This is a genomic window from Paenibacillus sp. 2TAB26, assembly GCF_052115145.1.
Classification (GTDB): Bacteria; Bacillota; Bacilli; order Paenibacillales; family Paenibacillaceae; genus Pristimantibacillus.
In genome coordinates this window covers 1-57,671 of the sequence record NZ_JBFRGC010000043.1, presented here as the reverse complement: position 1 = coordinate 57,671, position 57,671 = coordinate 1, and the positions used below count along the sequence as shown (strand labels likewise).

The window sequence follows — 57,671 nt, the reverse complement described above, 5'->3', positions numbered from 1 at the left end:
CAAGGTTGTCTCCATATCTTACGACATGGTTGCATTTTCTTGAAGGTGTTTTAATTTGTCTCACGCTAAGGGGTCAGTCCCTGACTCTGCCAGGCACCTTTCTCATTTATTTATTCGTTGTAAAGGTTTCATTTGCTTGTTTCACTAGCTCCGCTAATGCGTTGTCATCGGGTACAGCAGTATTTGGTTCAGCAGACCAATGCCAATAAGCTAAAAATTCAATATTGCCTTCTCCACCCGTAATTGGAGAGAACGTAATATCCTGCAATGAAAAACCAATCTCAGCTGCTCTAGTCAAAACAGTGCGAAGTACATCTCTGTGCACGCCTGAGTCACGTACAACTCCTGATTTACCTACTTTCTCACGCCCAGCCTCGAATTGCGGCTTAATTAAAGCTACAATACCGGAACCAACCGTTAATAACGTAGATAAAGCAGGCAATATATGTTTTAACGAAATAAAGGATACATCAATTGTTGCAAATGTTGGCGGTGGCCCAACTAAATCAGCTGGCTGCGTATAACGAAAATTAGTTCGCTCCATAACATGAACGCGTTCATCTTGTCTTAGCGACCAATCAAGTTGGTTATATCCAACATCAATAGCATATACATATGATGCCCCATTTTGTAATGCGCAGTCGGTAAAGCCACCGGTTGATGCACCGATATCGAGCATAACGCGTTCGCGCAAATCAATATTAAACACTCGAATCGCTTTTTCCAGCTTTAGCCCGCCTCGGCTAACATAAGGATGAAGCGCGCCCTTTACCTTAATGTCTGCCGAACGTGCCACCTTCATACCGCTTTTGTCAACAGGCTCGTCATTTACTAGCACAAGACCCGCCATCAAAGCCGCTTTTGCCTTTTCTCTGCTTTCATAAAAGCCGCGCTCAACAAGCAATACGTCTATTCGTTCTTTAGCTGTTGTTGTTGTCATCTTTCACCCTCAGACGTTACTGTTTGCCAGTAACTCGTTTCATGCGCCTTGGCTGCATCGTTTTTAATTCTGTTGCAACTCTCTCAGCCGTTAATCCAATTTCTTTGCGTTGTTCTTTAATTGATCCGTGTTCAACGAATACATCAGGTACTCCAATGATCCGAATAGTTAAGCCGTAAATGCCTTTGAGTGAGAAGAACTCAAGAACAGAGCTGCCAAATCCGCCAAGCTCTGCATTTTCCTCAAGCACAATCATATGCCTGCCTTCTGCTGCAAACGATAATAGCATCTTTTCATCAAGCGGCTTAATAAACCGAGCATTTACAATTTGAACATTGATGCCTTCACGCTTGAGAAGGTCTGCAGCTTCTTCAGCAACCTGCAGCATCGGTCCAATGGCCATAATAACGGTCGAGTCGCCTTCGCGTACGGTTTCCCACTTGCCTATAGGCAATACTTGCGGATCTGCTTCCATCTCTACGCCTAATCCTGCAATGCGCGGATAACGAACAGCTATTGGTCCATCATTATATTCTACGGCGGTCTTGAGCATTCGTCTTAGCTCATTCTCATCCTTAGGCATCATAATGACCAAATTTGGTATATGTCTTAAGAATGAAATATCATAAACACCATGATGTGTTTCACCATCCGGGCCAACGAATCCAGCACGGTCTATGGCAAATATAACATTCAGGTTCTGACGGCAAATATCATGAACGACTTGATCATATGCTCGCTGCAAGAAAGTCGAATACACTGCAAACACAGGTTTCATGCCTTCAATCGCTAAAGCAGCAGACATGGTAGCTGCATGTTGTTCTGCAATGCCCACATCGATCATTCGATTCGGAAATCTTGCTGCGAATGGCAGCAAACCTGAACCGCCCGGCATTGCTGGAGTAACAGCAACGATGCGCTCATCCTTCTCAGCAAGCTCAATTAGCATCTGACCAAAAACGTCAGTATATACTGGCGGGCCAACTGCTTTGACTACTTGGCCTGATTCAATTTTGTATGGCGTGATGCCATGCCATTTGAACGAATCTGCTTCGGCAGGAGAATAACCTTTGCCTTTCACAGTCAATACATGGACTAAAACAGGTCCTGGCATTGCATCCGCTTGACGCATAATATCAATCACTTGCTCGATATCATGTCCGTCTACAGGACCCAGGTAAGTAAATCCAAATTGCTCGAACAATATGCCGCTAACGAGCAAATATTTTAAGCTGTCTTTAAAACGTTCAGCCGTCTTAGCAAGCTTCCCGCCGATTGCCGGGATTTTGTTGAGCAGCTGTTGAAGCTCATCCTTAGCTTTATGATAATGACGATCTGTACGAATTTTCCCTAAATAGTGATGCAATGCACCCACATTTGGAGCAATGGACATCTCATTATCGTTCAAGACAACGATTAAGTTCTTGTTCTCGTGTCCGATATGATTAAGCGCTTCTAAGGCCATACCGCCAGTTAAAGCACCGTCACCTATAACTGCAACTACACGATTGCTCTCACCCTTAAGATCACGAGCAAGCGCCATACCCATAGCGGCAGACAATGATGTACTGCTATGTCCAGCTTCCCAAACATCATGTTCGCTTTCTGAACGTTTGACGAAACCGCATAAACCTTTATATTGACGCAGCGTATCAAACCGATCCATACGACCGGTTAAAATTTTATGAACGTAGGATTGATGGCCTACATCAAAAATAAACTTATCTTCTGGACTATTAAATAAATAATGCATGGCTAGGGTCAGCTCAACGACTCCTAAGTTAGGAGCGAGATGACCACCCGTAACGGAAAGCTTCTCAATAAGGAACTGACGGATTTCAGCGGCCAGTTGCTCTAGCTGAGCGGTTGTCAAAGCTTTCAAATCTTGAGGTCCGTTAATCTGGTCAAGCAGCACGTTACTTTCCTCGCTTTCGCGGACAGCATTTATTGCTGTCCCATGTACATCTACATTTTTCCTATTATAGCATACCGAGCTTTTTTTCCCAACCAAAATGGAAAAAGCATCACATACTCAATGATCGCGCCCAACAAGATAATCTGCAATTTCAAGCAGTCGATCTGGAGCTATGAACTCCGCTTCCAGCACTGCAGACTTCGCTTCCTGGGTAAGCCGTTCAACTTGAGCTTTGCTTTCTTCTATTCCGATAAGGAACGGATAGGTTACTTTATTTTGCTGAACATCACTGTTCGTCTTCTTACCCAGCTTTTTCTCGTCCCCAATCAAATCCAAAATATCATCCTGAATTTGAAAAGCAAGACCGATGTTGCGTCCATAAATCGCGAGCAGTTCAAGCTGCTTTTCTGTTGCTCCGCCAATACGGCCGCCAGCCATAACCGAGAAGGCAATAAGATCACTTGTTTTATGAAGATGAATATACTCTAGTTCATGAATTGACGTAATGCCTTGCTCACCTAGCATATCGGCAACTTGACCGCCTACCATCCCGGGAGCTCCTGCTAATTTAGCCAAATCTTCGACAATGGCAAGCGCAACATCTGCTGCGACACCGCCTTGACGAGCTGCTTGTGGAATTAAATGAAAGGCGTGCGTCAGAAGCGCATCCCCGGCTAATATCGCCATTGCTTCACCAAAAACCTTGTGGTTGGTTGGCTTGCCTCTGCGGAAATCATCATCATCCATAGCTGGCAAATCATCATGCACTAACGAGTAGGTGTGTATAAACTCTACGGCACAAGCAACAGGCATAGCAGCATTCAATGTTTCTGGCTTATTGAAAACAGCTTCTGCGGCTGCAATAACGAGTGCTGGTCTTAAGCGTTTCCCACCTGCTTCAAGGGAATATAGCATTGCTTCCCTTAGACGTAGGGGAACATCCCATGAGCTTGGTAACGATTGTTTTAGCGAAGCTTCAATAAGCTCCGTGGTTTGCGATAAATATGCTTTTATTGCTGCCCTCTCGCTCAAGCTTATTCCCCTTTATTCTCGATTGCATCTGCAAACGTTTTTTTCTGGAAGCCTTGCTCTGTTTCAATCAATAGTTCGATTTTTTGCTCAACTTGCTCAAGTTTCCCCCCGCAAAGCTGCGAAAGCTTCATTCCTTCCTGGAATAACTCAATCGCTGTCTCAAGAGGAACATCGCCATTCTCAAGCTTAGATACAATAGAATCTAGTCGTTCCATTGCTTGCTCAAAAGTGAGCTCACTTTGATTCGTTGCTGCCATCCATTTGATCTCCTCTCAATGAACCTACATGACAATCTAGCTGACCGTCCGCTACTTTCACCTTTACGATGTCGCCTACTTTCACATCGCGAATCGATTTGATTAATCGTTGCTCTTGCTCATCATACACAAGGCTGTAACCTCTAGACATAACTTTTAAAGGACTTAAGGCATCAAGCTGCTTCATAGAGGTATAAAGCTTGTTTTTCCTGTCTTTAACAGAATTATTCATAGCACTCTCTAGCTGCTTCGTCGCTGTCTGCCACCTTTTGGCTGCGAAAGCTACCCGCTCGCCAGGATGATGGGCAGAAAGTGTAGCCTGCTGCCTTGCCAATCTTATATGACTTCGTTCTGTAATACGTTTTGTTCGCTGAACAAGCTGCTCTGACAATCGATCGAGCCGTTCTGCCTGTTCAAGCAAATACCTGCGCGGATGCAAGAAAAAAGGTGAACGCCTTATGCGCTGCAGCTTCTCCTTCTCATCACTTACACGGTAACGAATTCCTTGTACTAGACGCTGCTGCTGGCGATTCAGCTGCTGCTTCAATTCGGAAATGCTCGGAACAGCGAGCTCTGCCGCAGCTGTAGGTGTGGCGGCACGCAAATCAGCGACAAAATCAGCAATTGTGAAATCTGTTTCATGGCCTACCGCACTAATTATCGGAATCTGCGAGTTCGATATGCTTCGAGCAACGGATTCTTCATTGAAAGCCCAGAGCTCTTCTAATGATCCGCCGCCGCGCCCTACAATTAATACGTCGGCTTCACCGAAACGGTTCATTGCTTCTATCGCTTTTACAATAGCAGGTGCTGCCCCAGTCCCTTGAACGAGCACAGGATAAACATAGATCGGTATTAATGGGTAACGGCGCTGCAAAGTAATGATAATATCACGTACAGCTGCACCCGTTGGCGATGTGATAACTCCAATAGCCTTTGGAAAAAGAGGAATCGCCCGTTTGCGCGACTCTGCGAAGAGCCCTTCATTGCTCAGCTTGCTCTTAAGCTGTTCAAACGCTAGATACAAGCTCCCAATACCGTCAGGCTGCATCGAATTAACATAAAATTGATAATTGCCGTCGCGTTCATAAACCGTTATATTCCCTCTAGCAATTACCTTTGTACCTTCCTTAGGTATAAACGGAAGCCGCTGGTTATGGGATGAGAACATAATGGATTTGATTCGGCTATCGCTATCTTTCAGCGTAAAATACATATGTCCGCTTGAATGATGTGTAAAATTGGAAATTTCACCGCGCAGCCAAATATCGCCAAGCAGTGTATCCGACTCCATTTTCATGCGAATATACCGATTAAGCTCTTTTATGGAATAAATTCGAGGCTGATCAGCCATGCCCGCCATCACTCCTTAATTCCGTTAGCCCTTTTTGCTGCTGTAATCGTATTTTTCATTAAGAGCGTAATCGTCATCGGACCAACTCCGCCTGGTACTGGTGTAATGAAGCCGGCTGTATCCAAACAATCGTCAAAATCAACATCACCCGCGAGCTTGCCGCTCTCCAAACGGTTAATGCCGACATCAATAACAATTGCCCCTGGCTTAACAAATTTACTGTCAATAGCTTTTGCCTTCCCGATGGCAACAACAAGAATATCTGCTTGTTTAGCGATTTCCTCCATGTTTGCAGTACGAGAATGACAGATCGTAACTGTAGCATTCTCACGAAGCAGCAGCATGGCAACTGGCTTGCCCACAATATTGCTTCTTCCGATAACAACGGCATGTTTCCCCGAAATATCAACACCGCTGCGCTTAATAAGCTCAATTACTCCAGCAGGCGTACAAGGCAGCAGGCTGTCGTCGCCAATAACCAAATTGCCAACACTTTCCGGATGGAAGCCGTCAACATCTTTTTCAACGGCAATCGCATCAATAACAGCCTTCTCGTTAATATGCTTCGGAAGAGGCAGTTGAACTAGAATCCCGTTGATCGTAGACTGATTGTTCAAACGTTCAATAACAGCAAGTAAATCCTCTTCACTTGTGTCTGCGTCTAAACGATGTACCTCTGAATAAAAACCAAGCTGCTGGCAAGMTTTTTCCTTAGAGCCAACGTAAACTTTTGAGGCAGGATCTTCGCCTACGAGTACGACTGCCAAACCTGGGATAATTCCCTTTTCTTTCAAGGCTGCAGTTTCCGTAATCATCTCCTCACGGATAAGGTCGGATATTTTCTTTCCTTCAATGATTTGTGCACACATAGCTCCAGTCTCCTTTTACATCGATGAATGTTTGATTAATTTCATATCCATTATGATTTTAATTCTTCGATTTCCAAAAGCAATTTTCCAAGTACGCCGTTTACAAACTTGCCGGATTCCTCTGTGCCAAAATGCTTGGCAAGCTCAATCGCTTCATTGATCGTTGCTTTCGGCGGAACATCATCGCGAAATACCATCTCGTACGTAGCAAGCCTTAGAACCTGGCGATCTACGCGGGATAAACGATCAATATGCCAGCCTGTCAAAAATTGCTGTAGCATACCGTCAATGGCTTGCTTATGTTCCATTACGCCAGCTACAATCTCACGTGCGAACGCATCTGTGCTGCCTATCTCAGCAGGATCGGCACCCATTTCATTATCTAAACTCATTTCTTCCACAAGCATGTCCACTGCATCTGAAGCCGTAACTTCATTCATTTCCATCTGGTATAAGCTTGAAATCGCTATTTCTCGTGCTAATCTACGTTTCATGTGACCTCCGCGGCAGTTTCATGCCGATAAAATGGTTTTATTCTTGTAAACTCAATTGTTCAAGCCAATATTTCAAAAAAAACCTATGATCTCCTCCCTGCCCCGAATAAGCGGCTTTCCGAAATCCGGAGTACGGAGGAGACCACAGGATCATTTAAACGGTCGAAATCTTTCCAACAACGAATACCAAAGCCGCTGCCATGGAAAAACAGGTCCGTCGCTTGTTTCCTTTTGTAAGCCGATCCAATAACCGATTGAGACGAGCAGCCCTACAAAAAGCATGTCCCAAAAACCGACAAACAAATATAGCAATCCGAAAAACAGCCCTATCGCTGCGCCAATCATACGCTTCTGATAGATGTTCCAGAATTCCCTCCACATGAGCAAACTCACCTCTATTCCACGCGACTCTTAAATGTCCCCGTTTGAATGATGTTCGCAACATATACCGCAACGTTCGTTACGGGTATACCGGCAATATCCTCTACATGCTCTTTCACCGTACGTTGAATCTCTTCCGTAAGCACCGGTATGGAACTTTCTCCATCTACTACAGCGCGTATTACGATATCAAGTCCAGCATCCGTTGCCCGAATGCGAGCACGCAAATCCTTAACGCCGCGCTGGCGCGATGCTGCTTTCAATGTCAAATTTTCAATGGTTTCAAGAGAGATGCGAATATCTCCGAAATCAGTTCTTTGATCAATTGACGGAGCTGTAGCTGATCCGCGATAAAGAGATACGACAAAAAACCTTAGGCTAAGAATGAATAGGATGACTCCGACAACTGCGAGCGTAATCTGTATGGAGTCGATACGATATAAATCGCCTATTAAATCGTTTAATAAATCTCGCGATATCCAGCCAAATCCTATGGATAGCAGAAAAACGGATAAACATCCAATCACGATGCTATACAAAAACAAAAGCAGCTTGTCCACGACCTTAATCATGCGTAGCGCCTCCTCCTGCCAAGCCGAATGAAAACCCCCTTGCGCCGAGCGGCATGCCCATTCACGAGGGGGTTGTACGGGATTTAATTAAAACATCTTTATTTATTTAACTCGGTGCAGCACTTCTTCTTCTTCCGGTTTATCAGGCGTCTTGAAATGTACATCGTGAATATGTACGTTCACTTCAACAACGTGGAGTCCCGTCATCATCTCGATAGAACGTTTCACATTACGTTGAATTTCCGAAGCAATCTCCGGAATACGGTTGCCGTACTCAACGATAATGGATACATCTACCGCAGCTTCGCGCTGACCCACTTCAACTTTAACACCTTTGGATAAATTTTTGCGTCCAAGAAGCTCTACGATGCCTCCTGCAAATCCGCCGCTCATTCCAGCGACTCCATCCACTTCAATCGTAGCTAATCCAGCGATAACTTCGATGACTTCAGGTGCAATTTGAATCGTGCCAATGTCCGTTTTCTCATACTCCGCAGCTATCGTACTCATGATGGCTGTACACCTCCTTAAAGTTGCGCGTACTCGGCGTCAAGGCCAAGCAATAAACCGCATCTTGTTAATATACTATAACATTCGGTAAGAAATATGACAAACGATACTACTTGTTCACATCTTTGTCGTATCTTCAATCAGGAGCGTTAATATCGTGCTCCTCAAGAAACTTAATGTCGAAGTTTCCGCTTATGAATTTCGGGTGATTCAGCAGCTTCAAATGGAAAGGAATGGTTGTCCGAATGCCATCAATAGCGAATTCAGACAATGCCCGTTTCATTCTTGCAATGGCTTCTTCGCGGGTTGAGCCCCAAACGATAAGCTTAGCAATCATCGAATCGTAATGCGGTGAAATCGTATAGCCAGGGTAAACTGCGCTATCCACACGTACACCCGCGCCGCCTGGCGGCAAGTAAAAGGGAATCAGGCCAGGAGAAGGCATAAAGTTCCTTTCGGAATCCTCTGCGTTAATCCGGCACTCGATGGACCAGCCAGTAATTTTCAAATCACTTTGTGAGAATGAAAGTGGATTGCCCTCTGCTACAGAAATCATTTCTTTAATTAAATCCACGTTAGTGATCATCTCCGTTACGGGATGCTCAACTTGGATACGCGTATTCATTTCCATAAAGTAGAACTTCTCATCAGGGCCAAGTAGAAACTCTAATGTTCCTGCGCCTGAGTAATTTACAGCTAAAGCAGCGCGAACTGCTGCTTGTCCCATCTTATCCCGCAGTTCAGGAGTAAGAACAGAACAAGGCGCCTCTTCGACGAGCTTCTGGCGTCTGCGCTGCACAGAGCAATCACGTTCGAACAAATGAACAGCATTGCCATGCTTGTCAGCCATAATTTGAATTTCAACGTGCTTCATGCCCGTCAAATATTTTTCCAGATAAACGCCCGCATTTCCGAAAGCCTTTTGAGCTTCCTGCTGTGCAGTCGTAATTTGCGCTACTAGCGTTGTCTCGTCATCCGCAATTCGGATGCCTTTGCCTCCGCCGCCCGCTGTTGCTTTAATAATAACGGGATAGCCGATTTCGCGAGCGACACGGATAGCATCATCCATATTCTCAACAAGACCGTCAGAACCCGGAATGATTGGCACATCAGCCGTTCTCATCGTCAGCTTAGCAACCGCTTTGTCGCCCATCTTATTAATGGCTTCCGGCGATGGCCCGATGAAGGTGATATTGCATGATTCGCATATTTCAGCAAAGTCAGCGTTTTCAGCTAGAAAACCATAACCTGGATGGATAGCATCACACTCGGTTATTGTAGCTACGCTCATAATATTCGTTAAGTTTAAATAGCTGTCTTTAGATGCCGTGGGCCCGATACAATAGGCTTCATCGGCTAACCGTACATGAAGCGAATCACGATCCGCTTCGGAATACACGGCAACAGTGCTAATACCTAATTCGCGGCAAGCGCGAATGATACGTACAGCAATCTCACCGCGGTTTGCAATTAATATTTTGTGAAATTTCACGTAGGAACCCCTTTCAAACGACAGTTTCCCTGTTCGGACGTCAACTCACTACATTATTCAGGCTTTACAAGGAATAGTGGCTGGCCGTACTCAACGAGCTGACCATTAGAAACCAAAATTTCCACGATTTCGCCTTTAACTTCTGCTTCAAGTTCATTCATCAGCTTCATAGCTTCCAATATACATACGACGCTCTTATCATTTACGCGATCGCCTACTTTTACGAAAGCTCCCGCTTCCGGAGTCGGAGAACTATAGAACGTTCCTACCATTGGAGATACGATTTGATGCAAATGATCCGTTGAAGGACGAGCTGGTGCCGTTTCTTGTACGGCTTGAGTCTGCGCTGCTGGAGCGGCTGGCTGAGCTTGTAATGGTGCAGGCGCGTATGTATGCGTAATTGGGGCCGCTTGCACATTCACCACTTCTGTTTTGCCAGGCTTGCGGATGAGCAGGCGAGTCCCTTCGTTTTCAATTTCCAGCTCATGAACGGAGGTTTGATCAACCAATTTGATCAACTCTTTGATCTCGCTCAATTTGAACATGAATATTTTCACTCCTTAAATTTGCGATAGCAAGATTGCTTCCATAGCTTGTACACCTAAATGGTGTCCATGCCATTATAACCAATTCTTTCACATAACGTTTAACATTATATCATAAACAAGCCTGAACACGAATCATTTTTTGTATATTCGAGCATGACAGCCAAAAAAAAGGTCTTGCCCCCTCCAGCTAATATGCCGAAGGGACAAGGCCTTTTCTTGATGGTAGAGCTATTGAGGCTGCTTAACCGCTACATATTGTACGGATACTTGATCAGCATCGACATCAAGCGTGCTCATGACCAGTTTAATAATGTCTGCAGCTTGCTTTTTCTCAAGCTTATCGCTTGAAACCACTACATTGTATTTATCGCTTTGCTCGTCGATAACTACATTTTCGTATTGTTTCAGCAGCTCTGCTTCAATGCCTGTGAGTTTCGTGTGCTTCTCCTCCAGCATGTCAAGCTCAGCTATTGCAGCTGATGCTTCCTCCGGCTTTTTAAGCGTATCATTAACTGCTGCCATCACCCGATTATCTACCTCATTGTATTTCATTTCCCGTTTAGCAAGCAGTTCACTAAATACGCCGCCTGCTGCTAATCCTTGCGCATCAATCTGTTTCAAAGTTTCTTTATCAGCTTCGCTCAAAACCGCTCCATCAACTGGCTTCTCTACCTCGTTTACAACGATGCCATTGCCGCTTGTTGCAGCTTCTGTCGCATTTTGCGCCGCTTGCTCTGTTTGCGAGCCATCCGTCAACACATCAGGCGTATCCACATCTTGCGTGAATAAATAATACGCTGATAATACCACCATTAAACTGAGCATTGATACAAGCCATACCGTTTGTCTTTTCGTGTTCATGAGAACACCCTCCCCATCATTTCAATTTGGTTTTATTGTTTGCTTGGTACAACAGAAATTCGATTAACCGGTACGTTGATGCCCTTCTCCACCGCATTGGTAATGAGACGTCTGACTGTTACGTTTTCAGCACCTTTGGCAACTATGAGAATACCGCGTATGCGCGGGTTAATCGTTTTAGTAATAATTGGCTTTTGGTCCCCGGACACTTCGTACAGTACGACCTGTCCGTCTTTTGTGATTGATGTAATGTGCCGCTTGCCGCCGTTCGGATCATTCTCATCCGTAATTTGCTGCGATTCTTGTGTATTTCGTTCTAGGATGCTTTCTTCTGTAGAATCGAGAGTTACAAGTACATCAACTGTTCCAACGCCTACAATTTTCTCTAATATTTCCTTCAGCCTTACTTCTAAGGAATTTTCGAGAGTGGCGAACACTGAACTTCCTGAGGTAACCGAATTGCCCCAAGCTGCCTCCGACTGAGGCGGCGGATTAGGTTCTTGCACAGAGGGCTCAACTCCTTTATAGGGTAAAAATGAATTTAGAATCATCAGTGCTGCACCAATCCCCCCTATGATTAATAAAATTCGCAGTGTCCGCACTCGCTTTGGACCGCCAGGACCGCCGCCAACCGCTGATTCTATGCCATCAAGCCATTTGGCCACCGCGCCTTACCCCCTCTCCATCCTTGAACCTCTCACTTCGCCTTTTGTTGATCCGCAGGTTGTCTTACGATGATTTGATCTTCAGCAAGCCCCCACCCCTTCGAAATCAAGCTGCTTATTGCAGCTGAAGTCGCTGGATCAGCTCTTGACCAATTCCCTTCCGTCTTTTCCGTTTCCGTAGATGCTTCCAGAGCAGCTTGATCATCTATACCGCTTGGAACTGTGCTTCCACCTTCAATAGGCGCTATTTCAACATCTACAACAACAGGCTGTACTGCTTCCACGGAAGCCTCTTCCTTAAACGAGCTTTTTTTGTTATCTGCTGCTTTGAGTGTCACGGTTACTTCACTAATATAGGGAGTTGCTTTGCCGGAAACAGTAGTCCATTTCAATATGGCATCAACCTCTGCTATAGGAGCTTTTGTCCGCTCGACCAGTTCATTTCGAATGGATGCTTCCAATGTTCGTTCCGTTAATTTTGCAGCTTCCAGGCTGCGCTTATCGCTCATCGCCTGAGCATCTCGCTTAATTTGGTTTAATCCGCTCATTTGCGATTCAACCTTCATGGCAGATTTGCTCCAATTGTCCATTCCTTCATCCAGCTTGGCTCCAATGTCGCTTTGTATAAGTTTCAATATGGGTGAGAGTATCGTCAGAAGGATGAACAAGCCGACTACTAGCCGAGCGTAGCGCTGCATTGCTTTGTTCGGGAGCAGAAGTTCGACGAACACTGCCAGAAGAATGACTGCAATAATATCTCTCAGCCAGTCGCTTAACCAAGCAACCACAGCTCTCGTCCCCTTCCTTACCTGACCATCATCGCCGCATTGCCTGCAGTCAAAATGATCGTAACCGCAAGAAAAAACATAAGACTGACAGCAGCCAAAGCCGCAAATACGTAAATCATCGTCTTGCCGATCGTCTCTAGGCAGGTGACGATCGGTGATTCTCCCAGCGGCTGCATGACAGCAGCAGCAATGTTATAAATGAGCGCTAGCGTCAAAATTTTGATTGCAGGAAATGCGCTGATGAAGAGCAGAATAATGACACCTGCTAAGCCAATTGCATTTTTCGCAAGCATGGAAGCAGAGATGACTGTATCCGCCGCATCGGAAAACATTCTCCCTACAACAGGGACGAAATTTCCTGTTACAAACTTAGCCGTTCGCAGTGTAACGCCATCTGTAACCGCTCCTGTCGCTCCTTGTACGGAGATGACTCCTAGAAAAACCGTCAGTAGCACTCCCATAACGCCTACTCCAATGTTTCGCAGCAGATTAGCTAGTTGGGTAACCTTGAATTTTTCTGATAAAGCACTTGCTATATGAAGCACGGCCGAAAAGAACAATAATGGAAACACTAGCGTGTAAATGAGTGTTCCTACGGCATGAATCATGAAAATGATCAATGGATGTAAAACCGATACGGTGACTACGTTGCCCATTGAAGCAAGCAGCGTTAGCAGTAGCGGGACCATCGCAAGCATAAATTGAATCATGCTTTCAATTGCTCCTTTTGCATAACCCATTGCAACATGGAAACTGTTTACCGCGATAATGATAAGCACCATGTACGTAATCGAGTAGGCTACCTTGCTGACCGCGTTTCGTTCAAAAGCATTTTGCAGCGTTTCGAGCACCATACTGAATACCGTCAGCATCACTATTGTCACAAGGAGCTTGCCATTATAGAGCACCTCATGCCACAAATACTTCAGCAGGCCGCTCAGCATATCCGTTAGCTTTAGGCCATCACCTCCTGGAAGAATCATCTCCATGAAACTTGGAATATGCTGCTCTGGGAAAAAACCGCCATACTCGCTTCGGAGATTGTTCCAGTAAGACTCAACAGCACCCGTTTCCAATCCGCCAATCTGCTGGGTTGTCAGCTCCTTTGCAAGCTCATCCGCGTTAGCTTGATTATCCAAAACCGGCGCTGCGCTCTCACCGCTAATGGCATAGGTAACTGTCGGAGCGATTGATAAAATGATCATGGATACAAAGATGAACAGCAACAGCTTGGCCCGTTCACGTACAGGAGTCAGCTTCATCATTCGCTTCAACCCCCATCCGGCAGCAGCCCGATTACTGTCTCGACAATGACGCTGATAATAGGGACAGCCATAACAAGAATAAACACTTTGCCGGCAAATTCGATTTTTGAGGCAATTCCTTCTTGCCCTGCATCTCTAACGATCTGTGCTCCAAACTCAGCAATATATGCGATTCCGATTATTTTCAAGATCGTCTTCAAGTAAATGGAAGGGATACCTGATCGATTAGCCAGATCCTCAAGCACGGAAATGACAATTTCGATTTTGCCGATCAAATACAGGAATATAAACAATCCCGTAAACGCGGCGAGCAAAAAGGAGAACATCGGTTTTTGCTCTCGAACGACAATAATGAGTACCGAAGCCATCAGACCAAGACCAACGATTTGAATCATTTCCATTTGGCTCACCTGCTTGCAATCACTTCTAAATGATGACGTCTACTGGAACAAAAAAATCGATTTAATTTCTTGGAATAATTCATTAAGCATTCGAACAACCATAAACAAAACGACAACAAATCCGATTAGCGTTACCCAGTGCGCCATATCTTCTTTTCCCATTTGCTTCAGCACCGAATGTATCATTGCGATAACAATTCCGATTCCAGCAATTTGGAAAATGGCGCTCACATCCATATTCATCAATGCGGCACCCCACTACACCATCAAAATGACGACCAGAACGGCGATCAAAATTCCGAGACTTTTCCACATTTTCTCGTAACGCCCCTGATCGTCTCTCGCAGCGTCCTCCTCAGCCTTCAGCTGCAATAACGCAAGATGTATATGCTTCATTTGATCTTCCTTATCGCTTATACCAAGCGTCGTTCCTAAACGTATAAGTACGGCTTGTTCGTTTTTTCGCATCGATGTTGCATCCCATTGTGACTTTATCGCTTGCTCCCAGCTATCGCTGAAGGTAAAGCTTTCGGTTTCCCAAACCCCGTTTGCTGCCTTGCGAAAAATGGTTGCAAGCGGCTCCGGAGTAGCAGAAGCTGTCCTCTCCAGTGCTTCTGGCAATGGAGTATGACCATAACCGATTTCTGTCTCCAGCCTTTGCAGTGCATGTGCCAGCTGTCTTAGCTGCCTTGGACGTTCGGCGAATTTCGCTGCTTGCTGGAAGCCTATCATCGTGCCTGCAAACAGGACCAAAACCGCACCTAACAGCTTTATCACGGGTCACCAGCTCGGAATCGACCAGAGAATGAAGGTGCAGTATCCGCAAGCTGCCGATTAGGCGGCTTTGGCTCGCGTGCAGGAGCTCGTTCGGCGACTGCCTCAGCAGGAACGACGCGGTGCATGATACCTTGATCTGTGCGCTTCAGCTCCACCACGTAGGTGAACGCTCCTTCTTCCAGCAGCTTCAGCAGCACCGGCCTGCCTCTAGCATCCTGCAAATCGTAGGCGTGCGCGGTTGCGACTACACTAATTCCCGCGTGGCTTGCTTCTCGGATGGCTTCCGCATCCTCAGGCCGTCCAATCTCATCAATAATCATGACCTCTGGTGACATAGAGCGCAGCAGCATCATCATGCCTTCTGCCTTCGGACAAGCGTCCATAACATCGGTTCTAGGTCCAACATCAAATGTTGGAATACCGCGAACACAGGCTGCAATCTCTGAACGCTCATCTACAATTCCTACTTTTCGGCCCTGCCATCCGCTTGCTTCTAGGCTTGGCCATAACCCATAGCTGACAGATCTCGCAATGTCACGCACGAGTGTTGTTTTACCTTGCTGCGGTGGAGCTAGAATGAGAGTGGAATGCAGCGTTTTTCTCGTCCGATCGATTAGTTTGGGCAGGAGAAGCGCACTCGCTCCGATTACTTCTCTAGCAACTCGAATATTGAATGCGCCAATATCGCGGATACCCCTCACAGCGCCGCTGTCGAGTATCGTCCTGCCCGCTAGTCCAATGCGATGTCCGCCTGAAACCGTTATAAAGCCCCTTCTCAGTTCCTCCTCCATCGCATACAAGGAATAGTTGGTAATGCGTTCGAGCAGCTTGCGACATGTGTCTGCCGAAGGCTTGTATGCTCCGTCGGCAGCCTGACGCAGCGTCCCGTCAATCATCATAAATCGAGACTGTCCGCGGAATCCTATTTCTAGCGGTCGTCCCTCTCGAATCCGAATTTCCTCCAGCTGCTCCTGCATTTGTTCAGGAAGGCGCTCCAGCAGCGTCTTCAGCTCCAAAGGCAATAAATGTGATACGCGTGCCAGCATATGATTATCACTCCCGGATGTTTGTCCTTCGTAGTTCCTATTTGTATGCTTGTATTGCGAAAATATGTCTGCCCCATTTCATAAATGCTAGAGTTGAAATCTATTATTTTTTCAAAATACCGATCATCAAGCAAATGACGCCCGCTCCTACCCAAAGAAACTTGCCTGGCGACAGCTTATCGGACATCCCGACGAGCCCCACCGTTGTTGTAGCTATCAGAATAAGCGGGCCTACTAAAGCAAGTGATGAGTTTACTACTAGTGCCTTGTCAATTTGGTTTAAACGAAGCATGAGCAGTGCAGCGCAGATCTCAATTGTTCCAGACGTCAGCCGCAGTGAAGCCATCGTTAATACAATTTTATTTAGCATGAATGGATAACCTCCCTTCAATGAAACGACTATTCCTTAATCATATGCTGGCTTGTCTGTCTTTCATGCCGGGCACAGGCACGTTGTTAGGCGCATATCATAAAGAATTGAGTTTGAGAAAGGCGGAATAACAACGATGCAAGTGCAGGTTATATCCAGTGTGAACGAAGCGAGCTCGGCAAGATTTCATCATAAAACGGCAATTATTATCGATGTTTTGCGAGCTACAAGTACAATTGTTACCGCTATTGCTGCGGGAGCTTCATGCATCATTCCTGCTGAAACGGTAATGGAAGCGCGAGCACTTCAGCGACCGGGAGATTTGCTTGGAGGAGAACGCTTTTGCCGGAAAATCGCGGGTTTTGATGTTGGCAATTCGCCAGAGGAATACACCGAGCAGGCCGTCGCTGGCAAACGAATTATTTTGACGACTACGAACGGAACGAGGGCAATCCATAAATCAATGAGGGCGGATCATGTGTTGACCGCATCGCTTCTAAATGCGGAGGCTTGCGCACGCGCAGCGATCGAGCTGCGGAGAGATGTCGTTATTTTGTGCGCGGGGAGTCACGATGAATTTGCTATTGAGGATGGCTTGTGTGCCGGCCTTGTACTTGATAGACTTCAAGGCTTAAGCCACTTCGCTATAGAGATGGATGACTTTGGCTGTGCGATGCTCGCTTTGTACCGAAATCGCTCCACTCAAGTGAAAGAAACGATCATGAACGGAATGACCGGAAAAAAACTGATAAAGCTAGGAATGAAAAAAGACATAGAGGCATGCTCCGCTATCGATATCTATCAAGAAGTACCTAGACTGAACGGTGATCAATTAACGAGGAATGGTTGAAATTCCAAGTTAATAAAAACAAGAAAAAGCGTGCTCCCTAACGAGGAAGCACGCTTTTGTTATTTCTATTAGATTAACGGCGATCCTGAGGGCCGCCTACAAATGCCTGCTCTGCTGTATCAAGACCATACGCAGTATGAAGTGCTCGTACAACTTCGCTGAGGGGCTCTGCATTAATAACGCAAGAACATTTAATTTCAGATGTGCTTACCATCTTAATGCTAACACCTAGTGAAGATATGGTTGCGAACATTTTCGCTGCTACGCCTGGATTGCTGACCATGCCAGCACCTACGATCGAGATTTTTACAAGTTCGGATTCCGATGTCGTTTCACGGAAAGGAACAGTGCCGCGAATTCCCTCGATAACGGAGATCGCTTTATCTTTATCATCGCCTGAAAGCGTGAAGGAGAAATCGGCTTTGCCGTCCTGAACACCGCTTTGTACGATAATGTCCACATCGATACCGTTGTTTGCTAATGCGCCGAACACATTTGCAAGCACGCCAGGAACATCCTCAACTCCCATAATGCTGATTCTAGCTACATTTTTGTCAAACGCGATGCCGCGAACGACCACGCCTTGCTCCATGACCGCTTCCTCCTTCACACTTGTACCTTCGTTTTGAGTAAAGCTTGAACGCACAACTAGCTTTACATTGTTATGCTTAGCGTATTCCACCGCACGCGGATGCAATACAGCAGCGCCTAAATTAGCTAGCTCCAGCATCTCATCATAAGAGATTTCATTTAGCTTGCGCGCATTTTTGACTACGCGAGGATCCGTTGAGTAAATACCGTCAACATCGGTATAAATCTCGCAAACGTCTGCTTTCATCGCAGCTGCCATTGCAACTGCAGTCGTGTCAGAACCGCCGCGGCCGAGTGTTGTAATTTCTCCCTCTTCCGTCATCCCCTGAAAACCTGCAATAATAGCTACATTACCCTCTTCAAGCGCTTTGAACACACGCTCTGGATGGATATTAGTCATCTTCGCTTTACCATGCACCGCTTCTGTACGAATGCCTGCTTGCCAACCCGTGAAGGAAACGGCCTTTGCACCAAGCTGATGTACGGTCATCGATAACAAGGCTATCGAAATTTGCTCTCCAACTGTTAAAAGCATATCCATTTCCCGCGCCGGCGGATTTGGATTTAGCTGTTTCGACTGATCGATTAAATCGTCTGTCGTATCTCCCATGGCAGAAACAACAACAACGATATCGTTGCCTTCTTGCTGCCTCTCAATAATACGTTTTGCTACACGCTGCATCCGCTCCGGCGTTCCAACGGAGCTGCCGCCAAACTTCATCACGATTAACGACAAAGCCGATTCACTCCTAAACCTGACATATACATACAAGTCAATATTATATCACATTGCGCTTACCTATGGGTATATTCTCTTACAAAAAAACCGTCCGAAATCCTTCGGACGGTTAATCAGGCTGCTTACTAAGCGCGCGAGATGTATTTGCCTTCACGAGTATCGATCAGCAAAACGTCGCCTTCGTTAATGAACAGTGGAACTTGAACGTTAAGGCCAGTTTCAACCTTAGCTGTTTTTGTTGCACCTTGCGCTGTGTTGCCCTTCACGCCCGGCTCTGTTTCAATAACTTTCAGATCTACGCTGTTTTGCATTTGAATACCAAGGATTTCACCTTGATAGCTCGAAATGTTAACGTTCATGTTTTCTTTCAGGAAGTTAAGCTCCCACTCAAGCTGTTTCTTGTCCAAGTTAAATTGGTCAAACGTCTCGTTATCCATGAAGGTATACTCCGAACCGGAGTTATACAAATATTGCACTTCACGGTTTTCGATGATCGCGCGGCCAATGCTCTCGCCTGCACGGAACGTTTTCTCAACAACGTTGCCGTTGCGAAGGTTTTTCAGCTTAGAGCGTACGAATGCAGCGCCTTTACCAGGTTTTACGTGCTGAAAGTCTAGAACTGTAAAAATATCGGAGTCTACTTGCACGGTCAAGCCTGTTTTAAAATCGTTTACTGAAATCATTGCTGATTCCCTCCTGAATGAATAGTCCTTAACCCAGAGTGATTAAATCCTTCGGGGATGAGGTTAATATTTTAATACCGGTTTCCGTAATAACGATGTCATCCTCAATGCGTACGCCGCCGAAGCCTGGTACGTAAATGCCGGGTTCTACCGTAACCGTCATGCCGGGGGTTAAAATCGTTTCACTGAATTTGGACAACCTAGGGGCCTCATGAATTTCCATGCCTAGACCGTGTCCGGTACCATGTCCAAATAGATCGCCATAACCGTATTTCGTAATAATGTCGCGAGTTAGCGCATCCGCTTCACGACCGGTCATGCCTGGCTTAATATGCTCAAGTGCATGCAACTGCGCTTCAAGCACGATATTGTAAATCTCGAGATGCTTAGCTGTCGGAGTGCCGACCACGACTGTGCGTGTCAAATCGGAGCAATAACCGTTGTAATAAGCGCCGAAATCAAGCTTTACAAACTCATTATTCCCAATAATTCGATCACTAGCTACTCCATGCGGCAACGCAGAGCGCTCGCCTGAGGCTACGATCGTATCGAAGGAAGAAGAAGTCGCGCCATGGCTGCGCATATAAACTTCCATTTCAAGTGCGATATCCGTTTCACGAACTCCTGGGCGAATGAGCTTCAAAATGTGATTGAAGGTGCTGTCCGCAAGATCGGCAGCTTCCTGCATAATTTGAAGTTCTGCCTCGTCCTTAATGTAGCGAAGCTGTTCCACTAATCCTGAGGCAGGCTCAAGCGTGATACCTTCTAATGTTTTCGACCAAGCTGTAAATTCACTGTATACGACATGGTCTTGTTCAAAAGCCAGCTTCGATAGCTTATGTTGTCTTAGCAGCTCAAGCACATCCGCAAGCGGATTCGAACCATGCTCAACAATTTGAAAATTGACCGCCTGCTGCGGCGCTTGTGTGCGGTAGCGGAAATCCGTCAGCAAATAGCTTTCGCTTAGCGTAATCAACACCATGCCTGACGAACCAGTGAATCCGCTTATGTAGCGACGGTTATACTCGCTTCCAATTAGTATCGCTTCAAAGCGATGTTCTTCCATCAGCTGCCGAAGTCGTTTTACTCTATCGTTTGCCATAACCGCTTCACCCTCTCTTAACTTATTACTGTCTGTTCAAGTGACGCACGAGCGCAGTTAGACCAAGCTCATAGCTATCAGACCCGAAGCCGGCAATTTGACCGACTGCAATCGCAGCAATGACGGACGTATGACGGAACGCTTCTCTCTTGTGAATGTTCGACATATGCACCTCGATAATCGGCAAATCAACGGTGCTAAGCGCATCGCGAAGCGCGTAGCTGTAATGGGTCCAAGCACCAGGATTGATGACAATGCCGTCTGCTTTGCCGTACGCACTATGTATTCGATCAATCATATCGCCCTCATGATTCGTTTGGAAAAATTCAACGGAGACGCCAAGCGCCTCAGCTTTATCCTTCAAGAGCGATTCGATGTCTGCAAGTGTTTCTGTCCCGTATACGCTAGGCTCACGAATGCCGAGCATATTTAAGTTCGGTCCGTTTAAAACAACAATTTTGTGCATCAATGCACCTCCCAAGCAACCGAATCCATCATAGGTTCAAAGATCATTAGCCATTTTACCACAAATGTCTGCCGCTTGAGAAGTAGAACTCGCTACTGAGCTTTCGCAGGCTCCCTCGATGCTTCATCCGTGAACTCAAAAGCAATCGAATAACCAATGAATACACCCCATAAAAGAAAGACACACAACTCTGTGTAAAGCGTATTCCAGCCCGCTTTCGTGATGCCTGGCATAACGCCGAGCAGTGGTCCCACCGCAATAAACAAAATCGCCCACCAAACCAATCCGTACACGATACCCGGCCAAGGTCCTCGCAGCTTCCCAAGTATAACTTTATATAGAAAGGCAGCCACAATAGAAAAAATAATAAACGCTCCAATACTTACAACTTCTCCCCATCCTGTTTTTAGAAAAGACGCTTTAAAAAAAGGATCTGCTACAAATCCGGGAAGCACCTTCGTAAAATTCATTTCAAAGAACATCCAGCGTACAATGCCCCATATTAAGCCAGCAAAAAAACCGATTTTGATTGCGTAAAGCCACGGGTTTGTTACATGATCCTGTTTATCATATTGGTTTCGTTGTTTATTGTTAGCCATTACGCTAAGCCTCCACTCTTATTTCCATAGTTGTCCGAATTAGTATGTGAAATAATAGCGATGGATAACCATACTTTACCGTCAACTTGCTTATCCCTTCCTTTATGTACGCTGACGTTGGCAATTGACTGATAGATCAAGTACAATAGACATACAAAGATAAGGTACATTCGTCGCAACAGCTAAGACGATATTCCAATCAAGGAAGGTGACAAGCACTTGCCGCAAGACTCCCGAAGCATATATGGCGGACAAGCGGTTATTGAAGGCGTTATGTTTGCTGGCAAACACGTTAACGTAACAGCTGTCCGACGCAAAAATGATGAAATCGTATTTTATGAAGTACCTCGCACTACGAAGAACTGGATTCAAGCTTTGAAAAAAATCCCTCTCGTTCGAGGCGTTGTCGGTATTCTTGAATCAAGCGCCAAAGGCTCCCAGCATTTGAACTTCTCTATGGAAGCCTACGCTGAGGATGAAGCCGGTGAGGGTAAAGAAACAGACAGCAATCAACAACCCGCTGCAGTAAAGGAAGAGAAAAAACAAGGCTGGAGTCTCAGCATGATTGTTGGCGTCGCTGTCGCTGGCGTGCTTTCCTTTATTTTCGGCAAACTTATTTTCACTGCTGCACCCGCAGCGCTCGAGGAACTTCTTTTCTCAGGGGTATTTGAAAATAAGATCGGTCATAACTTATTAGAAGGACTTATCAAAATTATTTTGCTGCTTTCTTATTTGTATTTCATTTCCATGACACCATTAATTAAGCGGTTGTTCCAATATCATGGAGCTGAGCATAAAGTAATTAGTACTTATGAAGCTGGTGAAGAGCTAACGATTCAAAATGTACAGAAGTACAGCCGCCTTCACTACCGCTGCGGTTCAAGCTTTATCGTGTTCACCGTTATTGTAGGTGTTGTTGTCTACTCGTTGCCTTTCTTTACTTGGGACACGATTTGGGAACGCGTCTACATCCGTATCTTACTGCTTCCACTCGTTCTTGGCCTCTCCTACGAGGTGCTTCGCTGGACAAATGCTTTGCGTGAAATTCCAGTGCTGCGCTACCTCGGATATCCGGGACTATGGCTGCAGCTTCTAACGACCAAAGAACCGCGTGATGAGCAAGTTGCGGTATCCATTGCTTCCTTCAAGCGCATGCTTGAACTAGACAAACAAATGAAATAATTTCTATTGAAAAGGGAAAGGCGGAATTACAATGAGCAGAATACCAAGCAAATGGAATGTTTGGTCCATATCGTTTTTGGCGCTGCTGTTGATCGGTCTCGTTTACAGCGTTATCCAAAGCCCAATAACCTTTCTAATTCCCATTGTGGTGCTTGGCGGCATTTTCTTGCTATATAAATATCCGCCTTCTTTCTTAAGAGGTTACAATACGCGGCAAGGAGGAGTACATGTCACACAAAGACGTGCTCCTGCAAGCAAAACGAGAACGAACAAAAACCGCTCCAAGACCGTGCCGTTTCGTGTCATTGAAGGCGGCAAGGAAGATGACGAAACACCTAAATATCATTAAATCAAACAAAAGGACCGAGGCATAATTGCCTCGGTCCTTTTTGCATTCTCGTTCGTATCGATATGTATTACTCGCTGTCCATTTCCGCACGCACGGCGCGAAGCTCGTCCATACGCTGAGAATCTCTTCGGAAATATTCAACTAAAGTTTCAATACAGGTTATAGAGTCCCAGCTAAGATGATGCTCGATTCCTTCAACATCCTGATAAATATTCTCGTCCTGTACGCCAATCGTCGTTAGGAATGACTCTAACAATTGATGCCGATCAACAAGCCTTTTGCCCATTTTTTTCCCTTTATTGGTCAGGACCAGCCCGCGATACTTCTCATAGATCAAATAATTATCTTTATCAAGCTTTTGAATCATCTTGGTGACCGATGAAGGATGCACCTCTAGTCCTTCTGCAATGTCCGAGACACGCGCATAACCTTTTTCATCAATCAACTTATAAATTCTTTCCAAGTAGTCTTCCATGCTCGGTGTCGGCACTGAAGAACCCCCTAACCATACTTCTTCACCTATTTCACAGGCGTTACTTATTGTATCATACACTGTTCATTGTGTTCACTGCAACCCAAGCCCATCTCCAAAATAGATAAAGAAGCGCAAATCACACTTGAACTTACCAGTTTCAGCTTCGCTCATCCTTCACACAATAAGATGATGTTGATTGTGATGAATCTACAGGAGGAATGAGCTATGAGCACTGCAATTATTGATCGTCCTAAACCAGATCGCTCCACCCTCTCCTTTGTTCCCGAGCTTGTTTATTTTGAACCATCTGCGCTCGATTATCCCAAAGGGCAGCGTATTTTTGAATGGGTCAAAAAAGAAGGCATTCCTTATCGGATGACAACCTCACATAACCGGATTACGAATTTACCTGGCGATACCGAGCTTGAACAATACAAGATCGCCAAAAGAACGCTTGTCGTCGGCATACGCAAAACCTTGAAATTTGATACTTCGAAGCCTTCAGCGGAATACGCCATTCCGATAGCAACCGGTTGTATGGCTCATTGTCATTATTGTTATTTGCAAACAACCTTAGGAGCAAAACCTTATATCCGTGTATATGTCAATATAGACGATATTCTAGAGGCTGCTGAGGGGTACATCGACGAGAGAAAACCGGAAATTACCCGCTTTGAAGCCGCATGTACATCTGATCCCGTCGGACTGGAGCCCATTACAGGCAGCCTTCGCGAGCTTATTGATTTTATGGGGGAACAAGAACATGGACGGCTTCGGTTTGTGACCAAGTTTCACCATGTGGATTCCCTTCTTGATGCAAAGCACAATGGACATACCCGTATCCGATTTAGCGTAAATGCCAAATATGTAATCAAGCATTTCGAGCCTGCTACATCAAGCTTTGATCAACGCATTGAGGCCGCCGCAAAGGTCGCTAGAGCAGGTTATCCAATGGGCTTTATCATTGCCCCTATTATTTGGCATGAAGGCTGGGAGGAAGGCTATGGCGAGCTTATAGCCTCACTTGCAGATAAACTCCCGCAGGATGTGACCAAAGACCTTACATTTGAACTCATTCAGCATCGTTTTACAAAAACGGCAAAAGCAGTTATTGAAAAGCGTTATCCGCGGACTAAGCTTGAGATGGATATTGAAAAACGCAAATATAAATGGGGACGCTGGGGTCAAGGGAAATACGTTTATCCCGATGAACAAGCAAATGCGCTCCGCATGTATTTATCGGAGCGCATCTTTGAACATTTTCCCGAAGCAAAAATTGAATATTTTACGTAAGAGAGAAATATTAGCTTAAAATTTCAACCATTCCGGCGTAATCATATTAAGCCAGATCGTGATTTTGGTCATTTGATCGGTAAACAATAATACACCCATCAAAATCATAACAGCTCCGCCAACCTTCATTACGCTAGCTGAATATTTCAGTATCCATCTTGCCGTACCAAGGAAAAAGGCAAGTACAAAAAAAGGAATCGCAAAGCCTAATGAATAAGCAGTTGTTAGCTGAAACCATGTGCCAGGTTCCGATGCTGCAAGACCTAAAATCGCAGTAAGCGCGGGACCTGTGCATGGGGTCCAGCCTGCGGAGAATCCAATTCCAAAAATAAAGGAGCTGACATAGTTCGCTTTTTTCGGAATAAGATTCATTCTTCGTTCCTTCATCAGGAGCTGCGGCTGAAATAAACCGATTAGGAATAGTCCCATCAAAATAATCAATATCGCTGATAATTGCCTAATCAGATCTCGATATTCACTGAAAAATTCAGCAAATACATTCGTTCCGTAGCCTAATGCATAATACACGGTGCAGAAGCCCAAAATGAAAAACAGCGTGTGTGACATCGTTCGCATGCGTTTTTGTTTACCATGTGAATTGCCCTTCAAATCCGCTACCGATATTCCCGTTATGTATGATAAATACGAAGGATAAAGCGGTAAGCAGCAAGGTGATATGAACGATGCAAAGCCAGCCCCTAAGGCCAGCCAAATGTTAATGTCGGACAAACCCTCTCACTCCAATCCTCATTAACTGCCTGGTCGCATGCCACGGCGGAAAACGAGCAGCAACAGCAGCACAGCAATTAGCAATAATACAATGGTACCGCCTGGTGCCAAGTTCCATACACCCGCGATTAGTAAGCCTAATACAACGGCAATCTCGCCAATAATGACGACCGTTATAACGCTTTGACGGAAACTGCGGGCAATGATCAAGCTGCATGCGGCTGGTATAGTCAGCAAGGCCGATACAAGCAGCGCACCTACAATTTTGATAGAAACACTAATAACTAGAGCAGTAAGCACGCTAATCATAACATTATAAAATTTGACGGGCAAGCCGCTCACTGCTGCGGCGTCCTCATCGAACGTAAGCAGGAATAGCTCCTTTACTTGAAGCCTAATCGCAACAAGAACAATCAGTGTAACGACGCCTATTACGTAAAGATCAGTGGTGCTTAAAGTATAAATGCTTCCAAATAAGTAACTATTCACATTGCTGTTGAATCCTTTGCCCATCGTGAATAATAATGATGCGAGCGCGACTCCGCCTGACATAATAATGGCAATGGACAGCTCTGCATATGATTTATATGCTTTCCGAAGCTTCTCAATAGCAAAAGAGGCAATAATCGCAAACACAAATCCCATAGCAATTGGATACACGCCAATCAAGAAACCTAGCGCTACTCCAGCAATAGATACATGCGATAAAGTATCTCCAATCATTGAAAGCCTTCGCAGCACAAGAAATAAGCCGATTAGCGGAGCCGTTACCCCGATTAGAAGTCCGCCAATAAGAGCCCTTTGAAAAAATTCACTAGTTACGATCTCCAACCAAAACAACCTCTTTCCTGCTCTCCATTTGTTCCCTTAGCCCTTTCAGGCTGTGTGCAAGATCATTTTCTACACAATCCTGCGTTTCGTGCGAATGTTTAATATGAAACTTGAGCTTCCCGTTTCCACTGGCTGGCTCTTGTCCTAAATACGAGCGAATCATGTCAAGGTCATGAGAAACCATTAGAAATGTAATGTTATGATGYTGATGCATATGCTTGATCATATGRAAGAAGCTTTCCTGYGTCTCKGTATCTATCCCCACAGTCGGCTCATCTAGAATAAGCAGCGATGGGTTGTTAATGAGCGCTCTGGCAAGAAATACACGCTGCTGCTGGCCGCCCGACAACTGCCCGATACGTTTATCCTTTATATCCTCAATCCCCATTGCCTGCAGAGCATCGTCACATTTTTGATAATCCATTTTGCTTAGTTTCTTAAACAGCTTGCTTCGCCCATAAAGGCCTGACAAGACGACCTCCCGAACTGTAGCTGGGAACAACGGATTTAATGTGTTTTTCTGCGGGACATATCCAATGCGCTCCCACTGCTTAAATTTGTCTACTTTCTCACCAAACAAACGGATCGTTCCGCTCGTTGGCTTTATCAACCCAACGATCATTCGCAGCAGCGTTGTTTTTCCAGCGCCATTCGTGCCGATTAATCCGATAAAGTCCCGTTCTTTCACCGCGAAGCTTAGCTTTGATATAACCGTCTGCTGTTGATAAGAGAAGGAGACGTCCTCCAATGAAATAACCTCTTGGTGACAGCTTGCATCCGCATTTGTCATTCGATTTGATTGCGCCATAATTTATCTCCTCACAGCAATGCGGAGCATAAATCAGCTCCGCAGGTTTGCCTTTTGCTCTATTGTAATGCTTGCACAAGATTTTGCAAGTTTCGTTCCATTAGGGTTAAGTATGTGTCTCCCGCTTTTTCTTGATCCGGCGTTAGGCCTTCGAGCGGATTAAGCACCATTGTCTCAACATCCGCTTCGCCTGCAAGCGTTTTGGCAAGTTGATCTGAAACTAATTCTTCGAAAAAGATATATTTTACATCGTTTGCTTTAACAAACTTCGCAATTTTGAGCAAATCCTGTGCACGCGGCTCAGCGTCAGGGCTAAGTCCCATGATAGAAATTTGCTTCAATCCGTAATCACGAGCTAAGTAACCAAACGCTTGATGCGAGGTAACGATGTTTTTGTTCGATGTTTGTGCAAGCTTTGCCGTGTAATCCGCATCGATTGCTTCGAGCTTTCCTTTTAGTGCCTCATAGTTTTTCTCATAATCTGCTTGGTTTGCGCTATCAGCTTCAATTAAGCTGTTTTTTACATTCTCAGCTAATGTAAGGGCTGATTTCGGACTAACCCAAGTGTGAGGGTCCAAGCCGCCATGTTCATGTGATTCTGCATCAGCATGTTCTTCTTCATGTTCATGATCATGCTCATCTTCATTACCCTCAATTAATGGAATGCCTTTGCTGATTTCTTTGGTCACGACTTTGCTGTCTTTGGACAGGCCTTTCAGAAATCCGTCAACCCAGCCTTCTAGTCCCGCTCCATGGTACAGAAACAGCTGCGCCTTCGACGCTGTATCAAGATCGCGGCTCTTTGGTGTCCAATCATGCGGCTCTACGCCTGATGCTACTAGATTAACCGCTTTGACATGATCTCCGCCAATTTCCGATGCTAGAAAATATAATGGATAGAAGCTGGTAACGACACTAACTTGTTTCCCCTCTGCTTGACCAGTTCCCGTGCTGCCGTTCGCTGGTTGGTTTGATGAGCCTGAATTATTCGTATTATTGCCGCAAGCCGCTGCAAAAAGCAGCATTGCCGATAGAAGAAAACTAAGCGCCATAGGTCTTGTCAATGATTTTAGTCTATTCATTTTGATTTCTCTCCATTCATCTTTCTCTCTTGTTCGTAATCGTTATGATTACGTTTTGTATTATACGATGACCTGAAATAGACTGTCAACCTTATTTCTTAGCAAAAGCTAGTAGAAGTTTCCTACCGATCATGACTCACAGCTGCAAATTAATCATATAGATTATCTTTATTGACCAAAATGATATGAATTATGATTGATGCTATTTTTGAAGAGCAGCAAAACATAAAGGCACCCCAGAAGTTAAACAACCTCAGGGGTGCCTCCGTATATGAACAAATGAATTTACTTCACAACAGCGCCGTTTGGCATATTGTCAGGAACCGTTGCAAGTGTAAGCTGATCGCCATGTGATGCTGCAAGAATCATTCCTTGCGACATTTCGCCGCGCAGCTTAACCGGCTTCAAGTTTGTAACGCAAATAACTTTGCGTCCAACCATTTGCTCCGGAGTGTAAAACTTAGCAATGCCGGAAACAACCTGCCGCTGCTCATAACCTAGATCCAATTGAAGCTTCAGCAGTTTATCTGCTTTGAGGACTGGCTCTGCAGAAATAACCTGAGCAACGCGTAGCTCTACCTTTGCAAAGTCATCAATTGCAATTTCTTCCTTGCTCTCAGGTGCAGCCTGTGGTGCTTCATCCGCTGCCTTCGCAGCACTTGGCTGCTCAGCTGGCTGCTCTGTCTGTGTACCGCCGCTCATTGCTGCTGCGATAAAAGCAGACTCCTCTGCCGTATCGAGGCGTGGGAACAATGGTGTGCCCTTGTTTACTCTCGTTCCACCTGGCAGCGAACCGAATTGCTTCGTGCTCTCCCAGGAAGTTAGTTCACCCTGCTCAAGCCCAAGCTGCTTCCACATTTCCCTTGGAGAATGCGTTAAGAACGGCTGCAGCAGAATCGATACGATTCGCAGCGATTCCGCCAAATGATGCATAACGGATGCTAGCTGTCCATTTTTGGACTCATCTTTAGCAAGCGTCCATGGCTGTGTCTCGTCGATATATTTGTTCGTGCGGCTTACAAGCTGCCAAAGGGATGACAGCGCCACGGAAAACTCCATATTTTCAAGCGCTGACTCTACCTGAACGATCGTTTCACTCGCAAGCTTCTGCAACGATTCATCAAATTCGGTTACGCTGCCTGCAAATGGCGGGATTACACCGTCAAAGTATTTATCGATCATCGCTATCGTTCGGTTAAGCAGATTACCAAGATCGTTCGCCAAATCGAAGTTAATTCGTTCAACGAAATTTTCAGGCGTAAATGTTCCGTCTGCGCCAAACGGCACTTCGCGGAGCAAATAATAACGAAGCGCGTCCAGTCCGTAACGATCGATCAGCATAACTGGATCGACAACATTGCCTTTGGATTTTGACATTTTGCCATCCTTCATCAGAAGCCAGCCATGTGCAAACACCTTCTTAGGCAGCGGCAAATCGAGCGCCATCAGCATGATTGGCCAATAAATCGTATGGAATCGAACAATTTCTTTTCCGACCAAATGTACGTCAGCCGGCCAGAAATCACGATATTTCTGATCATCGCCTTCATTTCCGTAGCCTAATGCCGTGATATAGTTGGAAAGCGCATCAATCCACACGTAAATGACATGTTTAGCGTCTCCAGGCACTTTAATACCCCAATCAAACGTTGTACGCGATACAGCCAAATCCTCAAGGCCCGGCTTAATGAAGTTGTTGATCATCTCATTCTTGCGTGATTCCGGTTGAATGAAATCTGGATTGTCTTCATAATATTTGAGCAAACGATCAGCATAATTGCTCATGCGGAAGAAGTAGCTTTCTTCTTTTACAAGCTCAACCGCACGTCCGCAGTCTGGGCATTTGCCGTCAACCAGCTGACGCTCGAGGAAAAACGACTCACAAGGCGTACAGTACCAGCCTTCATACGTGCCTTTATAAATATCGTCCTGTTTGAGCAGCTGAGCAAAAATTTTCTCAACAACAACCTTATGACGATCCTCCGTCGTACGAATGAAATCATCATTGGAGATTTCCAGCTTCGCCCACAGATCTTTAATGCCTACAACGATATCATCAACAAATTGCTGCGGGGTTTGGTCCTTTTCCTTTGCTTTGCGTTCAATTTTCTGTCCATGCTCATCTGTACCCGTCAAATACCATACATCATAGCCGCGCAGACGTTTATAACGTGCCATTGCGTCACCAGCCACCGTCGTGTAGGCATGTCCAATGTGAAGCTTATCGCTCGGATAATAAATCGGCGTTGTAATATAAAACGTATTTATTTTCGTCATTTTTACTCCTCCTATTGCATTAGTCTAAAAAAACGCAAAAAACTCCCGTCCATCATGGGACGAGAGTTTGAACTCACGCGGTACCACCCAAATTTCAATCCGGAAATGAGCGGTTAAACCGCCACTTCAAGAAAGCTTCGTGTGCCGCCTGCATGGCGGCTTGCGCCGTTAACGCCAGCTTCGCGTCGCTCCCTTACCCAGCGCTGCCGCTGAAGCTCGAAAGCGAATCCTCCCGGACCATTTTCCAATGGAGTCCCTTACCGGCTTGCACCATGTTTCCCGGCTCTCTGAAAAGGTTCTGCTATTGTACTTATCCATTCCTCGGACATATAAATAAAACCAAAACTTATTTTACCACTTATAAATCAAAATATACCCAAATAGAGCCCTCTCTGTCAAGGAGCATCTATGTTGCTGTCTTTTGCAGGCGGAACGGGATCATAACCACCAGCATTAAAGGGATGGCACCTGGCAATTCGCTTCATAGCAAGCCACGAGCCCTTAGCCGCTCCATGCTTCTCGATCGCTTCGAGCGCATACATCGAACATGTCGGATAGAAACGGCAAGATGGCGGGGTCAAAGGTGAAATCACTTTGCGATAAAAGAGGATCGGAGCTTGAGTCACTCTTCGCATTACCCGTTTCTCTGACATTAGGCCTCGCTAACTGCTGACTCGTCTTGTATGCAGTCTTTGCAATATCCGAACACCTCGAATTTGTGTTTCACAACTCGAAAATCATCAGGAACATTCGTTTGCTCCATTGGGCAGAAGGTAATGGGATAAGTCATCCCGCACTGCAGGCAAATCATATGATGATGATGTTCATTCTCTCTGCAATGCAGCTTGAACTTACCGCCATCCTCAAAAATAACCTGCTCCAGCACACCGAGTTCTTCCATCACTCGCAAATTGCGATATACGGTATCAAAGCTTAATCCCGTATACGATTTCCCCATATATTCATAGACTTCCTTCGGAGCCAAATAACCCTGTGTCTCAGAAAAAAGCTTTGCGAGCGTTTTCCTTTGATCCGTTATTCTCAATCCTTGACTAGACATGCGTCGTATAATGTCTTCCATCGTATGCATATGTCGAACCTCCGGACTAAAAATTGTTTATCTCCATAATGACGAACAAACTTAAAACGGCTAAAGCCGCCTATGGAGGCTTAGCATTCGTTTCGCGGAGAATTATATAAGTCCATTATAAGCAATAAAACTTATAAAGTCTTATATTTAAAAAAAGCTCTCGTCAATGAGAGCCTCCATTTAACCATTTAATCTCATGTTGATCATAAAGCTAGCTGACATCGCTACAAATAACAAGATACTAATAATGCCAACCAGCTTTCGCCTAGTATTGAGCTTATTAATTAACGCGGAATCATTGGAGAGCCGTTTCGATTCCGAGTATGAGCGATGCATAAACATATAACTGATAATGGAAACGACGAACAGCATGTTAATAAAAAACCATATAATTGTCCAGGTCAAGCCCTTACCTCCGGTCGTGATCAGCTATAAAAAATTATAGATACCACTTATTTAATATGTACATGAAGACTACAAAACTCACGACCGCTCCTGCAAAACTAAACCAGCCTGTACGAAATTTTTGCTGAAACATCCGCAGGATACCAAAGCTCAGCAAACCGAAAATAAGCATTAAAAAAACGATTCCAAGTATGAATAACGAAGCAGAAACACTGCTTACATCGACTAAGGACACTGAACACACTCCCTTTTTACTAATATGTACATGTTCATTAGACATTATAAGGGATAGCGAAGCCTTTAGCCAGCTGTAATACCTGTCGATTTCGTGACAAAAAGAGCACATCTCATCTAGATTTGTGCCCTTCCTGTTCCTCCATACGTTAACTACCAGCGAATAATCGCTTCATGATAGGTACGATTGGTTGGCCTCTTCTGAAGCTTCACGTGCATAAAATTGTCTTTCACTAATGTTTTGCACACCTTTGGCTTCACAAACTTAGGCAGCTTGATCGTCTCCGGCTTACCGCTCGGCAGTCCATCCAGGCGCAGCCGATCTTCCCTTACGAACAACCGCAGCTGCTCTTTATCAAAGCCTTCCGGCAATGTAATCTTCACATTCAAAAAATGACGTGTTTCAGAAAAGGCGGCTGAGCCTCCTCCAATCATAACACCAGCCGCTTCGGGCAGTGCTTTGGTCATCATTTTACGCACATATTGCTCTACCCAAGCCGGTTCGCGCAGCAGCTCAAAGCCTTTCGGCATCTGCTGCTTCTCCATCCACCGTTCCATATCATCCCATTTAGATGCCACAGCAAACACCCGCCTTCCAGCACTTCTACCAGCATATGCGCCTTGTGCGTTTCAGGATACTTTCTGGATAGTAACCTCTGGGCGAATGCCGCATAAGCTATACCATAAACAATCCATTTATCAAAAATCATCTATACAAAGGGAGGATGCTCATGCCAGCTGTCGTAGGTTTTGTCAAAATTGTTAGCGTTGGCTCCGGCTCCATTATTCAATTTGGAGACGCCCTGGAAGTGTCGCCAAATAGCACTTCCAAGACGTATGCGGGATCAGGATCATTCCTAACCGGAAGCTTAACGAACTCAAATAACGCTGTCAGCGCAACAAACACCCTTGATCCGGATGTGCAAGATAGCTCGAATAATGATGTGAGTGCAATATGAGCCTGACCATTCATCAGCAAATTACAATTCATCAGCTACGTGTCGACAGCATATCGAACAGCTCCGTCCTGCAGGTCGGCAGTGCCGGATCCATACGTTCATTGTCACAGCTCTATAATTCGGGCGGGTTCACTGAGCCTGCTCCAGAGTTATCCTCAGATAATCCGCTTTCCTTCGTCCCACTGCCTAACCCTAATTAAGCGGAAATTAGAACTCATTACGAGTAGGAGGTGCAAGTATCATGCAGCAAAACAATCCACTTTCCCCGTGGCAAATATGGTCACTTGAAGTACAATATAAGCTTAACGAGCATTGTGAGCGGCTGGATGCACTTGAAGCAAAGGTCAACGCTTTATGTGAACAAGTAAAGCAGCTCGAAGCGCGCCCTACTTACCATATAGACGGCATTCAATATCATTTTGATCAATTGAAAGTTGAGAAGCTGGACGGCACACTGAATATCGGGATGACCGCGCCAGGCATCGGAGATGATTCTATCCCTGGAAGCATTGAACAGATGACCGTATCAAATACGCCCGCTTTCCCAACTGCAGCCTCTCCTACACCGCCGCAAAATGGGCTATACAATGATATTTATGCTGGGATGACTCGCTATTTGGATATGGAAGCTCAGCAAAAGCTGCTTTCCTACGAAAACGAGCTCCAAATTCCACTAGATCCTTATCATCGACAAATTATTATAAATGATGTCCGCAAACAAGTTCCTGCTCGCATTCAGTACTATATACAAAAAACAGATCGAGGCAGCGATGCTCAACCAGCCGCGATTGATAACAATGCAGTCACAGCTACCGTTCTGTCCAAAACAAAAAGGGATGCCGACGCTGCATTGCTCGCATATATGCGAGAGCTGCAAAACAACTCCCCATCTACCGGAGGAATGTCATAATGCTGTATTTTAAAGTCGTTAATCATCTGCTTAGTGTTGGTCAAATTGAAGTGCTCGGCGTATCCAGTGCCTCGATGCTGCAAGTTGGGGACACCGATAACGTAAATTTATATTCGATGTTCGATACACCGCCTGAATCTGTCATTGTTGGACCGATTGCTCCGTTTCCGCTTCCGGAAGAAGAGTCTAGCGGCACTTTTGGGGGAAGCTAGGTGGCATCATGAATCGAATCAATGATCAATCTATCAATACCTTTCATGTTCGAACCGCAACTGTTGGGTTCTTGCGTATAATAACCGTTGGTCAGGCAGGTATTGTACAGCTTGGTGATCGCGCTGTGACCAACGCCAAGCTTCGAGCGCTAGCGGTGCAGCGGAAAGAAGATCATTTGACTTCAGGCAAAGTTTTTTTTGAATCCTATGAGCTTTTTTCACGCCCGCTGCCCGTTATCAGTGATCCGGAATTTGATAATGCTGGTGGTATTGAGCTGTTTCGAACCAATTGTGCGCCGAATATTACAGTCGGATACATACAAGTCATTGCATCCGGCTCAGCAGCGAGCATTCAGATCGGCAACGGAGTGACTCTGAACGGAGAATCACGAATCAAGCATATTCGGCAGTACCCCCGTCAAAATTCTGCTCTCTCTCAAGGTTGAGCAAATAAAGTCCGCTAAGGCGCTGTATGCCTGCGGACTTTTTCTTGTCTTTTTTATGCCAATTGAAAAATATGCACAAGCAGCAATCCGAGCCTGGCTAGCAGCACAGAGCCAATGAATCCCGCAATAAATGGTTTTTTCCCAAGCTTCTTAAATACGACAAAATCGACACCGAGACCAAGTCCTGCCATTGCCATTGCAATAAGAAAATAAGCGGCGACAATCAGATTCGCAGTAGCTGCGGCAGGAATTATGCCTAACGTATTAACTCCGCTCATGGCAAGAAATCCAACGATAAACCATGGAATCGGCAATTGCTTTAAGCTCATTTTTTGTGCTTTATTGGCTTTGCGGCCATTCCAAATTCCAATAATAATCGCGACAGGGACAAGCAGCGCTACGCGAGTCATCTTTACAATAACAGCCAAATCAATCGCTTCTTGTCCTCCAGGTGCCGAAGCAGCAATAACATGCGCAATTTCATGCAATGTTGCACCCGAGAAGATACCATAACCTGCGTTGCTTAAATCAAGCACGGGGTACAATACGGTATAGGCTAGAGTAAATAGCGTTCCTAAAATAGCAACCGTTGTCGCACTCACTGCTGTTTCATTTGGACTTGCCTTCAATTGTGGAGCTATCGCTACAACAGCTGCTGCACCGCAAATAGCTGTACCGCAGGCTGTGAGAAGGCCTAAATTTTTATCTATTTTCATCCATTTGCTTATTCCATAAACAACAAATATCGTAAAAACAATGTTAATAACGGCAAGCACAAATACCTTTGGCCCTGCATGCAAAATATCAATTAGATTCAGGCGAAGCCCCAGCAAAATAATTCCGAATCGCAGCAGCTTTTTGCTTGAAAACGTTATGCCGCTAGTCGCTTGCGCTGGCAAGCCTATCCATGCACGACAGGCTATCCCTAATAAAATAGCGACAACTAGCTGACCCATAACGTTAAAAAAAGGAAGCATCGCGATTCCTTTCGCTGCTATTGCAATACCCATCGTATACGCTAATCCTTGTATAAAACCAAAACCATTATTCGAATGTCGAATTAAAACATTTTTTATAATCATCGATTTCACCTCTGCATCTTGTGTTTAGCAAGTGTTCCTGTTGCCTTCACTATAAGGCTCGGAGCAGACAAAGTGAAATACCTATTCCCTATCCTTATCATCAGGAATCTTAATGATTGAATTGCCATTCATTCGTTTTTTCCTTATAGTTACGTTATATTCAAGAAAATCGCAATCAATAATGAGGGATAATGATGATCATTGAGGCACTTCGAGTATTCGTTACCGTAACGGAGCAAAGCCATTTTTCAAGAGCTGCAGATCTATTGAATATTTCTCAGCCAGGGGTAAGCCTGCATATTCGAAATTTAGAAAATGAACTTGGAGCGAAGCTGCTGCATCGCTCTCCTAAGCAGGTTCGGCTTACCGAAGCTGGTGACATTATGTATCAACGGGCGAAGCAAATTTTATCTTTATATGAGGAAGCGAAGCAGGACATACAGCTTTTACAGGATAAAGTGACGGGCATCTTGCAGATTGGAGCCAGCTTTACGATTGGTGAATATGTTCTCCCAAGCCGGCTTGCTGAATTTGCTGTTCAATATCCGCTCGTTACTATCCAAACAACAATCGGGAATACGGAGGAAATTGTTCAAGCAGTGAGATCCAATGAACTGGATATTGGTCTCATTGAAGGCGATGCAAGCGCGACAGATTTAGTCGTTACGCCTTACATGAAGGATGAAATGATTCTGATCGCTCCTTCTACACATCCGCTCGCAGCGGAGCGCTTCATTTATGCCGAAATGCTGCAAAACCAAGTATGGGTACTGAGAGAAGTCGGCTCTGGCACTCGCGCTTTTAGCGACCAGTTCATACGTGATGCGCAAATAACCCAAAAACGCTCTTACATTTTTAATAGCAGCCAAAGTGTCAAACAATCTGTTGTATCCGGTTTAGGAATTGCTATGCTGTCACGCTGGGTCGTAAAGAAGGAATTAGAATCGGGAGAATTGATCCAGCTTCGGTTGAGCAAACAGCGTTTCGAACGTGATTTTTCTATTATCCGACATAAGGAAGGAGCAGCTACAATGGCTGTATCCATGCTGCTGCAACGGCTTCTAACCCTTAATGAATAAACAGTTTGAACAAGCCGTCTATTCCTATTAGGCGATCTTCGACTGTGCTTGCTGATTAGCGCATATATATTAAGCAACGACAGTTGCAAAGGATGATTGCGCCACATGGATATGAAACGAATCCGCGCAAGGATAGATGCTATGACGGAAGAGCTTATTCACCAGCAGTCGCAGGACGGCGCATGGCGGATGTGCTTCGATTCTGGGACGATGACGGATAGTTATTTAATCATTTTACTGCGCCTGCTAGGCAGAGCAGATGAACGTTTGATTCACATGCTTGCAGCTCGAATTGCCTCAAAACAAGAGGAAAACGGCGCTTGGAAGGTTTATCCTGACGAGTCTGAGGGCAATTTGGACGCAACGTCTGAGGCTTATTTTGCACTGCTTTATGCAGGTTACTACTATGAAGCTGATCCGCGTATGATAAGGGCTAAGCAATTTATTCTGAAGCACGGCGGTTTATCCGAGGTTAGATCCTTGCTCACGCAGGTTATCTTTGCCGCAACAGGTCAAGCGGAATGGCCGCGTATGCTGCGCATTCCGCTTGAAGCTTTTTTCTCCGATCTCGGAATTGGCCTTGATCTATTCTCCCTCTCTGGTCATGCGCGTGTCCACCTTGTACCGACTATCATTATGGCGAACAAACAATTTGTCCGCAAAACGAGCACAATGCCCGAGCTTTATCAACTATTTGTTAACGACTCACGCAAATTTTCGAATGATACGACCTGGATATCTGCGTTGAATGAATTTATATCCAGCTTGCCTTTATCCAGTCTGCTTCCGCCCAGCTCCTCAACGTCGTATGAGAAGGCTGAAGCCTTTATGTTCGAGAGACTTGAGCCCAATGGAACACTTCTAACCTTCTCTACTGCAACAATATTGATGATTTTATCTTTGCTTTCGCTGGGCTACTCCACGGATTCACCCGCAGTAAATCTATTATTGGCAGGTATACTTTCAGTCATGTGTGTCGACAGGCCTCATCTTCAAGTCGCATCTGCTGAAGTTTGGGACACCTCCATGCTGACTTACGCACTGCGTGAAGCAGGAGCCTCTCCAAGCATACCTGCCCTCGAGAAAGCTGGGGTTTATTTGTTAGCAAGGCAGCAGGTTCGTTTAGGAGATTGGACTAGACGTTTGCCGAACACACCTGCAGGAGGCTGGGGATTCTCCAACGTAAATACGCTTTATCCAGACGTCGATGACAGCGCTGCAGTTCTGCGGGCTATTCGGCCTTACACTACCGAAGCAAATGGCTTACACGCCAACTGGCAACGAGGTTTAAACTGGGTGCTAGCGATGCGAAACGAAGATGGCGGCTGGCCTGCGTTCGAACGCGAAGGCAACCAGCTGCCAGCCAGCTTCTTTACTTTTGAAGGCTCCTCTGACATTTCTACCGATCCTTCTACTGTCGACTTAACCGGCCGTGTACTTGGTTTTTTAGGGGATGAGCTGGACATGACAATTGGCCATCGCTGGCTGGATGATAGTGTGCAATGGGTGCTCTCCCAGCAAATGAGGGATGGTAGCTGGTACGGTCGCTGGGGTATTGCCTATACGCATGGGACAGGTGCTGCAATAAAAGGAATGACAGCAGTTGGGGTGCCAGACGACCATCCCGCCATTCAGAAGGGAATCAAGTGGCTGCTATCTATTCAAAATGAAGACGGCGGCTGGGGTGAGTCCTGCTTGAGCGACAAAGTAAAGCATTATGTCCCGCTCCATGCCAGCACCCCCTCTCAAACCGCTTGGGCGCTCGACGCCTTAATCGCAGTTTATGCTAAACCCAATGCCGCAATGGAAAGAGGCGTAGAAGCATTGCTCCAATCGCTTGAGCGACGAGATTGGACCTACACCTATCCAACAGGAGCAGCTCTTCCAGGCAGCGTTTATGTTCATTATCCGAGCAACAACTATATATGGCCGCTGCTTACGCTGTCGTCGATTTTGAAGAAATACGGCACGTAATACGAATACGACTTTCAAATAAAAACAGCCGGCATAGCTGCTCGGCTGTTTTTGCGATATAAATTAAACATATTTTTGTTGAAAAGCTGCAATATTTGCGTATTCCTCGGTTAATAAACGAGAAACTCGGATGTAGATCCGCATGAGCTCGGCATAAATTTCGGCATTTTGTTTATTGGGCAAATGAAAATGCGAACCTCCTACCATATCCGCAACAACGTCCAGCGAATCCACCTCGCCCAAGCTGTATAACCCCAGAATAACCGCGCCAAGACAAGAGCTTTCAATACTCTCAGGCACATGCAATTCTTGATCAAATATGTCAGCCATCATCTGGCGCCAAAGCTCTGACCTCGCAAACCCTCCTGTTGCTTGAATTTGAGTAGGTTTGCCTGTCAATTCTTCAAGTGCCATGAGTACGCTATATAAATTATAAATGACTCCTTCTAACGCTGCGCGAACTAAATGCTCTTTCTTATGATGCAGTCCCAGCCCAAAATAAGAACCACGCGCATTCGCATCCCAAAGCGGAGCACGTTCACCTGACAAATAAGGATGGAAAATAAGACCCTCAGAACCCGGTTTCGCCTTCGCAGCGAGCTCCGTTAGCAGCTCATAGGGATCGATACCTCTTTCTTTAGCCGTAATAACTTCTTCCGTACCGATCTGATCGCGAACCCAGCGAAAAATCATTCCTCCGTTATTCACTGGTCCCCCGATAACCCAGTGCTTCTCAGTTAAAGCATAGCAAAAAATACGGCCCTTCGGATCAGTTACAGGCTTGTCCGTTACCGCTCGTATAGCACCGCTCGTACCGATTGTAACGGCAACTACGCCAGGCTTAATCGCATTGACACCCAAATTGGAGAGTACACCATCACTAGCGCCTACAATAAATGGTGTGTTTGGCTGCAAATTCATCAGCTTCGCAAACTGCTCTTCCAACCCCTCCAGCTTATACGTCGTCGGCACAAGCTCCGAAAGCCGATCTGCCGTAACGCCAGCAACACGAAGCGCTTCCTCATCCCATTGCAAATTGTTCAAATGGAACAGTCCTGTTGCTGATGCAATCGAATAATCGATGACATAACGTCCGAACAGCTTGAAGAAAACGTACTCTTTTATCGAAATAAATTTGTATGTACGATCGAATAACTCCTTATGATCATGACGCAGCCAGGTAAGCTTGGATAACGGAGACATCGGATGAATGGGAGTGCCTGTCCGCAAATAGATTTCATGGCCATTCCATTCATTTTTAATTTTATTCGTCCATTCGATACTCCGATTGTCTGCCCAAGTTATGCATCTTGATATTGGCGTCCCTTCTTGATCCACAGCAATCACGCTATGCATTGCCGAACTGAATGAAACACATAAAATATCTTCTTGCTGCACGTTGCTTTTCGCAACAGCTTGACCAATAGTGCCTAACACAGCATTAAAAATTTCATCCGGGTCCTGCTCCGCAATAGCTGGCGATGGAGAATGCAGCGGATATTCAATACCATGGCTTGCGACTATGACACCTTTGGCCGTAAAGAGTACTGCCTTCGTGCTTGTCGTTCCTATATCAACACCGATAACATATTTTGTACTCATCCTTGTACCTCCGCATACAATTGCCAAAACAACATCTGGCTTTATAATCGTTTACCCTGTAATTGCTACAATATCGTTATTACAGCAATTATTCAACCCGTTTCTATACGAATGAAATGCATGTGATCGATAGATTGAGAAGTAATACTTGTTTTATTCAGCGATTCTCTTTCGTAAAAATAGAACAAAAAAGAACCTGAATGCGAGATTACAGCACTCAGGTTCTTCTTTTCATTTCGCTTCCAGTTATGAAAACTTTAAAGTAAACCGTTAGCCTCCGCTTCCAGACGAAGACGTTTATATTTCTCTGCATATTTGCTCACGCTGTGTACGACGGTTGCATGCGACCAAGTTAGCGGCGCTACTGATAGCGGCGTTCCGTCGTAAGGATTAAGCTGCTCCGGCAGCAATCCGCTTTGCAGTGCGTGATCAGATACCCATTGCAGCGTACTGCGCGGGCTTTCCAGCTCTTGAAGCGTTTTGGCGGAATCAATCTCAAAGTTTGCTACCCATAGCGTACAAATAATCCAAGGGTTTCCTGGAACCTTGTCAATTTCACCTGTTTGCTGGAAATAATAATCGTTCGTGTAACGGGCGATGCCTCCGATATGGGTTTTGACCTGCAGCCCCTCCTTAATGGCATGCATCGTCTGCACGACACGATAATCATCAACAGGAAGCACGCCAAATTCCAGAACGCCGAACAAGCTGCTCTCGAGCGTCATATCCTTCACCCAGCGATTATCCTTCTGAATAAGTCCTCTGGCGAATCGACCGGTTTCTTCATCCCACAAATTAGTTACAATGCCATGCTTAATTGTTTCTGCTGTGCTTTTGTAAAGATCGCTGCGCTCATAATCGCCAAATAGATCTGTGAAAAACGATGCAGCCATTAAACCGCCATATACAGATGCGGCGGTATACGTCCAGATGCCGTAGCGCTCCTCCCACAAGTCATAGCTCGGTTTCGGCAGTGACAAGGAAGGCTCCATGTACGAGGTCAAAAAAGTAGCAGCCTTGCGAATCAGGTTGCTATATAAGGACTGCGGCAGCTCAATCACTTGATTCCGCGAGTAATCCTTCCACAATGCGAATAACACGAGTGCGGTTTCATCCTCTTGAATAGGCAATCTTCTGCTGCCCTGCACGATATACGGATGCCAGCTTGAGCCTACTGTTCCATCTGGATTGTATTTGTGATACAAATACCCTTCAGGCGACAATGCCTGTGCGCAAAAATGGAAAAAAGGAGCTATTACACTCTGATACCCTGCCATAGACATTGCATCTGCAATAAGAGCGCCGTCACGCGGCCACATATAGCTGTAATGGTCTCGATTGTATTGCAGGATATCCGTATCATTGGCAGCTAATATAGCGCCTCTCTCATCCACCTGTGTTCTTACGAGAAGCAAGCTTTGTTTAAACATCTTCACCACATCATGCGGCAGATCACCAAGGTCTGATTCTGCTCGGCGAAGCCAGTGCTTCCAGTAAATAACCATCCGGCTAAGCAGCTTCTCCGGATGATTCTCCTGAACATACTGGTTCAGCTCTTTGACTTCCTCAAGATTTTGGCCGATTGACATCCAATAATAAATGGTTTTTTCGCTGTTTGGAGCAACGACTGTTCGGAAGCTGATCGTACTGTCAACGGAACCCTGGGCAATCGAATTGCCCATAAGCACGCCGTCCTCCGCGTCGCGCCATGTTCCTTCAGCGGACTGGAACCTCTTGATTCCTGTAGAATACTGCGTCATGCCGCCTTCATCTGAGAAACCGTTAAACATAAAGTAATTATTGCGTTTGTAGTGATACAGCGTGTGATTTTCAGGATAATAAACAGCGGTATCTCCAACCTCTGTCCCGTCGATCATCAAGTCCTGATGGAAAAACAAGCGTACTTCTTTTGTATCATTCGTTTTATTACGAATGACTACCCGTTTGATATAAATGCATTCCCGCTGATGAATCCCGTCGTTCATATAAAGCTCGATGCCTAAACCATCGTGCTTAGCCGTAATATTCGTAACCAAAGAATCCTCAATATAATCTAGATCAAACTTCCATCCCGGCTCATCCAGCCAGCTAAAGGCACCTTCTACCCATACGCCTAAGCGGCAATATTGTCCGCCTACGTGATTTAACTGCCCAACGAATGGATAATAAATATCCCGAATAAAACAATGTTGATCCAAATTAAGGAGCATCTTACCGTTGCCGATTACAAGATGACGGGCCATGATTCTTCGTTCTCCTTTCGATGCGCTAAAAGTTGTGAGTAAACGGATATATAGGCTTTGGCAGACCGATTCCAGCTGTAATCCTCGTTGCTGCCATTACTCACGATTTGCTTCCAGACTTCCTGATTACGATAAAGAGCCAGCGCTCTGCGCACGGTATTCATATAGTCGTGCGCATTGTAATTCGTAAAGCTGAAGCCGTTACCTTCGCCAGTATATTCGTTATAGGCTTGTACCGTGTCCTTTAGTCCTCCTGTCTCGCGGACAATCGGGACGGAACGATAGCGCAGCGCAAGAAGTTGACTCAAGCCGCATGGCTCGAATTGCGAAGGCATGGCGAACATGTCCGAGCCTGCATAAATTCGGCGCGCTAGTCTATCATCATAACCGATCCATACAGCAACCTTACCCGGATGACGAGAAGCGGCATCATTGAAAAATTGCTCATATTGCCAATCACCCGCACCTAATATTACAAATTGCACGTCTTCTTGGAGCAGTTCTTCAAATGTTGCCGTGATTAAATCAAAGCCCTTTTGCTCCACCAATCTTGAAACGATACCGATAAGCGGTATATCTTCGGACTGATGGAGCCCTAGCTCACGCTGGAGCTCCACTTTATTTTTTCTTTTGCGATTCAAGGCATTTCGGAAAGGAATGGCAATAGCTTCGTCATTCATCGGATCAAACAGCTCATCATCAATGCCATTCACAATCCCGATTAAATCGCCTGAACGATACCGGAGCAGAGAATCCAGCCTCTCGCCGAAATAATCGGTTTGAATTTCTTGAGCATACGTACCGCTCACAGTCGTCAGCTTGTCGGCATACACGAGGCCGCCTTTCATACAGCTGCCTGCTCCATGAAATTCCAAGCTGTCCTCCAGAAACATATCATCACCGGCTCCAAGCAAATCCTTCAGGAGATCAATTCCAAATAAACCTTGATATTTTAAGTTGTGAATCGTAAATACGGATTTGGTATACGCCCAAGCCGGATCATAATAATATCTTGTCTTTAGGAGAAACGGAATGAGTCCCGTTTGCCAATCGTGGCAATGAACGATATCTGGATGGAATTCCATATACCGTACCGCTTCCATCACAGCAAAGCAGAAGAATACAAACCTTTCCGCATCATCCCCGTAACCATAAAGCCCATCTCTTTTAAAATAAAACTCGTTATCGATTAAATAATAAGTAATGCCGTCAAACTCCGCTCTAAGCAAACCGCAATATTGATTGCGCCAGCCAAATGAGACGTTAAAATGAGTAACAAGCTCAAACTGCCCGATAAGTGTAGCAGGAATTTGTGCATATTTCGGCAATACGACTCTGGTATCAACGCCCCGCTTATTCAGCGCCTTGGGGAGCGCCCCTGCAACGTCGGCGAGACCGCCAGTCTTCGCAAGCGGTACAGCTTCTGAGGTTGCGAACAAAATGTTCATAGGATTCTCCTTTCTCATGGACGCCGCATCAGCAATGCATGAACCCAACTGGAATCTGATTTTATTTTCCGATCGTGGTAAATTGCATTTTTTCGCGGCAAATAAAAGCTTGAATAGGATGACCGTAACGATTGCTTATGTTAAATTATTTTCCGTTTTCCTGCTAAGAATGGCGAGCTTACTGCTCCCCTAATATCACGATCCGCTTCAACGCGAACGTCTTTGTCCAAAATACTGTGCTGTAAAAAGCTATTTTCTCCGATAACGCCATTTTGCATAACGATGCTATTGCTTACGATAGCGCCCTTCTGAACATGTACGCCGCGGAAAATAATGCTGTTCACTACGGTACCTTCAATGCGGCAGCCGTTAGCAATTAACGAATTCGTAACTTTGGAATTACCCAAATACCGGGCAGGCGGCTCATCCTTAACCTTCGTAAATATGGAACCCGGCTGATAAAATAGTTCCTTCCAAACATCCGGATCTAATAAATTCATATTATTGCGATAATAGCTGCTGAGCGTATTAACTACACCCAAATATCCCTCATACATATACCCATATACATTAAGCTGATTCAGCCTAGAGAATATCGCGTGGCGAACCAGATGATCCTGGCCTTGAGCAAGCGAGGTCTCTACTAGTTCCATCAGCAGCTCCTTGCGCATAACGTACATTTCCATAGAATTGATGTCACTAGACATCCGGCCATAGTGATCTTGAATGGCAGTGATTCTGCCTTCGTCATTCAACTTCACTTTACGAGCTTTGCCCATTAATATATCAGCCTGCTGCTTGCACACAACGGTGATGTCAGCTTCCCGCTCCAAATGAAAATCGATAACCTTCTCGAAATCGATATTGCAAACCATGTGGCTGCGTGTAATGACAACATAGTCGAGTGATGACCGATTAAAATAATCACGCTGTTGATAGAAATGGTACAAATCTCCACGGCTAATTTCTTGAATGTCGTCAGTTGCTGGCGGGAGCACAAATAATCCGCTTTGACGATGCTGCAAATCCCAATGTTTTCCTGAACCCAAATGATCCATAAGTGAGCGGTATTTCGTATGCGCAAAAACGGCAACCTTGGAGATTCCGGAGTTAACCATGCTCGACAGTACAAAATCAATCAATCGATATCTCGCGCCAAAGGGGACAGTAGCAAGGCAGCGGCTTTGTGTTAAATGCTCCAGCTCGTCAGTTTCATGAATTAAATTGATGACGCCCATGACTTTATGCTTCATGAGTGCTCCACCTCCTGCAGCAAATGTTCGTTCGTCACATATTGATCCACTGCTATAACGGTAATGGCATCATCATCTGGGCTTCCAATCGTTACACCCGCTTGAATGACGGCTCCTTCGCCAATAATCGCTCTATAAATGCGTGCGCCTTCACCTATTCTTACATTAGGCATGACGACTGATTCCGTAATGACTGTGTTTTTGGCTGCTTTAACGCCGTAGAACAATACCGAGCGATCAACAACCCCTTCAATCATGCACCCTTCTGTTATTAAAGAAGAAGAAACCTGTGCACCTGCGCCAATATGTTGTGCTGGCTGATTTGGACTTACCGAATAAATGCGCCAATCGGCATCGGCAAGCTCAAGCGGAGGCTCATCAGCAAGTAAATCCATATTCGCTTCCCATAAACTCTCGATTGTACCAACATCTTTCCAATAGCCCTTGAACGGATATGAATGCAGCCGTTTCCCGTCTCTCATCATAGCTGGAATAAGATCCTTGCCAAAATCGTGACTGGAGCTGCGGCTTGCTTCGTCATATATCAAATACTTTTGGAGCTCGGACCATGTGAAAATATATACGCCCATGGAAGCGATGTTGCTAGTCGGGTTTTTCGGTTTTTCCTCAAAAGCCGTAATTCGATCCTCATCATCGATGTGCATAACACCAAAACGGCTTGCTTCTTTCCAATCTACCTCTATCCCGGCAATCGTCACGTCTGCTCCTGAACGCTTATGATGCTGGAGCATTAAATCATAATCCATTTTGTAAATGTGGTCTCCTGAAATGATAAGTACATACTCAGGATTGTAAGGTTCAATAAAGGACATATTTTGATAAATTGCATTTGCCGTGCCTTTATACCATACGCCGCCTTTTTGTTTCATAAATGGCGGCAAAATGGTCATGCCGCCATCGCGGCGGTCAAGTCCCCATGGACTGCCAATACCAAGATAACGATTGAGCTCCAGCGGTTGATATTGCGTTAGTACGCCCACAGTGTCAATTCCTGAGTGTGCGCAATTGCTTAACGTAAAATCAATTATTCTGTATTTACCGCCAAAATAGACTGCAGGCTTAGCTAAATCCTTTGTTAGCACGCCCAGCCTTTTCCCTTCGCCTCCTGCAAGCAGCATAGCGATCATTTCTTTTCGGCCCATGGACACCAACTCCCTCTCAAATTGTGTTCCCCGGATCTAAGCTGAAGATCTGGAATGTCAGGGGGGGTAAGTGAAGCGTAATGCTTTGATTGTGACCGTGCCAAGCGACGTTTTCACTGGTGTAGCCTTGTTGTGCCTGTGTTACCGTTCCGCCATATGGCTTCTCATTGCTATTTATTAAAGAGCTGTAGAAACCTGGCTCTGGAACACCAATACGGAACTGTTTATAATCGTTCCTAGAAAAATTAGCAATAACAACGGAGAAATCAATATTTCCGCGGCGGATAAAGGATATGACAGATTGTGCTGCATTATGAACATCAATCCATTCGAAGCAATCCGCCTGGCTGTCTCTCTCCCATAATGAAGGCTGATCAGTATAGATATGATTAAGAGCTTTCACATAATGGTGCATGCTGCGATGCAGATCATATTCGAGCAGCATCCAATCCAGCATATCGGCGTCCTTCCATTCATCGAACTGCCCCCATTCACTGCCCATAAACAACAGCTTTTTACCAGGATGCGTAATCCAATAGCCGTAGAACAAACGTAATTGTGCGAATTTCTCTTCGTAGCTTCCAGGCATTTTGTTTAGCAGAGAACGTTTGCCGTGAACAACTTCGTCGTGCGATAGAGGCAATACATAGTTTTCCGAAAAAGCATAAAGGAGTGAAAATGTAATGAGATGGTGATGATGCGAACGTTCAGCCGGATCCAGTGCCATATAACGCAGCATATCGTTCATCCAGCCCATATTCCATTTAAAATTAAATCCGAGGCCGCCTTTGTAGGTTGGTGATGTAACAGCTGGCCATGCGGAAGAATCTTCTGCGAGCATCAAAGTATCGGGGTAATAATGAAACACAGTTTCATTAAGCTTCTTAAGGAAGCGGAGAGCATCTAGGTTGTCTGGGCCGCCTAGGTAGTTGTATGTATGCATTTCCGGCGGTTTGTCCATGTGTAAATTGATCATGCTAGCGACAGCATCAACACGCAACCCATCAATGTGAAATAAGTCCATCCAGTAAATGGCATTTGAAATAAGAAAGCTGACAACTTCTTTTTTCTCGAAATCGAAGGCAAGCGTCCCCCAGAGCGGCTTCTCCGCTCGATTGGGATCTGCTCCTTCAAAAATAGGTGTACCGTCAAAAAGTCGCAACCCATGATCATCTTTGCAGAAATGACCGGGAACCCAATCCAAAATAACACCGAGTCCATGTTGATGGCATTTATCTACAAATCGCATCAGCTGCTTCGGAGATCCGTATCGACTCGTCGCTGCATAAAAGCCCGTAATCTGATAGCCCCAAGATTGATCTAGAGGATGCTCAGACAGCGGCATAAGCTCGATATGCGTATAACCCATTTCAGCTGTATACGGGATCAAGTCATCTGCTAATTCCTCGTACGTGTAATAATCCTCTTTGCCTTTAATTTTCCACGAACCTGCATGCACCTCATAAATGAGCAGCGGATTCGTGTATGGAGGAAGCTCGCGCTTCTTCTCCTGCCACTTTGCATCATCCCATTTGTAGCCGTCTAAATCCGATACAATGGATGCCGTTCCTGGCCGCCGCTCTGCAAAAAAAGCGTACGGATCAGCTTTTCTAATGATTTTGCCTTCTATGGTTACAATCTCATACTTGTATAATTCGCCTTCACCAATGCCAGGGACAAACAAGCTGTAAACGCCAGTCGTTCCGATTCTTGCCATTGCATGACGATTGCCAATCCATTTATTGAATTTGCCAATAACCCGAACCTCAGCTGCGTTTGGTGCCCAAACCGTAAATCGAACACCTTTTTTACCATCCAATTGAACACGGTGCGCACCCATAAAACGGTAGCTGTGATAAGAACTTCCTTCGTTGAATAAATAGAGATCCTTCATGGATAATCCGATAGGCGCCGTTTGAACCATTCTTGGTTTCACCCCCTGTTGGATGATTAATTACAAGTACTTTAATCATCTAAACACGAATCACTTTATCCACATTATACATGGTTTTGAAAAAAAACACAGTCGTTTTCATAGATTTCGACAATAATAATTAATCTGTGTTAGATTACGTAACATCAATCTTTTTCAGGACTCAGCGTTCGCTGTATGTAATAATGTTTAGCACAAAAACCTTTCGTTTTTGAGAGTTGAGTACATTTAATCCATTTGCAATTTGTAACTTGTTTCACTCTGCGCGGTCTTACAATGGAAGGATCACCGTGACGCAGCAAACGTTGATGGTGCATTGCACATAAATCTTTGGCTTTGATCGGCTTCGTACAGTTTTCAATGATGCAATGGTTCATATTCTGTCTCCCCTGTGTGTTAGCCTGCTGCTCTTTTTTTCCATTGAGGCTGTCTGCTTTCATATTATCGGGAAACCGAATGAGAATAAAGCCTGCTGGCGGAGTGTTACAGGTGATTTTGATTCAACTTATGACTATTTGCACCATAAAGGTATCGTTTCAGCGATCAAGTTTAATTAATTAAACTTATGAAACACTTTTGAAACATAATACGAAATGCCAAATTCATTGACTTGTTTGTTTAGAACGACTATTTTATACTTTTATTTGATTATAGGGTCGTGGAATGGGTTTAAGAGGAGTGTTTCGTATTGTCGGTTTACAATCATATTTTTCAAATCATGAATCAGCCTATGCTGCTAATGAGTCAAAATGAAATAGAGGTGCGCATAGAGGACGCGAACCAAGCTTTCCTTAGGTTATGCGGTTATACGCTAAAAGAGCTGCAATCCAAAAAAAGCAGCTATTTGCTTCATAAATACAAGATCAACATTTCAAGGCAAGTGATGAGAAGCGAAGTTAATATTTACACCAAATCGAAACGAAAAATCTCTGTACGCATTGACCTGCAGCCTTTGCCAAGGAGCATTGATAATAAACTTCTTTATGCCTTCATTATATTCGAAGATCTATCACCATACAATTGGATTGAACAGCAAGCAGAAAGAAATAAAGTGTTGATCAGCGGAATTATTGATAGACATCATCATGTGCGTTTTCTAAGAGACAGGCTTGCTCCCTTTCAAATTGAGCCTAACCAGCAAATGCAGGACGAAACCCTGCTGCAATTTATTGCGGAAACGGATCATGGTAAAATTTTAAAAATAATACAAGAGGCTCACCTGCAAAAAAAAGAGCGGAGTATTACGATTAAGACAAGCAAGCTAAGCGGGATCGAGTTTGAGTTGTCCGTTTCGTTTACACCTATTATTGACGGATTTGGCGACGTGCTTGAGTTTGCATTCGTCATCTGGGATCTGCGTCCTGTCGATGATTGTATCGAAGCTTCGATGAAACTGCGCATATGGATGGCCAAAAGAGATATAACCGTCGGTTATCTATCCTCATCAACCGGTATTTCCATTCAAACCATTTCCAAGCTCCGCAACGGGAAAATATTGAAGCCCCAAAGACTTACAGCAGAGCTGATAGCTTCGGAGCTTCAAGTGGATGTTCATGATATTTGGTCAGAGATTAGAAAATAAGGTTATCTGATGAACGGCGTGAGCTCTCCCGTATGGAAAATATGGAGCTCATGCATCGCTCTCGTACACGCCGTGTAAAACAGCTTTCTTTCGCTTTCGCGTGAATAGATCTCATTGCTAGCATTGCTAATGACAACTGCATCAAACTCGACGCCCTTGGCTAAATAAGTAGGAATCACAATAATTCCTTTTTCAAACGTAACGGTTTCCTTTTCTACAAGGCGGAGCTTAGGAAAGTATGGCTGCAAAGACGCATGCATGCGTTTGCTTTCTTCCGCCGTTTTACATATGACCGCAATCGATTGATAACCGCCCAGCAGCAGCTGATTCATTCGTTCCTGCATTCCCTCTATGAGCTGCATTTCGCTATCTGCTTTAGTGATTGTTGGTTCAGCGCCATCTCGGTTGAAGGCCTCAATTTGATCACCGCCTTCAATCATCCGACTCGTGAATGACACAATCGGCTTCGTCGAGCGATAGCTTCTTGTTAAAATGATCTTCTCTGTCTCCTCCTCGCTATACAGCTCTGATAACGGCTCGAAGCCATTACCTGTTACAGCGTGAGCAAATATGGACTGATTGAGATCACCCAGCACGGTCATTTTGCAGTTGGGAAAAATACGTTTTAAATAGTGATATTGAAAAGGTGAATAGTCCTGCGCTTCATCAATAAATAAATGTTTAACCAATGTATTCGTTTGAAATCCTTCAAGCTTTTCTTTTAAATATAAATACGGAGTAGCATCCTCATAATAAATCTCTTTCTGATTGAGCTTTGCAATCGTTTGCTCACTAATTTCATTCCATTTTTCAGGCAATTGATGATCGCTGTTTTTAAATCGCTCCAACATATTCGCATTATCCTCGAATAGTCTCTTATAAATCGCCGGCACATCCAAAAACAATAATTGCTTCACTCGTCTGCGCAGCTTCTTGAATTTTTTCTGCACAACCATCGCGGCTAAATAATCACGTTCAGCGTCAAAATCGTCAAATGTGTTTCCTGCAAAATGTTTTTTCCGTTCCAGATCTTCAAACGCCTTCGCATACGCCTCTTGATCCAGAAGCTCGATCTGTTCCTGAACCCAGTCCTGATCCCGTTCCTCGCGGCTTAACCGCGTCAGCTCTTTCAGTATCCATTCCGCCGTAAGGCGTATCCGGTTTCCAATGGAAGACGAACGCTCCAAACTGTAAAATTGCTCCGAAATTGCTGCTGCAGAAATCAATTTTCGTCCCATAAACGTAATTGCTTTAAAAGCTAGCCCCTCTTGACCAAGCTCGGCTGCATAGTGATCAATCAAATGCATGAACGAATTGCTTGATTTATAAGTAATTCCAGCTATTCTCGCATCATAGCCTTGTTCATTAACCGCTGCGAGCGTATATTCCATTTGTGAGAATGGGTCCTCTAGGGCAAACGTTTGTCCTAGCCTGTGCTCGAGATATTGCTGATAGGTCGTTTGCTGCATATTTTGCTCGCCAAGCTCGGGCAATACGGTCGCCACATAACTGTTGAACATTGGGTTTGGTGAGAATAAAACGATTTGGTTCGCATTTAACCAGCCGCGATACCGATAAAGCAAATAGGCCACTCGTTGAAGCGCGGCTGACGTTTTTCCGCTGCCCGCAGCTCCTTGAACGATAAGAAGCCTTGCGCGCTCGTTGCGAATGATGCGATTTTGCTCGCGTTGAATCGTTGCTACAATGCTTTTCATTTGGGCATCTGACTGCTTGCCTAACACTTCCTGAAGCAGCTCATCCCCGATTGTGACACCTGTGTCGAACATACTGCGAATTTCAGCATCACGTATAATAAATTGACGCTTAAGCGACATTTCGCCCTCAATCGAGCCGCTTGGCGTTTCGTACTGCACAGGACCCGGGCCATAATCGTAATAAAGACTCGACACGGGAGCACGCCAGTCATAGATAAGGTATTCATATCCGCTTTCATCCAGCAAGGAGCCTACACCTAAATAAATCGGCTCTGATTTGGACTGCCCCTCCTCCTGAAGATCAATTCGACCGAAGTATGGAGAATGCTCAAGCTTATAAAGTGTTTTAAGCTGTTCCTCAGCATGGCGATGGCTTCTTTCACGCTCTGAGAGTACCTCTGCTTGCTGCTTCATGCTGGCATGCGACTCTGCTGATTCCGCCGCATCTTCAAAATTTAGTGTTACATCATCCCAAAAATTACGTCGAAAATCAACGATATCCTCGCGTATGCCGCCAAGCTGATTGTTGAATTGTTCTATCCGAGTGCGGATGAGATCCGTCACGTCAATGACACGCTGCTGCTCTTGTTCCAATTGTTCGTTAGAATTAGTCACTTTACCACTCCTTAACTATTAGTAAGGTTAACCAAGTCTTTGGCATACCATGTTTTAAAACGTAACATCCATTTTACCATCTTCTGCCGCCTAAATGAAACAACAATCAAAAGTTATTGCTCCGCTCCTAAGAAGCGTTTATAATGACAAAGGCAGAAAAACAACTCAGAAGTCTTATCAGTCAAGCAATTCGCGGTTCGAAAACTCCCGCGTTATCAAAACTAGGAGGTAACAAGCAACATGTTTAATTTATGGTTTGGCGCGATCTTCATGCTCGTGCATTTTTCGTTATTTCTTCTTTCGTATCGTTTTTTTGGCCGGGTAGGCATTTACGCTTGGATAGGAATGGCTACCGTGTTAGCCAACATTCAAGTCGTCAAAACAATCGATATCCATGCCTTCGGCATGATTATTGCTATAACGCTTGGCAATACGATGTACGGAACTATCTACTTGGCGTCAGATCTTCTTAATGAAAAGTATGGCGAAAAAGCGGCCAAAAGAGCCGTTTGGTTCGGATTCTTCACGCTTATTACTTCGACCATTATTATGCAGATGGCGCTTCTTTTTAATCCGTTAAATGAAGAATTTCCTCTGCAGGTTCAAGGTGCTATGGAAACGTTATTCGGACTAATGCCAAGAATTGCACTAGCAAGCTTATGCGCATATTTTGTGAGCCAATTTTTGGACGTCAAAATTTACTCCACTTTAAAACGTTTATGTCCGGCTCCAAATCAGCTCTGGATTCGTAATAATGGGAGTACTATGGTAAGTCAGCTAGTCGATACGTTCATATTTTGCACCATTGCTTTTGCAGGCGCACCAGGCTATAGCAGCAAGCTTTGGCTCTCTATTTTCTTATCGACTTATGTCATCAAATTTATCGTATCCCTTTGTTCGACACCATTCTTATATGCTGCAAGAAACTTTACCTTTAAAGAAGAAAAGGAAAGTCTTCCGGGCTGATGCCATCTGGACAAGCTCGTAACTTATGATTCATATAAGGTTGTAAAAGCGGGATGCCAACTGCCAGGCATCCCGCTTTCCTATTTGCTCACTATGATGTAAACCCAATATCGTCAATCATTACTTTTCCTGGTCCACTTACAAAACGAAACGTAATTCGGCTAATCTCATCCGCTTTTATCGCTAATTCGTCTGAGCTGAACAGCTCAAGCGGCAGCGTGTAGGTTTGAAATATGGGCTCCGAAGATTCTTTATATTTCTCATCCTTAATTCGCTCCTCCAGCCAAGGAAAAGCCATAAAGGCAGTATACGTTGGCGGCGCCACAGGCATCACTTTATCTAAGCCTAGCTCTATACTCTCGCCTTCAGTCGTCGTAAGCTCAATCTCTATGACCGGCAGCGGCGGCGGTTCAGAGAGTTCTAATTCGTTATGAGCAGCATCCGCTTTGTCTTTATCCTCTACAGCGATCAAATCACGTTCAAGATTTGCCATCGAAAATACAAGATTGCCCTCCGTTATTTCTGCGGCTTGATCAATCGTTTTTGGCGATAATTCCAAAGCATATTCCGCCCCAGGCTCCGACCATTCCAGCTCGATTCCTTTTGTACCTTTGTTTTTGCCATCGCGGTCTTCAGCTGATGCGATGCTCCAATCGATCATTCCAGCAACACTCGCCTTGCCGCCATTCTTCAGCGCTGTTTTTTGCTTGCCATCATCATACCTAGCAATCTCTGTAAAATCGGACGATTCAAACCGATTGGTATACGCTGTATTTGGGAGCCAATCAAGTCCAGACCGATAATCTTCAAAAAGCTGCTTATAGCTGTTTTCTCCTAGCAAAGTAGCTTGCAAAAATGCGGATACATACACTTTGGAAACTTGACGCTGGTCCTCAGCCGCAAGCAGCTCCTTACGACTCAAAAACAGGCCTCCCGGCGGACGCTCATCCATTCTCCCCCAGTCAGAATTAAATTGACTGTGATTAGCATCCGCGATATAAAGAGCTGCCTTAAACTTATCTGTTGACTCTTGGAACTTCGTTCTGCTGTACTGTCGATCACCGTAAAAATTGTTTACATCCGCATCTCGCGCCCCTTGAAGCGTCAAGTAATTTACATCGGTCAGCTGAGCCGATTTATTATCGACTTGCTTATCTGTTGGTGCGATTGCCACAACAGACTCGATTACAACATCATTTAAACTCTCTAATGTTTTGTCGTCTTTAAACCAGCGATCCGCATCAGAAGCCATAGCTACTGCTTGGCCCCCGCGGGAATGACCAATTAATGCAACCCTGCTTAAGTCAACTTTTCCGGTAAAAGGATTGCCGACTTCTTCGTTCAACTGTTTAATTTGCTGCAAATGCTTAAGAAGTACCCAAGCGCGTACTTTCATATCATTATTAGGTATACCAGACCAAACGGAATAGTTTAAAAAATTCTCATCTACTGAAATGGCTATTATGCCTTGGCTAGCAAGCAGCTCCCCCAAATAGCCATAACCCCCATCAGAGAAATCCTCCATCAAATGATTGCCATGTACGATAAGTGCAATTGGATATGGTCCTTCACCCTCCGGCATCCAGACACGCCCATTTAAAGGCAGAGCATGCTCGTCAAATCCCCAAAATTTTGTTTTCAGTTTTGACCATTCTGTAATATAAGCTGAAGCATCAACTGCCGTAGATCGAACATCAACCTCTTTGCCAAAAATGACTCTATGCTTATCCAGCCCGCTTCCATAAGTGAAAGCCTGAAATGCAAACTTCCCATTCTCAGCTGGATCAGGCGCATTTATTGTATTGCGAATGGAATCGCTGTCCAGCGCGACGTCAGCCGTTTGAGACATAGCTGCAGTTCCTGGCCAATAAACAAACAGATAGCTGATCGCTGCAACAGAAGCTGCTCCCACCATAATCAAAAATTTGCTCCGTCGCTTTATTTTTAACTTTAAGAGGATACCGAGCAAACAGCCCGCAGCAGCCCCTAGTATGGTAAAAGCTAACGCAATGATAATCGACATGAGTATGCCAAGCTCTGCATAATACAAAATCAGATAAGCCTCTATCGAAGCGTATGTCCATACAGCCGCAAGTCTGCGCGGTATTGGTAAATACAACATTGAATATATTAATGATAGCAAGTTCGCTGCTAGACTCATAGCAACGATATTCAAAATTAAAAAAAGTAAAATATCAATTGTCGTACCAAGTCCAGTCGGCATGCCAAGCGCGGCTGCCGTCATCGCTAGTGACGCAAATAGAGCTGTGCTTCCTGTAGCAATTCTCGCTATATAATGATCTCGTTCATTTCTAAGCTCGAATCGTTTTTTTAACCAAGCCATTATTTTTTTCCATCTTTTTGGCTCAGGAGGCTGCTGCAGCTGAAACTGCGGCTCTTGCAATACTAATTCCATAAATCCCCCTCAACAGTAATCCAGTTTCGGCTATTACGCTTCTCGATATGGACAGGCACTCCAAAAAAATCACTCATAAGTGCGGATGTCAGCACCTCAGAAGTGTCATTTGCTGCAAACACCTTCCCCTTCTTAATTAAAAGCGTTTTTGCAAAGCAAGGCAATATCTCTTCCACGTGATGGGTCACGTAAATAATGGTAGGAGCATTCTGCTCGCCTGCCACAGCAGCTATCATTTGAAGCAGCTGCTCGCGTGCAAATACATCAAGGCCTGTACACGGCTCATCCAGTATTAACAGCTTCGGAGAAGCCATCAGCGCCCTTGCGATCAACACTCGCTGCTTCTCTCCCTGTGACAGCGTGTTGTATGTTCGCTCCATTAAAGCTGTACAGCCAAGTGTTCTCATTAATTCTTCTGCTTGGATCATGTCAGCAGAATCGGTTTGATCATATAGTCCAATGGTTGCAAATTTGCCGCTAAGAACAATTTTCAGAGCAGTCTCAGAGCCATATAGCTTTTGCTGCAATGAAGTACTAACCCAACCAATGCTTTTTCTCAGCTCGCGTAAATCAAATTCACCGAATTTTTTCCCAAGTACCGCCATACTGCCATCAGATGGCCAAATGTAGCCGTTAATCATATTCAGCAATGTTGTTTTGCCAGATCCGTTTAGTCCAAGCAAACACCAATGCTCTCCTTCGTTTACTTTCCAGCTTATTTGTTCCAAAATTTTATTGTTATTTTGTTCCCACGAAACGTTATGAATGTCAATGATCACGATTAACTCTCCCGTCTGTTGACTTTTAAGTATGCTATAAATTTGACTTGGCATATAATATCGACCATTATAATAATACAACGATTTTCGCTTATGTCGAAACCGTTCCAGCTAATAATCACATATATATAATTGTTATATCAGGAGTGATCTGCGTATGAAAACGAATCAACTAAAGCAATGGGCTCATTTTTTTCTGACTTATAAATTTGCGCTCGATGCTGTAGAAACAAAACTTAACATTCTAAATGAAGAATTTCAATTTATTCATGATTACAATCCGATCGAGCATATGAAGACCAGAATCAAAGCGCCAGAGAGCGTCATGCAGAAGCTTCAGCGCAAAGGGCTCCCTATTACTCTTGAGGATGCCAAAGAGCATATTCGGGATATTGCTGGTGTGCGCGTAATCTGTTCCTTCTCTACCGATATTTATCAAATCGTCGACATGATTAGCAAGCAAAGCGACGTGCGCGTCGTTGAGCTCAAGGATTATGTCATCAACCCGAAGCCAAATGGTTATCAGAGCATTCATTTGCTTATTGAGATACCGGTCTTCCTTACCGATCGAACTGAAAATGTGCTTGTAGAAATTCAAATTCGAACGATTGCCATGGATTTCTGGGCAAGTCTCGAGCATAAGATCTATTATAAATTCAATGAGCAAATTCCGCTACATATACAACAGCAGCTCAAAGGCTCTGCCGATATGATTCATCTCCTGGATCGGGAGATGCTTGCTTTGAATGTGGAAGTACAAAAGCACCGTGAGCAAGCTCTAAAATAAAAAAAGCTCCATCCCGATTTGAAGTGCACCCCTTAGAATAGACATTGGAAAAACCCCTAGGTTATTCCGATGAAATTCTAGGGGGTGCATTTTTGTGGCGGTTAAAGGGCAAAAGTTTAAGCATTATGAAGATACAACGAAAGTGGAGGCAATCCGCTTACATGTTGGCAATCCGCTTACATGTT

At 44.9% G+C, this 57,671-nt stretch carries 62 protein-coding genes; 14 read left to right on the top strand and 48 right to left on the bottom strand.

The annotated features are described in order from the left end of the window. Positions 1-106: 106 nt before the first annotated feature. The 21 genes from AB4Z50_RS33230 to AB4Z50_RS33130 all read right to left on the bottom strand — a co-directional run bounded on the left by AB4Z50_RS33230 (position 107) and on the right by AB4Z50_RS33130 (position 16,537). Positions 107-940 (bottom strand): TlyA family RNA methyltransferase, encoded by an 834-nt coding sequence (locus AB4Z50_RS33230; protein ID WP_441886182.1) that lies wholly within the window; start codon positions 938-940, stop codon positions 107-109. A 16-nt stretch (positions 941-956) separates the two neighbouring features. After that, positions 957-2,855, bottom strand: coding sequence for a 1-deoxy-D-xylulose-5-phosphate synthase (gene dxs / locus AB4Z50_RS33225; protein WP_076267073.1), 1,899 nt, complete (start codon positions 2,853-2,855; stop codon positions 957-959). A 117-nt stretch (positions 2,856-2,972) separates the two neighbouring features. Next, on the bottom strand, positions 2,973-3,887 hold the full coding sequence (locus AB4Z50_RS33220) for a polyprenyl synthetase family protein (protein ID WP_076266959.1): 915 nt from the start codon (positions 3,885-3,887) through the stop codon (positions 2,973-2,975). Between the two features lie 2 nt (positions 3,888-3,889). After that, entirely contained in the window at positions 3,890-4,144 is a 255-nt protein-coding gene (gene xseB / locus AB4Z50_RS33215; protein ID WP_076266958.1) for an exodeoxyribonuclease VII small subunit, read from the bottom strand. Then, a complete protein-coding gene (xseA, locus tag AB4Z50_RS33210) occupies positions 4,122-5,498 on the bottom strand; it encodes an exodeoxyribonuclease VII large subunit (RefSeq protein ID WP_339203356.1) in 1,377 nt (458 codons plus the stop codon). Before xseA ends, xseB begins: the two co-directional genes overlap by 23 nt. 8 nt (positions 5,499-5,506) lie before the next feature. Further along, complete coding sequence (gene folD, locus AB4Z50_RS33205; RefSeq protein WP_441886176.1) at positions 5,507-6,367, bottom strand: bifunctional methylenetetrahydrofolate dehydrogenase/methenyltetrahydrofolate cyclohydrolase FolD; 861 nt, start codon at positions 6,365-6,367, stop codon at positions 5,507-5,509. A gap of 50 nt (positions 6,368-6,417) precedes the next feature. Beyond that, positions 6,418-6,861, bottom strand: coding sequence for a transcription antitermination factor NusB (gene nusB, locus AB4Z50_RS33200; protein ID WP_054024290.1), 444 nt, complete (start codon positions 6,859-6,861; stop codon positions 6,418-6,420). A gap of 150 nt (positions 6,862-7,011) precedes the next feature. Next, on the bottom strand, positions 7,012-7,242 hold the full coding sequence (locus AB4Z50_RS33195; RefSeq protein WP_441886173.1) for a DUF2273 domain-containing protein: 231 nt from the start codon (positions 7,240-7,242) through the stop codon (positions 7,012-7,014). A 14-nt stretch (positions 7,243-7,256) separates the two neighbouring features. Continuing rightward, positions 7,257-7,814, bottom strand: a complete 558-nt coding sequence (gene amaP, locus AB4Z50_RS33190; protein ID WP_076266954.1) for an alkaline shock response membrane anchor protein AmaP — start codon at positions 7,812-7,814, stop codon at positions 7,257-7,259. Between the two features lie 102 nt (positions 7,815-7,916). After that, the gene (locus AB4Z50_RS33185; protein ID WP_076266953.1) at positions 7,917-8,324 is read right to left on the bottom strand and encodes an Asp23/Gls24 family envelope stress response protein; all 408 of its coding nucleotides are present in this window, start codon (positions 8,322-8,324) and stop codon (positions 7,917-7,919) included. A gap of 136 nt (positions 8,325-8,460) precedes the next feature. Further along, positions 8,461-9,816: an acetyl-CoA carboxylase biotin carboxylase subunit gene (gene accC, locus AB4Z50_RS33180; RefSeq protein ID WP_441886168.1), complete on the bottom strand. Its 1,356-nt coding sequence runs from the start codon at positions 9,814-9,816 to the stop codon at positions 8,461-8,463. Between the two features lie 53 nt (positions 9,817-9,869). Further along, positions 9,870-10,361 carry an acetyl-CoA carboxylase biotin carboxyl carrier protein gene (accB, locus tag AB4Z50_RS33175; protein WP_441886165.1) on the bottom strand — a complete coding sequence of 164 codons (492 nt, stop codon included), beginning with the start codon at positions 10,359-10,361 and terminating at the stop codon, positions 9,870-9,872. A 231-nt stretch (positions 10,362-10,592) separates the two neighbouring features. Next, positions 10,593-11,225: a SpoIIIAH-like family protein gene (locus AB4Z50_RS33170; protein ID WP_441886162.1), complete on the bottom strand. Its 633-nt coding sequence runs from the start codon at positions 11,223-11,225 to the stop codon at positions 10,593-10,595. A 32-nt stretch (positions 11,226-11,257) separates the two neighbouring features. Beyond that, a complete protein-coding gene (gene spoIIIAG, locus AB4Z50_RS33165) occupies positions 11,258-11,890 on the bottom strand; it encodes a stage III sporulation protein AG (protein ID WP_076266949.1) in 633 nt (210 codons plus the stop codon). Between the two features lie 32 nt (positions 11,891-11,922). After that, complete coding sequence (spoIIIAF, locus tag AB4Z50_RS33160; protein ID WP_441886158.1) at positions 11,923-12,678, bottom strand: stage III sporulation protein AF; 756 nt, start codon at positions 12,676-12,678, stop codon at positions 11,923-11,925. Between the two features lie 17 nt (positions 12,679-12,695). Further along, positions 12,696-13,940: a stage III sporulation protein AE gene (spoIIIAE, locus tag AB4Z50_RS33155; protein WP_441886191.1), complete on the bottom strand. Its 1,245-nt coding sequence runs from the start codon at positions 13,938-13,940 to the stop codon at positions 12,696-12,698. Positions 13,941-13,948: 8 nt separating this feature from the next. Further along, positions 13,949-14,344, bottom strand: a complete 396-nt coding sequence (gene spoIIIAD, locus AB4Z50_RS33150; RefSeq protein WP_054024281.1) for a stage III sporulation protein AD — start codon at positions 14,342-14,344, stop codon at positions 13,949-13,951. 39 nt (positions 14,345-14,383) lie between these two features. Then, on the bottom strand, positions 14,384-14,587 hold the full coding sequence (gene spoIIIAC / locus AB4Z50_RS33145) for a stage III sporulation protein AC (RefSeq protein ID WP_054024280.1): 204 nt from the start codon (positions 14,585-14,587) through the stop codon (positions 14,384-14,386). Between the two features lie 15 nt (positions 14,588-14,602). Then, on the bottom strand, positions 14,603-15,121 hold the full coding sequence (spoIIIAB, locus tag AB4Z50_RS33140) for a stage III sporulation protein SpoIIIAB (protein ID WP_076266947.1): 519 nt from the start codon (positions 15,119-15,121) through the stop codon (positions 14,603-14,605). Next, positions 15,118-16,167 (bottom strand): stage III sporulation protein AA, encoded by a 1,050-nt coding sequence (gene spoIIIAA / locus AB4Z50_RS33135; protein WP_441886153.1) that lies wholly within the window; start codon positions 16,165-16,167, stop codon positions 15,118-15,120. The genes spoIIIAB and spoIIIAA overlap by 4 nt, the downstream gene beginning before the upstream one ends. A 103-nt stretch (positions 16,168-16,270) precedes the next feature. Beyond that, a complete protein-coding gene (locus tag AB4Z50_RS33130) occupies positions 16,271-16,537 on the bottom strand; it encodes a YqhV family protein (RefSeq protein ID WP_076266945.1) in 267 nt (88 codons plus the stop codon). Between the two features lie 136 nt (positions 16,538-16,673). On the opposite strand from AB4Z50_RS33130, the gene AB4Z50_RS33125 reads away from it, so the two are divergent. Continuing rightward, a complete protein-coding gene (locus AB4Z50_RS33125; protein ID WP_339203367.1) occupies positions 16,674-17,387 on the top strand; it encodes a 2-phosphosulfolactate phosphatase in 714 nt (237 codons plus the stop codon). Between the two features lie 73 nt (positions 17,388-17,460). Here the strand turns inward: AB4Z50_RS33125 and AB4Z50_RS33120 are convergent, their stop codons facing one another. The 5 genes from AB4Z50_RS33120 to AB4Z50_RS33100 form a co-directional block, all read right to left on the bottom strand. Next, positions 17,461-18,714, bottom strand: a complete 1,254-nt coding sequence (locus AB4Z50_RS33120) for an aspartate kinase (RefSeq protein WP_441886149.1) — start codon at positions 18,712-18,714, stop codon at positions 17,461-17,463. A gap of 128 nt (positions 18,715-18,842) precedes the next feature. Continuing rightward, the gene (efp, locus tag AB4Z50_RS33115) at positions 18,843-19,400 is read right to left on the bottom strand and encodes an elongation factor P (RefSeq protein WP_441886146.1); all 558 of its coding nucleotides are present in this window, start codon (positions 19,398-19,400) and stop codon (positions 18,843-18,845) included. A gap of 28 nt (positions 19,401-19,428) precedes the next feature. Next, the gene (locus tag AB4Z50_RS33110; protein WP_441886143.1) at positions 19,429-20,502 is read right to left on the bottom strand and encodes a M24 family metallopeptidase; all 1,074 of its coding nucleotides are present in this window, start codon (positions 20,500-20,502) and stop codon (positions 19,429-19,431) included. A 25-nt stretch (positions 20,503-20,527) separates the two neighbouring features. Beyond that, positions 20,528-20,968 carry a type II 3-dehydroquinate dehydratase gene (aroQ, locus tag AB4Z50_RS33105; RefSeq protein WP_441886140.1) on the bottom strand — a complete coding sequence of 147 codons (441 nt, stop codon included), beginning with the start codon at positions 20,966-20,968 and terminating at the stop codon, positions 20,528-20,530. A gap of 92 nt (positions 20,969-21,060) precedes the next feature. Beyond that, on the bottom strand, positions 21,061-21,567 hold the full coding sequence (locus tag AB4Z50_RS33100) for a YqhR family membrane protein (protein ID WP_441886137.1): 507 nt from the start codon (positions 21,565-21,567) through the stop codon (positions 21,061-21,063). Positions 21,568-21,786: 219 nt separating this feature from the next. Between AB4Z50_RS33100 and AB4Z50_RS33095 the strand changes: the two genes are divergently transcribed. After that, positions 21,787-22,749, top strand: a complete 963-nt coding sequence (locus AB4Z50_RS33095; RefSeq protein ID WP_076266938.1) for a DUF1385 domain-containing protein — start codon at positions 21,787-21,789, stop codon at positions 22,747-22,749. A 31-nt stretch (positions 22,750-22,780) separates the two neighbouring features. Beyond that, on the top strand, positions 22,781-23,098 hold the full coding sequence (locus AB4Z50_RS33090) for a hypothetical protein (protein WP_076266937.1): 318 nt from the start codon (positions 22,781-22,783) through the stop codon (positions 23,096-23,098). A gap of 67 nt (positions 23,099-23,165) precedes the next feature. Here the strand turns inward: AB4Z50_RS33090 and mntR are convergent, their stop codons facing one another. Further along, the gene (gene mntR, locus AB4Z50_RS33085; protein ID WP_053376766.1) at positions 23,166-23,588 is read right to left on the bottom strand and encodes a transcriptional regulator MntR; all 423 of its coding nucleotides are present in this window, start codon (positions 23,586-23,588) and stop codon (positions 23,166-23,168) included. Between the two features lie 210 nt (positions 23,589-23,798). Between mntR and splB the strand changes: the two genes are divergently transcribed. Continuing rightward, on the top strand, positions 23,799-24,866 hold the full coding sequence (gene splB / locus AB4Z50_RS33080; protein ID WP_430057944.1) for a spore photoproduct lyase: 1,068 nt from the start codon (positions 23,799-23,801) through the stop codon (positions 24,864-24,866). A 15-nt stretch (positions 24,867-24,881) separates the two neighbouring features. Here splB and AB4Z50_RS33075 read toward each other — a convergent pair whose 3' ends face one another. From AB4Z50_RS33075 to AB4Z50_RS33030, 10 genes are all read right to left on the bottom strand, one after another. Continuing rightward, positions 24,882-25,595, bottom strand: a complete 714-nt coding sequence (locus AB4Z50_RS33075) for a cytochrome c biogenesis CcdA family protein (RefSeq protein WP_441886131.1) — start codon at positions 25,593-25,595, stop codon at positions 24,882-24,884. Between the two features lie 21 nt (positions 25,596-25,616). Continuing rightward, positions 25,617-26,426 (bottom strand): metal ABC transporter permease, encoded by an 810-nt coding sequence (locus AB4Z50_RS33070; RefSeq protein WP_339203381.1) that lies wholly within the window; start codon positions 26,424-26,426, stop codon positions 25,617-25,619. Next, a complete protein-coding gene (locus AB4Z50_RS33065; protein ID WP_076267071.1) occupies positions 26,410-27,216 on the bottom strand; it encodes a metal ABC transporter ATP-binding protein in 807 nt (268 codons plus the stop codon). Before AB4Z50_RS33065 ends, AB4Z50_RS33070 begins: the two co-directional genes overlap by 17 nt. A 77-nt stretch (positions 27,217-27,293) precedes the next feature. Continuing rightward, positions 27,294-28,316: a metal ABC transporter solute-binding protein, Zn/Mn family gene (locus AB4Z50_RS33060; RefSeq protein ID WP_441886126.1), complete on the bottom strand. Its 1,023-nt coding sequence runs from the start codon at positions 28,314-28,316 to the stop codon at positions 27,294-27,296. 285 nt (positions 28,317-28,601) lie between these two features. Continuing rightward, positions 28,602-30,593 carry a methionine--tRNA ligase gene (gene metG / locus AB4Z50_RS33055; protein WP_441886123.1) on the bottom strand — a complete coding sequence of 664 codons (1,992 nt, stop codon included), beginning with the start codon at positions 30,591-30,593 and terminating at the stop codon, positions 28,602-28,604. A 113-nt stretch (positions 30,594-30,706) separates the two neighbouring features. After that, entirely contained in the window at positions 30,707-30,841 is a 135-nt protein-coding gene (locus AB4Z50_RS33050; protein WP_430057948.1) for a hypothetical protein, read from the bottom strand. A 147-nt stretch (positions 30,842-30,988) separates the two neighbouring features. Beyond that, positions 30,989-31,246, bottom strand: a complete 258-nt coding sequence (gene yidD / locus AB4Z50_RS33045) for a membrane protein insertion efficiency factor YidD (protein ID WP_441886120.1) — start codon at positions 31,244-31,246, stop codon at positions 30,989-30,991. Beyond that, a complete protein-coding gene (locus tag AB4Z50_RS33040; RefSeq protein WP_076266931.1) occupies positions 31,246-31,683 on the bottom strand; it encodes a Fur family transcriptional regulator in 438 nt (145 codons plus the stop codon). Before AB4Z50_RS33040 ends, yidD begins: the two co-directional genes overlap by 1 nt. 180 nt (positions 31,684-31,863) lie before the next feature. Continuing rightward, complete coding sequence (locus tag AB4Z50_RS33035; protein ID WP_076266930.1) at positions 31,864-32,088, bottom strand: hypothetical protein; 225 nt, start codon at positions 32,086-32,088, stop codon at positions 31,864-31,866. A 387-nt stretch (positions 32,089-32,475) separates the two neighbouring features. Next, entirely contained in the window at positions 32,476-32,901 is a 426-nt protein-coding gene (locus AB4Z50_RS33030) for an Hsp20/alpha crystallin family protein (RefSeq protein WP_076266928.1), read from the bottom strand. Between the two features lie 152 nt (positions 32,902-33,053). On the opposite strand from AB4Z50_RS33030, the gene AB4Z50_RS33025 reads away from it, so the two are divergent. Genes AB4Z50_RS33025 through AB4Z50_RS33005 form a run of 5 tightly spaced genes read left to right on the top strand, consistent with a single transcriptional unit; the run spans position 33,054 to position 34,849 of the window. Then, positions 33,054-33,281, top strand: coding sequence for a spore germination protein (locus AB4Z50_RS33025; RefSeq protein ID WP_054024261.1), 228 nt, complete (start codon positions 33,054-33,056; stop codon positions 33,279-33,281). Further along, positions 33,278-33,481, top strand: a complete 204-nt coding sequence (locus AB4Z50_RS33020; protein WP_441886115.1) for a spore germination protein GerPB — start codon at positions 33,278-33,280, stop codon at positions 33,479-33,481. Before AB4Z50_RS33025 ends, AB4Z50_RS33020 begins: the two co-directional genes overlap by 4 nt. Before the next feature lie 41 nt (positions 33,482-33,522). Continuing rightward, entirely contained in the window at positions 33,523-34,191 is a 669-nt protein-coding gene (gene gerPC / locus AB4Z50_RS33015; RefSeq protein WP_441886112.1) for a spore germination protein GerPC, read from the top strand. After that, positions 34,191-34,403, top strand: coding sequence for a spore gernimation protein GerPD (locus AB4Z50_RS33010; RefSeq protein ID WP_144376705.1), 213 nt, complete (start codon positions 34,191-34,193; stop codon positions 34,401-34,403). Before gerPC ends, AB4Z50_RS33010 begins: the two co-directional genes overlap by 1 nt. An 8-nt stretch (positions 34,404-34,411) precedes the next feature. Beyond that, positions 34,412-34,849, top strand: coding sequence for a spore germination protein GerPE (locus tag AB4Z50_RS33005; protein ID WP_441886109.1), 438 nt, complete (start codon positions 34,412-34,414; stop codon positions 34,847-34,849). Between the two features lie 53 nt (positions 34,850-34,902). Here AB4Z50_RS33005 and AB4Z50_RS33000 read toward each other — a convergent pair whose 3' ends face one another. Continuing rightward, complete coding sequence (locus AB4Z50_RS33000; RefSeq protein WP_441886187.1) at positions 34,903-35,925, bottom strand: YeiH family protein; 1,023 nt, start codon at positions 35,923-35,925, stop codon at positions 34,903-34,905. A 200-nt stretch (positions 35,926-36,125) separates the two neighbouring features. Between AB4Z50_RS33000 and AB4Z50_RS32995 the strand changes: the two genes are divergently transcribed. Further along, the gene (locus AB4Z50_RS32995) at positions 36,126-37,010 is read left to right on the top strand and encodes a LysR substrate-binding domain-containing protein (protein ID WP_441886106.1); all 885 of its coding nucleotides are present in this window, start codon (positions 36,126-36,128) and stop codon (positions 37,008-37,010) included. Positions 37,011-37,115: 105 nt separating this feature from the next. Continuing rightward, complete coding sequence (locus AB4Z50_RS32990; protein ID WP_441886103.1) at positions 37,116-38,984, top strand: squalene cyclase; 1,869 nt, start codon at positions 37,116-37,118, stop codon at positions 38,982-38,984. Between the two features lie 63 nt (positions 38,985-39,047). On the opposite strand, the gene gntK is transcribed toward AB4Z50_RS32990, so the two are convergent. From gntK to AB4Z50_RS32955, 7 genes are all read right to left on the bottom strand, one after another. Beyond that, entirely contained in the window at positions 39,048-40,586 is a 1,539-nt protein-coding gene (gene gntK / locus AB4Z50_RS32985; RefSeq protein ID WP_441886100.1) for a gluconokinase, read from the bottom strand. A 257-nt stretch (positions 40,587-40,843) separates the two neighbouring features. Further along, the gene (locus AB4Z50_RS32980; protein ID WP_339203406.1) at positions 40,844-42,829 is read right to left on the bottom strand and encodes a glycoside hydrolase family 15 protein; all 1,986 of its coding nucleotides are present in this window, start codon (positions 42,827-42,829) and stop codon (positions 40,844-40,846) included. Further along, positions 42,811-44,277, bottom strand: a complete 1,467-nt coding sequence (glgA, locus tag AB4Z50_RS32975; protein ID WP_441886097.1) for a glycogen synthase GlgA — start codon at positions 44,275-44,277, stop codon at positions 42,811-42,813. Before glgA ends, AB4Z50_RS32980 begins: the two co-directional genes overlap by 19 nt. Before the next feature lie 140 nt (positions 44,278-44,417). Further along, complete coding sequence (gene glgD, locus AB4Z50_RS32970; RefSeq protein ID WP_441886094.1) at positions 44,418-45,530, bottom strand: glucose-1-phosphate adenylyltransferase subunit GlgD; 1,113 nt, start codon at positions 45,528-45,530, stop codon at positions 44,418-44,420. Further along, on the bottom strand, positions 45,527-46,693 hold the full coding sequence (locus tag AB4Z50_RS32965; protein WP_441886091.1) for a glucose-1-phosphate adenylyltransferase: 1,167 nt from the start codon (positions 46,691-46,693) through the stop codon (positions 45,527-45,529). Before AB4Z50_RS32965 ends, glgD begins: the two co-directional genes overlap by 4 nt. 16 nt (positions 46,694-46,709) lie before the next feature. Then, positions 46,710-48,617, bottom strand: coding sequence for a 1,4-alpha-glucan branching protein GlgB (glgB, locus tag AB4Z50_RS32960; RefSeq protein ID WP_441886088.1), 1,908 nt, complete (start codon positions 48,615-48,617; stop codon positions 46,710-46,712). A gap of 155 nt (positions 48,618-48,772) precedes the next feature. Continuing rightward, a complete protein-coding gene (locus AB4Z50_RS32955) occupies positions 48,773-49,066 on the bottom strand; it encodes a hypothetical protein (RefSeq protein ID WP_441886085.1) in 294 nt (97 codons plus the stop codon). Positions 49,067-49,314: 248 nt separating this feature from the next. Here AB4Z50_RS32955 and AB4Z50_RS32950 point away from each other — a divergent pair, with 248 nt between their 5' ends. Beyond that, positions 49,315-50,208, top strand: a complete 894-nt coding sequence (locus AB4Z50_RS32950) for a PAS domain-containing protein (RefSeq protein ID WP_441886082.1) — start codon at positions 49,315-49,317, stop codon at positions 50,206-50,208. 2 nt (positions 50,209-50,210) lie between these two features. On the opposite strand, the gene helD is transcribed toward AB4Z50_RS32950, so the two are convergent. Beyond that, positions 50,211-52,538 (bottom strand): RNA polymerase recycling motor HelD, encoded by a 2,328-nt coding sequence (helD, locus tag AB4Z50_RS32945; protein ID WP_441886079.1) that lies wholly within the window; start codon positions 52,536-52,538, stop codon positions 50,211-50,213. Between the two features lie 240 nt (positions 52,539-52,778). Between helD and AB4Z50_RS32940 the strand changes: the two genes are divergently transcribed. Then, the gene (locus tag AB4Z50_RS32940; RefSeq protein WP_339203415.1) at positions 52,779-53,504 is read left to right on the top strand and encodes a queuosine precursor transporter; all 726 of its coding nucleotides are present in this window, start codon (positions 52,779-52,781) and stop codon (positions 53,502-53,504) included. Positions 53,505-53,595: 91 nt separating this feature from the next. Here the strand turns inward: AB4Z50_RS32940 and AB4Z50_RS32935 are convergent, their stop codons facing one another. Together AB4Z50_RS32935 and AB4Z50_RS32930 are read right to left on the bottom strand one after the other, a co-directional pair. Next, complete coding sequence (locus AB4Z50_RS32935; RefSeq protein WP_441886076.1) at positions 53,596-55,920, bottom strand: alpha/beta hydrolase family protein; 2,325 nt, start codon at positions 55,918-55,920, stop codon at positions 53,596-53,598. Then, a complete protein-coding gene (locus tag AB4Z50_RS32930) occupies positions 55,911-56,699 on the bottom strand; it encodes an ABC transporter ATP-binding protein (RefSeq protein ID WP_441886073.1) in 789 nt (262 codons plus the stop codon). The genes AB4Z50_RS32935 and AB4Z50_RS32930 overlap by 10 nt, the downstream gene beginning before the upstream one ends. 157 nt (positions 56,700-56,856) lie before the next feature. On the opposite strand from AB4Z50_RS32930, the gene AB4Z50_RS32925 reads away from it, so the two are divergent. Next, positions 56,857-57,486 carry a GTP pyrophosphokinase gene (locus AB4Z50_RS32925; protein ID WP_076266910.1) on the top strand — a complete coding sequence of 210 codons (630 nt, stop codon included), beginning with the start codon at positions 56,857-56,859 and terminating at the stop codon, positions 57,484-57,486. The last annotated feature ends 185 nt before the right edge of the window (positions 57,487-57,671 follow it).

What these genes read in the sequence shown, in the direction of transcription:
- AB4Z50_RS33230 (WP_441886182.1), bottom strand. Translation starts at nt 940, where the DNA reads ATGACAACAACAACAGCTAAAGAACGAATAGACGTATTGCTTGTTGAG.
- xseB (WP_076266958.1), bottom strand. Translation starts at nt 4,144, where the DNA reads ATGGCAGCAACGAATCAAAGTGAGCTCACTTTTGAGCAAGCAATGGAA.
- xseA (WP_339203356.1), bottom strand. Translation starts at nt 5,498, where the DNA reads ATGGCTGATCAGCCTCGAATTTATTCCATAAAAGAGCTTAATCGGTAT.
- nusB (WP_054024290.1), bottom strand. Translation starts at nt 6,861, where the DNA reads ATGAAACGTAGATTAGCACGAGAAATAGCGATTTCAAGCTTATACCAG.
- AB4Z50_RS33195 (WP_441886173.1), bottom strand. Translation starts at nt 7,242, where the DNA reads ATGTGGAGGGAATTCTGGAACATCTATCAGAAGCGTATGATTGGCGCA.
- amaP (WP_076266954.1), bottom strand. Translation starts at nt 7,814, where the DNA reads ATGATTAAGGTCGTGGACAAGCTGCTTTTGTTTTTGTATAGCATCGTG.
- AB4Z50_RS33185 (WP_076266953.1), bottom strand. Translation starts at nt 8,324, where the DNA reads ATGAGTACGATAGCTGCGGAGTATGAGAAAACGGACATTGGCACGATT.
- accB (WP_441886165.1), bottom strand. Translation starts at nt 10,361, where the DNA reads ATGTTCAAATTGAGCGAGATCAAAGAGTTGATCAAATTGGTTGATCAA.
- AB4Z50_RS33170 (WP_441886162.1), bottom strand. Translation starts at nt 11,225, where the DNA reads ATGAACACGAAAAGACAAACGGTATGGCTTGTATCAATGCTCAGTTTA.
- spoIIIAE (WP_441886191.1), bottom strand. Translation starts at nt 13,940, where the DNA reads ATGAAGCTGACTCCTGTACGTGAACGGGCCAAGCTGTTGCTGTTCATC.
- spoIIIAD (WP_054024281.1), bottom strand. Translation starts at nt 14,344, where the DNA reads ATGGAAATGATTCAAATCGTTGGTCTTGGTCTGATGGCTTCGGTACTC.
- spoIIIAC (WP_054024280.1), bottom strand. Translation starts at nt 14,587, where the DNA reads ATGAATATGGATGTGAGCGCCATTTTCCAAATTGCTGGAATCGGAATT.
- spoIIIAA (WP_441886153.1), bottom strand. Translation starts at nt 16,167, where the DNA reads ATGCTGGCACGCGTATCACATTTATTGCCTTTGGAGCTGAAGACGCTG.
- AB4Z50_RS33130 (WP_076266945.1), bottom strand. Translation starts at nt 16,537, where the DNA reads ATGCTAAATAAAATTGTATTAACGATGGCTTCACTGCGGCTGACGTCT.
- AB4Z50_RS33125 (WP_339203367.1), top strand. Translation starts at nt 16,674, where the DNA reads ATGCAAGTGCAGGTTATATCCAGTGTGAACGAAGCGAGCTCGGCAAGA.
- efp (WP_441886146.1), bottom strand. Translation starts at nt 19,400, where the DNA reads ATGATTTCAGTAAACGATTTTAAAACAGGCTTGACCGTGCAAGTAGAC.
- AB4Z50_RS33110 (WP_441886143.1), bottom strand. Translation starts at nt 20,502, where the DNA reads ATGGCAAACGATAGAGTAAAACGACTTCGGCAGCTGATGGAAGAACAT.
- aroQ (WP_441886140.1), bottom strand. Translation starts at nt 20,968, where the DNA reads ATGCACAAAATTGTTGTTTTAAACGGACCGAACTTAAATATGCTCGGC.
- AB4Z50_RS33100 (WP_441886137.1), bottom strand. Translation starts at nt 21,567, where the DNA reads ATGGCTAACAATAAACAACGAAACCAATATGATAAACAGGATCATGTA.
- AB4Z50_RS33090 (WP_076266937.1), top strand. Translation starts at nt 22,781, where the DNA reads ATGAGCAGAATACCAAGCAAATGGAATGTTTGGTCCATATCGTTTTTG.
- splB (WP_430057944.1), top strand. Translation starts at nt 23,799, where the DNA reads ATGAGCACTGCAATTATTGATCGTCCTAAACCAGATCGCTCCACCCTC.
- AB4Z50_RS33060 (WP_441886126.1), bottom strand. Translation starts at nt 28,316, where the DNA reads ATGAATAGACTAAAATCATTGACAAGACCTATGGCGCTTAGTTTTCTT.
- metG (WP_441886123.1), bottom strand. Translation starts at nt 30,593, where the DNA reads ATGACGAAAATAAATACGTTTTATATTACAACGCCGATTTATTATCCG.
- yidD (WP_441886120.1), bottom strand. Translation starts at nt 31,246, where the DNA reads ATGTCAGAGAAACGGGTAATGCGAAGAGTGACTCAAGCTCCGATCCTC.
- AB4Z50_RS33040 (WP_076266931.1), bottom strand. Translation starts at nt 31,683, where the DNA reads ATGCATACGATGGAAGACATTATACGACGCATGTCTAGTCAAGGATTG.
- AB4Z50_RS33025 (WP_054024261.1), top strand. Translation starts at nt 33,054, where the DNA reads ATGCCAGCTGTCGTAGGTTTTGTCAAAATTGTTAGCGTTGGCTCCGGC.
- AB4Z50_RS33020 (WP_441886115.1), top strand. Translation starts at nt 33,278, where the DNA reads ATGAGCCTGACCATTCATCAGCAAATTACAATTCATCAGCTACGTGTC.
- gerPC (WP_441886112.1), top strand. Translation starts at nt 33,523, where the DNA reads ATGCAGCAAAACAATCCACTTTCCCCGTGGCAAATATGGTCACTTGAA.
- AB4Z50_RS33010 (WP_144376705.1), top strand. Translation starts at nt 34,191, where the DNA reads ATGCTGTATTTTAAAGTCGTTAATCATCTGCTTAGTGTTGGTCAAATT.
- AB4Z50_RS33005 (WP_441886109.1), top strand. Translation starts at nt 34,412, where the DNA reads ATGAATCGAATCAATGATCAATCTATCAATACCTTTCATGTTCGAACC.
- AB4Z50_RS32995 (WP_441886106.1), top strand. Translation starts at nt 36,126, where the DNA reads ATGATCATTGAGGCACTTCGAGTATTCGTTACCGTAACGGAGCAAAGC.
- AB4Z50_RS32990 (WP_441886103.1), top strand. Translation starts at nt 37,116, where the DNA reads ATGGATATGAAACGAATCCGCGCAAGGATAGATGCTATGACGGAAGAG.
- gntK (WP_441886100.1), bottom strand. Translation starts at nt 40,586, where the DNA reads ATGAGTACAAAATATGTTATCGGTGTTGATATAGGAACGACAAGCACG.
- AB4Z50_RS32980 (WP_339203406.1), bottom strand. Translation starts at nt 42,829, where the DNA reads ATGGCCCGTCATCTTGTAATCGGCAACGGTAAGATGCTCCTTAATTTG.
- glgA (WP_441886097.1), bottom strand. Translation starts at nt 44,277, where the DNA reads ATGAACATTTTGTTCGCAACCTCAGAAGCTGTACCGCTTGCGAAGACT.
- glgD (WP_441886094.1), bottom strand. Translation starts at nt 45,530, where the DNA reads ATGAAGCATAAAGTCATGGGCGTCATCAATTTAATTCATGAAACTGAC.
- AB4Z50_RS32965 (WP_441886091.1), bottom strand. Translation starts at nt 46,693, where the DNA reads ATGGGCCGAAAAGAAATGATCGCTATGCTGCTTGCAGGAGGCGAAGGG.
- glgB (WP_441886088.1), bottom strand. Translation starts at nt 48,617, where the DNA reads ATGGTTCAAACGGCGCCTATCGGATTATCCATGAAGGATCTCTATTTA.
- AB4Z50_RS32955 (WP_441886085.1), bottom strand. Translation starts at nt 49,066, where the DNA reads ATGAAAGCAGACAGCCTCAATGGAAAAAAAGAGCAGCAGGCTAACACA.
- AB4Z50_RS32940 (WP_339203415.1), top strand. Translation starts at nt 52,779, where the DNA reads ATGTTTAATTTATGGTTTGGCGCGATCTTCATGCTCGTGCATTTTTCG.
- AB4Z50_RS32935 (WP_441886076.1), bottom strand. Translation starts at nt 55,920, where the DNA reads ATGGAATTAGTATTGCAAGAGCCGCAGTTTCAGCTGCAGCAGCCTCCT.
- AB4Z50_RS32925 (WP_076266910.1), top strand. Translation starts at nt 56,857, where the DNA reads ATGAAAACGAATCAACTAAAGCAATGGGCTCATTTTTTTCTGACTTAT.